Here is a 55163-nt window from a genome sequence, read left to right as displayed (position 1 = left end):
GATCCGATCGTAGATGGCGATTGCCGTGTTGCGTTTTTGTCCTTCGACGCTCAGTTTCGAGAAGTGTTCGCGCATGAATTTCTGATCGGTACTCGACATCCGGAAGGCTTTAGGAACCTCGGAGTCTTTTCGCACGTCGATCTTGTACATCTGCTCGTCTGCCGTTGACAGGTCAATGTCGATGTCTTTCGTCTTTAAGTCAAAGTCACCGGCTAGTGCCTCGTGCTTGAGCTCGTTGTATCCCTCATGAGCAGTAGGGAACAATGCTGATCCGGGTTCTTGGATGACGAATTGGGGAAGGCGAAGGGTTTCGATCTCGTCAGCAAATTCGGGGTTCACGAAGCTCGTGTCCACAGCATCCTTCAAATCCGAGGGAACGTAACCCTCACCCATCTGTGCGGCTTTTTCGGCCTCCTGCTCATAGTCCACACCCTGCTGAACCGCCTGCTCGATCATCGAAGCAACCGTCGGATCCGGCGAAGGATCCTGTGAACTAATGGACTCGTCTCGCGCATCCAGATCAGCTGCAACCGCTTCTTCGTCAAACTCCAAAAACTCTTCTACATCCACACTCTGCTCCGGGTCGGCAGGCGTCGGGGCAGGTTGGGTTGACTGGCTCGTGTTGGTGAAGTCGAAAGCTATTTGGTCGGCTGCGCGGAAGTCGCGCTTGGAGAATCCTGCACTGTTGAGACCCGCAACGATCTGATTGAGCGTGGCCCCGAAATCGTTCGAGGAGGTCAACACGTAACTCATGTTCAACAGCATGTTCGGTTGCTGCTTAGCGTGGGGTTGGCGCAGAACACGGCCAAGAATCTGTTCAACATCGACCTGGCTGGTCTTGTTTGCCAACGACGCCAAAATATAGGCGAAGGGACAATCCCAACCTTCCTTTAACGCGTTCACGGTGATGATGAACCTGATTGGGCACTCCTTGCTCAGCAGGTCAACGCCCTTGAGCTCGTTCACGTCGGCGGTCTTGATCGCGATCTGTTCTGCAGGAATACCAGCTTTGACGAGCTTGTCGCGCAGCCGCTCAAACGAGGTAGCGTCCTCGCTGGTCTTCGGCTGAGCTTGAAACAACACGATCGGTCGAATATAGGAGCCGCCATTCTCGTGCTGTTGTGTTGCGGCGATTTCTAGTGAACGGCGAAGGTCGATCGCGTCAGTGACAACATCCTTTTGTGACGCCCGGTTATATGCGATGACTGGAAGTTTGACCATGTTCTCGTTTTTGAGTGAGAGCGCATCCACATACGAGATCACATTCGCTTGTCGTTTCGGGGTTGCGGTCAGATCAAGAATGAATGCTGGATTGAAATTGGTGAGCATCTCCTGGCTCAACGTGCTCGTCGCGTGATGCGACTCATCCACGATCACAACCGGATTCAACTGGTTAATCACCTGAAACAGTGCAGTCTCATCCGCGTTCTCGATCGGCTGCTCCGGGGCACCAAACGCAGTCGCGAATGGTGCCAGATTCCCGTTCGCTTGGTATGCCTTACGCCCATCCTTTGTCCGTGAGCGGAACGAGTCATACGAGAGCACCATCACTGACAACTGCTCAGCCACCGTCGATGGGCTGAAATTCTGACCAGCCAGCAGTTCTTCCTTCGAATACACCTCAACTCGGCCACCGAAATCAGTATTCAGCTTTTGTCGATACGGGTGTAAGGGATCCTTCAACGTAGCCAACGTCTGCGTCAAAATCGAATCTGACGGCACCAGCCACACCACGGCCTTCTTCCGCGTCGGCGGCAGCGCCTCGAAAATCGGCTTCACCGACGCACAAGCCAAGAACGTCTTCCCACCGCCAGTTGGAACCTTGTAACACACGTGGGGGACGCGATCGATCACGTTCTGGTAGCCCAGCATCTGCGGGGTGCCAACCTCGATCTGGTGAGACTCCCAAAACACCTTAAAAGCATCACTCAGCGTGGGCTGCTCGTTGACCTGCATCAGGAAATCCTCCAGATCGGCAACCACCCGGTTTTGATACTTCTTCAACTCCATGTCCAATACTCCTTAGAGACGGGTGATATCCCGAGGGATCTTCTTAAACGCGATATTCAGCGAGCACAGCTCCTCATCCGACAACAAACAGGTATCGGCATAAATAACATACGAACTAGCCGCACACTCAGGAGGAATCGAAGCCAGATAGCCACGATCCAAACTCGTCACACGATCCGGCTCGAACACGAAAAAGAACGCCGCATCCTCATATCGTCCTAAGAAATACGGATGGGCACTGGGCGGATTCGAGAACGGCTGCCCCGTCTCGGTGAACCACACATACTCACGAACCTGCTTAAGTGGAACATCGGGATTCAAATCACCATCAACAAGAAGCGGCGCGCCTAACTCGTAGAAAGAGAATGACCCTCCTGTTCCGGGAACTTCATCCTTATCGGTGCGGTATCCGTCGATCACTCGTTTGGCCCGCTCTGCCGTGATTGATTCTGCGTAGTCGCTGAGCTCTACGAGGATGAATTTTCTGTCTGCGTCGTCGTACATATTTGAATTGAGCACGGCGTGTGCGGTCGTTCCTGAGCCTGCGAATGAGTCTAAGACGATGCCGTCTGTATTGCCATGCAGGGCGATAATCCATTCGATTAGTGATAGTGGTTTAGGGGTGTCGAATTTCTTGTTTCCAAAGATTGCCTTGATTACTGCAGTCGCGTCGGCGTTAGTTCCATAGCCATCGAGCCACGTATTCCATCCGAATGATTTTTTTACGTCACGAATTTTCTCGTATGGAACCCAGCGCTCAGTTTCTCCATTTACAACAACCCCTGGGTCGTATGATGTTTTCTCCCAGTGAGCAGCCTCAGGATTGTCCAATAACTCTGACATACCTGCGTGAGCAGGACTCCAACGCCAGTAGCCGTCAGACCCGTCATTCTTGATTGGGAATACTTCTCCACCATTGGGTGCAGTAATGGGGAACCACAACGTCGGTCGATCTGATCGGTCGGAAGTTGCACCCCATTTTCGTAACTCACGCCCTTTTCGATACGGGCCCTTGCTGTCCTTGAGGTCAAGCTTCCCAGTTGTCTTCTCTTCTTTGACAAGACTTGATTGGTCACCCTTGGTGTAGAACAAAATGTATTCGTGCCCTGTTCGCAGGGCCGTTTTATCTTTCCCTCCACTTGGTTCAGAGCGCACTGGCGCACAAGCAAGTCGGTTTGCAGGGCCAAAGATTTCGTCCATGATGCAGCCTAGGTTGGACAGCTCTGTGTCACTTATCGAGACAGCAATCAATCCGTTTCTGGCTAGCAGGCGATGGAGAAGTCTTAGCCGTGGGTACATCATGCATAGCCATTTGTCATGGCGGGAGAGGTCTTCGCCTTCTTTGCCGACGACTTCGCCAAGCCATTTCTTGATTCGTGGGTCGTTGACGGCGTCGTTGTAGATCCAGCCTTCGTTGCCTGTGTTATAGGGAGGATCGATATAAATGCAGTCAACCTTGCCTTCGTACTTTGGTAGTAGAGCTTTGAGGGCTTCGAGGTTGTCACCATGAATAATCATGTTCTGTGAGCCGTTGTCCCCATCGTGTTGGCCGTGCTCGTCATATGAGTATTGGCGGTCGAGGACGCGGTAGGGAACGTCGAGGTGGTGGGTGATCACCTTGTCTTTGCCGACCCAGTTCAGTTCTGGCATTAGCGTTCCTCCTTAGGCTCGTGAGGGTTGTTGGGATGTGGTTCTTCTGCGGCTTGACCGGTGCGGACCCATTCGTCGATTTCTGAGAGTTTGAACTTCCAGACCCTGCCGACTTTATAGGCAGGGAGATTATGGGTTGTTATCCATTTCGTGATGGTTTCCCGGCGCACCCCGAGGTGGGCTTGCGCTTCTTTCATGGTGACCCAGTTTTCTAATTCAGCTTCGCTCATCGTTCCTGCCTTATCGCGTGAAGATCCGGGTTAATAACTGTGGCATTGACATTGAATGTTGTAGTCGCTTGAGGGAAGCAGTTCTCGCCTTCCTGGTTGCGCATTTCCCAGTGGCTTGAGGCAGCACCTTCATAGCCTTGCGCCCGAAACGTGCAAGAAATCTTGATGAACTTCGCTGTCGCCGGTGGGCTGTCAGGAATGGCGATCTGTGTGGTGCCGACGGGTCGTAGTCGCGGGTCTGTTGGATTCGTACAGATGAGTGTCCGACTGGTCCAGTCGATGCTGCCAACGTTGCGCAGTGTCCATGTGTGAGTGAACTCGACCCAAAATCCTGGCTTGTGTTTTTGCAGTGCGGGCGGTTGCGTCACGTCGACGCGATCTCCTTGATAGAGCGGCTGCGGCGCGGGGTTTATTTCTTCTGGTTCCTGGTCTTCAAGGCGAAGTTGGTAGCAGTGTTCAAGGACATCGCAATGGTCTGGGTCATGGATGATCGCGTCGAACCAATCTGTGAGTGCCCAAATGAATGCTTCTGGTTCGATAGTGAGGGTTGAGGGCAGTCCGGCATCTTTGCCGACTTCTTGGCAACGATCATCCAACGTGCGCTTCGTGCTTGGGAGGGGCCTCAGGTGGGCAAGAAGGAAATCATGCAACGATTTCTTGCTCACCTGTGTAGGAAATGACTCGTATTGCGGTTCGGAGATCGGTTTTGCCCCGGTAAAGATCTTGCGTGCGTACTCGTCGTCTAACCGCTCTGCACTGCCAGCGTGTTGGAATACGGCTTGGACGAATTTTGCCTGGTTAGTGATGGGACTCTTCCGCTTGTAAACAGCGCGACAAAACTCGGGCAAACCCATATGCGTCACGCTCCTCTATGCCGAGTCCCAAAACTAGTCCCAGAAGTCCCAGTTTTTGCTTCCCTCAACGATCTGAAGTCCCAAAACCACAGCGTTTGATGAGTATGTGAGCAAAACACGAGCCGACGAGACGAACAACTGTCATCTCATTATCGCACGCCGACTCGCGCGAACGCTCATGAACACGCACCAACTGGTGGTGGGTGCCCTGATCGTGGCGAAGGAGGTGAAGCACATGGGTAAGAACCGTAAGCAGACGTCGGCGAAGGTGGCGTCCAAAGCGTCGAAGATTCTGACCGATGGTCGTTCATCGGAACGGACCAAGTCTGTTGCCGCGTCGGCATTAGCGCAGGCCAGGCCATCTAAGCGCGGCAAGTAGCCGCAACCACTCCTGCCTGGTGTGAGTACTTCTCGAGCCAAGCAGTGGAGGCGGTAGTGCTGGTGGCCACCGGCACTGACGTTCTCCGAAGCCTGAGCGTGATTGTTCGGGAGCTCATCTGGCGGATGAGCGAAGCCCTATGGCGGGTGCAGGCCGTGGGGTTCGACAAAAGATTCACTAGTGAGACCTGCTCTGGAAGCGCTCGGCGGGTCACCTCACCCAACCCCTCTTTGTTGAGGGACGGGTGGGGTGGCTCGCCTTTGTCGTCTTCCTAGCAGTTCTCACCAGTGATCTGAGCCAAACAGATCAGGTCTCCAAATCACCGGGATTCCCGGAGAAATGGAGATCCTTCGATGAAGGTCACCTTCAAGCACGAAGCAGATAACAACAAGAACGAGTCCATCACTGACACTTTCGACATTGACCCTAGCGAGTTCGCTCTCATGATCGTTACCGACCGGCAGCAACGTGCTGCAGCTACTGGTGTTCCGCTTGATCAGGTTAAGCCCCGCACCGCACAGAAAATCCTGGACGAGTTGTGGAACGCCGAGGAAGCTGCCACGCATCAGGCGGTTCGCGCCGATCGCGGCAAGGGTAAGAAGAAATGCACGTGCGGGGCTGGGTGCGGTCCTCGACGTGGATGCCGCATCCCGAATAACAAGCCGTTTTCGTATGAGCAGATGCTCGACATCGATCTTGATCCAGCTTCACCGGGTATCAGCGCCGAGGATCAGGTTATTGAACGTGAAGACACCGTCGAGCGTGCCCGTGAGCTCGAGGTTATGCGTGACGTCATCGCTGGTTTGGATCCTCAGCATCGTGAGGTGATGACGCGCCTTCTCGCAACCAGCAAGCTCAATCAGGCGCAAGTGGCGCGCGATATGGGGTTGACCCGTGCTCGGGTATCGCAGCTGGTGGCAGAGGTGAAACCGCTGATCCGACAGGCGGTTGAGGATACCCGATTTAACACTTTCGGTGGTGTCGGCAGTGGGGTGAGGCCCTTAACCCTTGTGCCGCCCGGCACGACTTTCTCTCGACGGGGTCTCGGAAAGGAACCCCGCCATGGGAAACCAGATTCAAACATTTACCAACGACGTGTTCGGCACCATTCGCGTCATCACCAATGATGGTCAGATCCTGTTTTGTGGGAAGGATATCGCCGCCGCGCTCGGGTATGCCAATCCCTGCAAGGCAGTACGCGATCATGCTCACGCCGATGGGGGTCTAAAACGTTACCCCATCGTCGACGCCATGGGATGCGAACAAGAAGCCACCTTCATCACCGAAGGTGACCTCTACCGCCTGATCATCTTCTCGAAGCTCCCGGCAGCGCAGAAGTTTGAGGCTTGGGTGTTCGATGAGGTGTTGCCGACGATTCTCCGCCACGGCATGTATGCATACGACGAACTCCTTGCTGACGATGAGTTCCTTGAGCATGCCATCGCCACGCTTCGTGCCGAGCGGGCCAAGCGATTGGCAGCAGAGCAAGCTTTGCTTGAAGCGGCACCGAAAGTCTCGTACTACGACGTTGTGTTGCAGTCCGATTCGTTGTTAACGACGACGGCGATTGCGAAGGACTACGGGCTGAGTGCGAAGAAGCTCAACCGGATCCTGCGTGATGCTCACGTGCAGTTCCATCAGTCTGGCCGCTGGTTCCTCTACGCCAAGTACGCCGAGCAAGGATTCACCCAGTCCAAGACCCACGAATACGGCGAAGGACGGACCCGCACCCACATGTACTGGACCCAGCAGGGCCGACTGTTCATTTACGAGGTTCTCAAGAACCAGCTCGGCATTCTGCCAGTGATTGAGCGTGAGGGTCAGGTGTAAGCATGACCGTCGCGACTCTTGATAGTGGGTTTTCGAAGAAGAACTCTGAAGGCTATCTGGACCTGACGAGCTAACACGCGCTCAAGAAGCTTCGGCGTGAACAATTCGGCTACCGGCCCTTGATTTATATCTGCTCGCCCTACTCGGGCGACACCGAGGCGAACGTTGAGCTGGTCCGCCAGTTCTGCGGATTTGCAGTGAGCTCGGGCAAGATCCCATTCGCCCCGCATCTGTTATTTCCGCAGTTCATGGATGACGTCGATTCTGATCAGCGTGAGTTGGCGATGTTTTCAACAGAGTGTTGCTCGCTAGATGCGAAGCGCTGTGTGCTCGCGACCAATGTCAATGCCCTAACGGACTAGCACGCGCTACATCTTCCGCACGCCGTAGACGCCGTAATTTTCGGAAATGAACGTTGCGACTATGCTCCACGAAAACAGCGTCGCCAAGACTGTGGGCGCTTAAGCCCCGGGTTTTAGACTGGCGGTACCCACGCGAAGTAAAAAGCCGCCTTCACGGTGGATGTTTAACGTCTGGCAGATGAACTCGACGCAGAAGCAATTCCGATACTGATTCATGAACAGGATCATTTCCGACGTTTCTCAGTCGAGTTCGGATGCGAAAAGCCGAAGCAGCCTTCAACAACCCGTTGGTGTCGCGTAGCTGGTGATTTTCTCGACGCAGTTTGGCGACCTCTGCCACAAGGTCCTCAGGCAACCGTTTAGTAACGCGTCCCTCACGTCGAGCGGGCTTGCGTCCATTGCTTCGCTGTGCGCCACGAAACACCCAGCTATGGGTGCCACGTTCTTGCCTGCTTCCTGCATCGAAATATTCTCCGCCAGAATTGGATCTTCTACCAAGTGGACGACTCGGTCCTTCACCTCCTGATCAAACTTCTTCGGCATGCTCGAAGATTTTCCCATCTACTCAAACGGAACAAAACCTAGGGCACTTCACCTACCGACCAGAGCGGCTTTGCCCTTCGGATAAGACTTATCCTTCCGTCCTGTCTTCTGACTGCGTCCTTTTAGCGGTGAAAACGGCGAAAGCCCTCGTCATCCCCTAGAAAGTGACGGTGTTTCCGTCTGTGGGGAGACGAGGGCTGGTGCTTGCCCGCGGCCTAGTGGCGGGGCGTCGGCTAGCGCATTAGGCGAACTGCTTGATGAGGTCTTGCAGAGCCTTGAAGTCGAACTTGACCAGGCCAAGGGCCTGAGCCGCAGCGGTGATGATGCCGAAGATGAGGGCCATCACGCCGGCGCCAGCCAGGCCAGCGCCTGCAGAAGAGGAGCCGTTGGAGGAACCGCCGTTAGATGGCTTGTTGTCGGTATCGCCGGGGTTGTCGGTGTCGTCTTCAGCGGTGTTGAACCACCACTCGTCCAGGGCCAGCTTGGCCACGGTGGTGTTGTCGATGTACTCGCCGCGGACTGGGTCGGTGCCAGAAACCTTAGCCTGGATATCTTCGGAGCCGGCGCCCATGAAGAAGAACGGTACTACCTGGTTGGTGTGGTTGGTGGAGTACCACTCGTGGGTCGGAGCGGTGCCCTTGGTGCCGGTCTGTGGCTTCCAAGCGTCGGTCTCATCCGCGCCGGAGAGGTAACCAGTCTCGTGGTCAGCGGTGACAATCAGCAGGGTTTCCTCCCAAGAGGAGTTCTTCTCAACCCAGTCGATGGCGGCGTCGACAGCCGCGTTGAAGTCCTGGACCTCTTCGATGTCGCGGCCGGTCTGGTTTGCGTGGCCGGACCAGTCGATGGCGCCGCCTTCAATCATGAGGGAGAAGCCGTCCTCGTCCTGGCCCAGGGCGTTGAGTGCGCCGTTGGTCATGGTCGGCAGGTCGACGATGTCGTTCTTCGGGTCGGTGCCTGGCTCCTTCGCCTTGGCATCGCCGGAGCGGTTCTGCTGCAGGGTGGTAGCAACTGGTGCCAGGCCGAAGTACTTCTTACCCTCTTCTACGTTGCCAGCAGCCAGGGACTCAAAGCCGGCGGTGTTATCGGTGAACTCCCAGCCCTTCGAGCCGTCGCGAAGCGCAGCGAGGTTCTCCTTGGAGATGTAGGAGTAGTCCTCGGAACCGGCAGCAACCTTCTGAGCGTCGTCGTTGTACTCAGGGTGGCCCGCGCCCATGATGACGGAGAGATCGGAGTTGATCATGGAATCGCCGATCTCCAGGTAGTTGTTGCGGTTCTTGTTGTGCGCCGCGAACGCGGCTGGGGTGGCGTGGTCAAACGGTACGGAGGTGACGACGCCTGCGGACTTGCCCTCGCGGATGGCGCGCTCGGAGAGGTTTTCCATCTCGTGGCCGTAGGAAGAGACGCCCAGGGTGCCATTATCAACCTTGGAGCCGGTGGCCATTGCGGTGCCGGCCGCAGCAGAGTCGGTAGGGCCTTGCTTGATGTACTCGTGGTCAGACCATGCCTTGGCTGGGTCGTAGGAGCCGCCGTGCGGGAAGGTGGTCATGGACAGACGGTTAAAGTCCTCGAATGCCTGGACAGACTCGCCCTCGAGCTCCTTGGCGGTGTCAGCACCGAATGCGCCTTCAACCAGGTACTTAGACTGGCCGGACTCGTAGAGATTGTTGGAGGCGATGTGGCCGTAGCCCATACCGTCACCAATCATGTAGATGACATTTTTCGGGCCAGAAGCAGCGGCGTGTGCCGGGGCGACAAGGCCAGTGGTCAGGGCGGTAGTGGCTACTGCGGCCACGCTAACGCGCAGGGCGCGAGAGAAGTTGCGCATGAGAGAGCTTTCTATGTTTAAGGTCTTAGGGACTTTAAAGAGAGATAGGAATAGAAAGAGGCAAGTTCCAAAAGTGAGAGTGGAATCAACCGCGCATAGATCTAGGCAGGCGGAGTAACAGCGGGACCACGCACGGGTTAATAAGAATCGAACTTTGAGGGGAACTCTTTTGAACGTCAATTACCCACTACGGCGTTCAGCCGTAGGCACGAGCACAGGTTAGAATCCCTCTCATGACTGAAAATGCAGCTGCGACGTTGCCGCCATGCCCTGAATGTTCCTCCGAATACACCTACGAGATGCCGCCGCTCATCGTCTGCCCGGAGTGCGCGCACGAGTTCGAAGCCACCGCCGCTGGTGCGGACACCGACTCCGCTGAGCCCCAGGTAATCGTTGATTCTGTGGGCAACGCGCTTGCCGACGGCGACACAGTCACCGTCACCAAGACCCTCAAGGTCAAGGGTGCGCAGCAGCCGTTAAAGTCCGGCACCAAGGTCCGTGGCATTCGCCTGAACTTTGATGCTGGAACGGGCCAGGAAGACCACAACATCGACTGCAAGATTGATGGCTTCGGCGCCATGACGTTGAAACCGGCGGTGGTCAAGAAGGTCTAGAGGGGTTTGCCCGAAAGTGATATCGTTACTGATATCAACGGGAAGGTGGGCAGTGCGATGGCCTCATTGGTAGTAAGAAACCTTGACGACGCGATAAAAGAAGCGCTCGTGGCTCGTGCGCGGGACAATGGCCGCTCAATGGAAGCGGAGGTGCGCGCCATTCTTATTGACGTTGTGCAACCGAAGAACATTGGGATTGCTCTTTATGAAGCAAGCAGAGATGCCGCGGTTGAATTGGAAACTCCACCACGTGATGATGAAGCGCGGGCGGTGCTTTTTAAATGATCGTACTGGACACAAATGTCGTATCTGAGGTGCTTAAACCGCTTCCGGATGACAAAGTGTTGAGTTGGATGAAAAGCATCGAGGCCCGTACATTTGTCACTGCCATGACTGTTTCGGAGCTTTATGCTGGCGTGGCTATCTTGCCAGAGGGAAGGAAGAAGGCCACGTTGCGCACGGTCTTAGATCGTGTCCTCGGTATGTACTCAATCCTTTCCTTTGATTTTCTGGCTGCGCAGGAATACGCCGAAGTAGTTTCCAGACGGAGGCAGTCCGGGCAGCCAATTTCTACTGTCGATGCGCAGATAGCAGCAGTATGCCGAGCCAATAGTGCTGTATGTGCCACCCGTAATGTCAAGGATTTTGAGAATACTGGAGTCCGTCTCATTAACCCATGGGATTAGTCAAAGTGGCGCAGGTTACCGGAATGATTACGGGCAAAGACAGCGCTGCGGACAGCGTCCGACGGCGCGCGGTCGGAGTGGAGGCCGCGCGATACATCGGAGCGGCCGAATAGATTGAAGTTTTATCCGCCCTGACGTGCTCCGGAGCTTGTTAGGGCGCTAGACTGTGGAGCCATGACTAACCCGAGTGATTCCACCGCGCACCGCTATACCCCGGAGCTTGCGGCCCAGATCGAGTCGACCTGGCAGCAGTACTGGAAAGACAATGGCACGTTTAACGCGCCGAACCCCGTCGGCGACCTAGCCACGGAGGGCGAGGGCGCCCTTCCGAAGGAAAAGCTCAACATCCAGGACATGTTCCCGTACCCATCTGGTGCGGGCCTGCACGTGGGCCACCCGCTGGGCTATATCGCTACCGATACCTATGCTCGCTACAACCGCATGCTGGGCAAGAACGTCCTGCACACCCTGGGTTATGACGCCTTTGGCTTGCCGGCCGAGCAGTACGCCATCCAGACCGGAACCCACCCGCGCACCACCACGATGGCCAACATCGAGAACATGCGCCGCCAGCTGGGCCTGCTGGGCTTGGGTCACGATCCGCGCCGCTCCGTGGCGTCGACGGACCCAGAGTTTTATAAGTGGACTCAGTGGATCTTCCTGCAGATTTACAACTCCTGGTTCGACGAGGAGCAGCAGAAGGCGCGCCCAATCGCTGAGCTGGTAAAGGAGCTCGAGGTAGGCAAGCGCAAGACCAAGGATGGCCGTTACTACTCCGATCTGACTGCAGCCGAACAGGCCGCAGCCCTGGACGAGTTCCGCCTGGTCTACCTGTCCAACTCCACCGTCAACTGGTGCCCTGGCCTGGGTACCGTGCTGGCAAACGAGGAGGTCACGGCAGAGGGTAAGTCCGAACGCGGCAACTTCCCGGTCTTCCGCAAGAACCTGTCCCAGTGGATGATGCGCATTACCGCTTACTCCGATCGTCTGCTGGACGATCTGGAGCTTCTGGATTGGCCGGAGAAGGTCAAGTCCATGCAGCGCAATTGGATTGGTCGCTCCCGCGGCGCCGAGGTGGACTTCACCGCTGAGGGCCACAAGATCACCGTCTTCACCACTCGCCCTGACACCCTGTTCGGCGCTGAGTACGTGGTGCTGGCTCCAGAGCACGAGCTTGTCGACGCCCTGCTCTCCCCCGTCCCGTATGACGACGACGTCGACAGCCGCTGGACCTTTGGCCACGATGATCCGAAGGAGGCCGTGGAGGCCTACCGTGAGTCCATCGCCGCAAAGTCTGACCTGGAGCGCCAAGAGAACAAGGAAAAGACCGGCGTCTTCTTGGGCACCTATGCTGTTAACCCGGTCAACGGCAAGCAGGTTCCGATCTTTATTGCTGACTATGTTCTGACCGGCTACGGCACCGGCGCCATCATGGCGGTGCCGGCGCACGATACGCGTGACTACGAGTTCGCCACCGAATTTGGCCTGCCAATTACGGAGGTTGTCTCTGGTGGTGACATCAGCAAGGAAGCGTTTACTGAGTCCGGCAAGGCCGTTAACTCCGCTAACGAATCCATCGACCTGAACGGCAAGTCCAAACAAGAAGCAATCGCGGCCATCATCCCGTGGCTGGAGGAGCAGGGCATCGGCCGCGAAAAGATCCAGTACAAGCTACGCGACTGGCTGTTTGCACGCCAGCGTTACTGGGGCGAGCCCTTCCCCATCGTCTATGACGCTGAAGGCCAGGCTCACCCGCTGCCAGAGTCCATGCTGCCGGTCGAACTGCCGGAGGTAGAAGACTACAAGCCGGTCTCCTTCGACCCAGACGATTCCGATTCCTCCCCGCAGCCGCCGCTGGCCAAGGCCCGCGAATGGGTTGAGGTGGAACTCGACCTCGGCCAGGGCACTCAGACGTACTATCGAGACACCAACGTCATGCCGCAGTGGGCAGGTTCTTCCTGGTACCAGCTGCGCTACATCGATCCGCAGAATTCGGAAGAATTCTGCAGCTTGGAGAACGAGCGTTACTGGACCGGCCCTCGTCCTGAGGAGCACGGCGCTGGCGATCCAGGCGGCGTTGACCTCTACGTTGGCGGCGTCGAGCACGCGGTGTTGCACCTGCTCTACGCCCGTTTCTGGCACAAGGTCCTCTTCGACCTCGGCCACGTTTCCTCCAAGGAGCCGTACCGCCGCCTGTTCAACCAGGGCTACATCCAGGCCTATGCCTACACCGATTCCCGTGGCGTTTACGTCCCGGCTGCCGAGGTGGAGGAAAAGGACGGCAAGTTCTACTACAACGGTGAAGAGGTCAACCAGGAGTACGGCAAGATGGGCAAGTCCCTGAAGAATGCCGTGGCTCCGGATGACATCTGCCGCGACTACGGTGCTGATACCCTGCGCGTTTATGAGATGTCCATGGGTCCGCTGGATACCTCCCGCCCGTGGGCAACCAAGGACGTCGTCGGTTCCCAGCGCTTCCTGCAGCGCCTGTGGCGTTTGGCCGTCGATGAGCAGACCGGCGAGCTTGCTACTAGCGACGCCGAGCTCACCGAGGATGATCTCAAGGCCCTGCACCGCGCCATCGCCGGTGTGCGTGATGATTACGAGAACCTGCGTCTGAACACTGTGGTGGCTAAGCTCATTGAGTACGTCAACTACCTGACGCGCACCTACGGCAACTCTGCTGAAGGCGCTCCGCGTGCTGCGGTCAAGCCGATTGCGCAGTTGGTCTCCCCGATTGCTCCGCACATCGCCGAGGAGCTATGGAAGCGCTTCGGGCACACCGAGACCATCACCTACTCCTCCTTCCCCACCTTCGAGGAGAAGTACCTGGTAGATGACGAGATTGAGATTCCAGTCCAGATCAACGGCAAGGTCAAGGCTCGCGTCAACGTGCCTGCCGATGCCGACGAGGACACCGTGGTTTCCGCCGCGCTTGGCGACGCCCGCATCGTCGAGCTGACCGAGGGCAAGAACGTGGTCAAGAAGATCTACGTCCCTGGCCGCATGGTCAACCTGGTGGTTAAGTAAGCGCTAAATCATCAAAAACAGATGGCCTGCGCCACATCAAGGAGCAGGCCCTCTCCCCTATCTGTGCTGCTTGCCGAGGCCACTCCAGCTTCGGGGCCATGCTGCCGGGCATGCTCGCGCCATTCGGTGATATCCCAGCCGGTGAAAGGTTTCAAAGGCATAACGAAATACTACGTGCGCTAGTAGCCACGAGGGTTTCGCGGTAAATCATAAAGCATGAATCCAAACCAAGAGCTGCTCAGGGACGCTTTGCGCCGGCTCGACATTGCCGAGCAAGCACTTAGCGACGCCCGTGCCCGCCTCCGCGATTTCGAACGTCAGACGGCCGGCGTGCCCGAGGTGCAGCCAATTTCCACCCCACCCCAGCAGGCCCCTGCGCCACCTCCAGTGCAGCAGCAAGCGCAACCGTCGGCGCAGCCCCAGCCCCAGCCGCACGCGGCACCGCCTCCCTACCCGTGGCAGGCACCGCGGCCGCGTGCCCCGCGGGACCGCGAGAAGACACTCATTAGTGCGGTGGCTATTGGTGGCACCGTCATCACTCTGGCGGGCGTGGCCTTCCTTGTGGGACTTGCCATTCAGGCGGGCCTGCTGGGGCCAGTGGGCCGCGTCGTTCTGGCTTACATCGTGGCGGGTGCGCTGCTCGGGGCCGGATGGTGGTTCCGCAACAAAGCCGCCCCGGCCGGTGTTACTGCCTTGGTGGCCACTTCCCTATTTGCGGCGCTGGCCACGACGTTCCTGGTGGTCACGTGGCTCGGGTGGTGGCCGGTGTGGCTGGGCGCGGTGCTCATGGCGCTCATTTACGGCGGATTCGTGGGTTATGCCCACCGTTTCCGCCAGGGTTCATTCACGCAAGAGTGGATGGCCGCAGGCGCAGGCATCGCCGCACTCTCCTACCCCAGCGCAGTGGCACCCGCGCACGTCGGCGGTGCCATGCTCGTTGTCGTGATCCCGTTGGTTACCGCCGCCTACAGCGTCTTGTGCCGCAGTGAGCGCATGGCCGAGGTGCTGCGCGCTATTGCCGGCGTCGGGCTTGCCGTGGTCATGGTGGAAGTCGCCGTCCGCAGCACCCCCTTCAGTCTGCCCTCGTTGTGGATCGCCATCGTGTGCAGCCTGCTCGCCATCGCGGCTGTGGCCATAGTGGTCTACTTCCCCACCGCCAAGGCGGAATTTGGCTTTGCGTTCTTGGGGCTGCTCGCCCCGGGCTTCCTGCTGGTCACTGCCCTCATTCGCGCGGACACCATCCTCGCCGAGTGGATGGCCGTTGCTGCCCTGGCTGTCATCGTGGGTATCGCCTGGCTTGGCAACTCCGTCATCAAGGATTGCGCACTTGGTGCTATCCCCGTGGTCTATGCCTTGGTCATGCTGGATACCATGGCGGGCTGGACCGGCACAGCCCCCACAGGGACCATGGCTGTAGTCCTGACGTTTGTCCTAAGCGGGCTCTTCTTCGCAGCATTCGTGCTGGTCTTCCAAGCGATGCGCAATGCTTTCGTCCTGGCCGCCTGGTTCCTGGGTTCGCTCATAGTGCTCTCCCCGCTTCTCGGCGGTGTGCTCTTTGATCCGCCTGCCCTCGCTGGCGTGGAGCCACTTGCCGAGAGCATCGTCCTCACCGTGGCCCTCATCGCGGGCTACCTGTTGCGCCAGCGTATCCCCCACTACGAGAGCCGCGGAGTCGCAGCCGCACTGCTACTCTTTGTGCTCCTGCTCAGTCTTCTTGCCGCGGTAGGCACAATCGCCTCGGCAGCTGCCATCGTGGCGGGAGCCGCGGGCCTCAAGACTGCCTACCTGGCTTCGCACGCTCTGGTTTCTGTGGCATGGATGGTCCTTGCTGCCCGCCTGCTTCTTGCCGCGGACCAGCGCTTTACCGCCATCGGCGTGCTGCTTGCCATTGTGGCGGTGGCCAAGCTGACCTTCTTCGATCTCGCGGCCACAAGCGGTATCTTCCGCGCGCTCGCATTCCTGCTCAGCGGCATTATCTTGCTTACCATCGCGGTGCGTCGGCGCGGCGTCGACAAGCCGCGCCGCGAACAGGCCTAGGCCTCGTCCCAGAAAGGAGTAGCGCAGACCGCCACGGCGTCGATTGCCGCGTGCGCGGGCGGTTCTTCCTCGAAGACCACCGCAAACCCGGCCACTTGGCCCACCCAGAATTCATTTTCGGTGAGCTCGTGAATATGCTCCTGGACGCCCCGCACCGCGCCAGTCACCCGCACCCGAGGGGTCAGCATGCTGGGCTTGTAATTGCTGTAGAAGCGTTCCGTGTCGGGGGCCTCGAAGTCCTCGATAGCGTGGTGACCTGCGGATTCAACGTGAGTCGCGATAAGCGCAGGGGAGAGGGTGCCCTGCAAAGCCTCGCCACCGGCGGGATTGCCGGCGGGGAGGGAAAAGGGGGCGTCGACAAGCGCGGCGAAGCGCTTACCTGCCGTTTCTACCACCCCGATGAAAGGCGTGGCCCTGTAGATGGTGCCCTCCTGAGCCGGGCTGCGGAAGGTGACCACGGCGGTCTGCTCATCCTCGTAGGTCATCGCAGTGATGCAGATGCCTGAAGGATCGCGGTGATAGAGGACCTCGTCAAACGCGGGGTCCTCATGGGAGCGCGCGACCTCGTGGAGCTCGTCGACGGTTTCCAAAAAGATGTCCATGGTCAGCCAGTTTAGCGGCGAACAAGGCCGCCTTCTTAGTGCTGCGCGTAGATGGTGTCGGCCTTCTCCACCAGGGTCAGGACGTCGTAGTTGGCCAGGACTGGGCCCGGAGCAGGCTCGACGAAGAGGCCCGCTTGCCCAGGAAACCAGGAGGTAGCCGTGGGCTACTTCGTTATTTTCGGCATCTCGCTTATCGGTGTTCTCATGGTTCCGAAGAGAATCCAGGACCGTGACCCGCACGTTTAGAAGTATCTGGCTCCTAAACTAGGCGCATAAGTGTGAAGAGCCCGCCTGGGCGGCCAAGGCGCAGAACTGTAGCTGGGCGTTGGCCACTGCATCTTCTGCACCGCGGATGGCTTGGCGGGCTGGGTCATGGAACTGCACCGGCACGAAGTTAAGGATTTGCTGCTCCAGCGGGGAAGGCTGGCGGCCCGAATTGCGGATGCCGTCAGCGGTGATGCGAACGGCACCCAAGATGTCGCCGGTGAGCTGGGAGGCTGCGCCATAAGTATTCGCGGCGATGCTAAAGCCATTGCCAAAGGAGGCGGTGGCATGGACGTTGCGGTTATCGTCCCAGCCGAACTTCGTGCCCACAACACCCGGCACGCGTGAGGTGCCAAAGTCTTGCTTATAGCCGTCAGCGGCAACGGGGGAAGCGGTGCGCATGCCATTGATAATTGGCGTGGCTAGTGGGTCGCCCACAATCGCGGAGGTAAAGCGCGCAAGGTCCTCAGTAGAGGTAGTGGTGTTGCCCCAGAATCCTGGGTAGTGGGTCTCACGCAGGCCAAACTGGCCGATGACCTCAGGGATTGCCTGCGGGTAGCGGCGGTCCAAGTCTGTGGCCGTGCCGTCCTCGCTGAAACGAATCATGTTTTCCACGCGGGCTTTGTCCGCCGGAGCGCCGTGCTGCAGCACCCAATAGCCCAAGTAGAGCTTGACCAAGGAAAGCGCTGGGCGAGATTCGTGGGAATTAGCAGTAGAGACCACTGTGCCATTGCTGTAGCGCAGCGTGACCTGAGTACGCCCGGGCACAGCGTTAGGGTCGATGGTGATGCCAGCCTGAGCAACGGGGGTGACGAGGCCGGCAGCGAGGGTGCCAACCAGCGCGGCAGCAGAGATAGAGAGACGGGAACGCATAGGAAAATAGTAACAGCGCTGGGAAAATTAATTGTTCCCAGCGCTGCTAAATAGTTTGTCTAGATTTCTACGATCGTGCGGCCATGGTGGGTGCCGGCGAGCAGCTCCTTGGCGGCGTCTGCGATATCGTCGAGCGCGATGGTGTTGGAAATAGAATGCAGCATCTCAAGATCAAGGTGTTCGTCCAGCAGCTTCCAGGCGTCCTCGCGGACCTTGAGCGGTGCGTCGACGGAGTTGCCGCCTGCCAGGACGATGCCGCGCAGGATGAATGGCAGTACCGAAGCCGGGAGGTCAGGACCAGCGGCCATGCCGGTTGCTGCCACGACGCCGCCCCACTTGACCTGCGCCAAGACGTTGGCCAAGACGGTGGAGCCAGCGGTGTCTACCGCGCCGTCGTAAAGCGCCTTCTGCAGCGGACGGCCGGTCTCCGAGAGCTCGGAGCGATCAATGATGTGGTCTGCGCCCAGGGCCTGCAAGTACTCGCTTTCGCTATCAACGCGGCCGGTAACGGCGGTGACCTCGAAGCCCAGGGACTTGAGCAATTGGACGGCGATGGAGCCCACGCCGCCCGTGGCGCCAGTGACCAGCACATGGCCCTCGCGCGTGCCGTGGGTGAGCAGCTGGTTGACGCAGATGGCGGCGGTGTAGCCCGCGGTGCCGATTGCTGCGGCGTCGGCAGCGGTGAAGCGCTCTGGAACCACGAGGGTGGCGTTGGCATTCACGCGCTGCTTAGTGGTGTAGCCGCCGTGGCGGAATTCTCCCAAGCCGTCGCCGAAAGCGGCCACCAGGGCGCCCTCAGGTAGACGTTCATCGTTTGACTCCGCAACGGTGCCCACGACGTCGATGCCCGGCACCAGCGGGTTGATGCGCATGACGCCCTTGTTACCGTCGAGTGCCATTGCATCCTTGTAGTTCAACGAAGAATGGGAAACGTTAACCAGTACGTCGCCCTCGGCCAGAATCGGCTCATCCTCGAAAGCGTGAGAGATGGAACCGTCTTCGTTTCGCGTGACTTTGAGTGTGCTCATGCCCACGATGGTACGCCCATTATGAATCAGTGTTTTGCCAGCGAAGTACACGGCAAAAGTACAGCTTTTGTTGTTAGATTCTCGGACATGCTCGTTACCGAACAAACCACTCATTCGCGCAGCCGTATTCCGGCGGCCCCGCGCCGCCACCAAACGCTGCGCCGTGACTCACTTCTAGTCACGGCGCTCGTGCTGCTCGTTGTTGGTGTGGCGACGTTGGGTAAATCCTTCATTGAGATCCCCGGCGTGGTCAATGCCTCCGCGCATGCGGTGCGAAGCTTAGATCTGCAAATGTTCAACGGTTTTGATCATCCGACCATCTGGTACGGGCCTTGGACCAACACCATCGGCAATTTCTTGTTGTTTATGCCACTCGGCGCAAGCCTTATCGTGATGGGCCAGAATCTGCGCCGCGTGCGCTTTGGCCTCGGCGGAACCATCCTGGCCGGCTTGGCGCTGAGCTTGAGCATCGAAACCCTCCAGTACCTCTTCGCCCTCGGCTTCAGCGACGTTGATGACCTTGTGTTCAACACCTTGGGCACCGCCGTGGGCGCATTCTTTTTGGCCCGGATAAGCAAAGAGCTGCAGTCCAAAGTCCTACACCGTATGGGATTCATTGCAGCGACCGCGCTAACCGTTTTGGGCTGCGCGCTAGTCACGGGGTTTGTTGCTTAATCTTCTGCTCTGAGTTTTCTACGCGGCCTTCTTTGCGGAGCGCGACTCTCGCACAATTCCACTGCCGAGAAGGACTAGTCCGAAGGCTACCCATGCGAGCAGAGTCCATACCTGGGTGGCGATACTTGCTGCAGGGAAGTAGTTAACCAGGCGCAGCAGCGTAGCTGTGGCGCCGTTAGGCAGGAACTGGCCGAAGTATCCCCAGCTGCCGGACACGAATTCCTTGGGGGCCATGGTACCGGCCAGTGGGTTGCCCACCAGCATGATGGTCAGTGCGCCGAGACCAAAGCCGGGGGCGCCAAGCAGCGCCCTTAGGCCTAGGATGAAGCTGGAGACTGCGGCGATGCCTAGTGTGAATACGCCGGTCGATGCCCAGAAACTATCTGGCAGTAATCCGAATACTCCGCCGATTACTGCGGTGGTGAGCAGTCCGGCAATGGGGGCAAAGATTGCTAGGGCGAGGAGACGCTGCGAGTTTCGCTTCAGGAGGAAGGAAGGAATCGCTGCACCGAGCATGCCGCCGATGGCAACGGGGATAATAGCCATATTCATGGCGAGGCCCTGCGGGTCTTCGCTGCTGGTGGGCACAACGTCGGTGGTCTTGACGGTGACGTTAGGGAGTGCGTCAGCCGGGATGCCCTTCGCGGCAGCCATCGCCTGAGCTTGCTGGTTTGCCATTGCCTCTACTGGTTGCGCGAGGTTCTTCACGATGTTGCCTTGTGCGGCGCCGGCAGCGCTTGCGGTGAGGACCTCTGGTTCTTGGCCCAGCACGATGGCGCCGTAAGCCTCGTGTTCTTCGATGAGGGATACCGCGGCTGCGCGGTCTTCTACAGGTGTTATCTCGAAGAGTCTGGGTTGCTTCTGCTCAAAGGCTTCAGAAACCTTGCTCACTTGTTCTTGGGTTCCAACTACTGCGAGTGGGAGGTCTTTGGGGGTCATCGTGGCCATGGGCCACAAGAAGGCAGGTACGAAGAGGCACACTGCGAGAGGTGCCAAGAATCCAACGGCGATTGCCTTGGTCCAGTCTTTCATGTCGTTCCTTTGCTTGATTTTCAACGCTTGTTGAATAAGATATTTCAACAGTTGTTGAAAGTCAACACGTGATGAATTCTTCGAGGGTTCGAGGAAGTAAGGTTGAAGCCATGGCAGCTAAAGGCAAGGTCGAAGAATCCGGTGACGGTGCTCAGCCAGGGGCTGAGCATAAAAAGGCAGAGCGCAAGAAAGCTGGACGTCGTCCAGGCGCCCCAGAAGCGCGCGAGAAAATTCTGGAAGCCGCCTGCATGAGGTTTAGCGAGGTGGGCTTCGAAGCCACCACCATCCGCGCGGTCGCCAAAGAAGCCGACGTCGATCCCGCTCTCGTCATGCATTACTTCAAGAACAAGGACGGCTTGTTCGATGCGGTAATCGCGGACCTAAAAATGCTTCCGGCTCAGTTGGGGGCGTCTACTGACCTTCGAGGATTCATCGCGAACTATCTGCGCCTGTGGGAAAGCGAGGACATGGGTCCGCGTTTGCGTGCTGTGGTTCGCGGCGGCATTGGCTCTTCACATGCATCAGCTATCCTCCGTGAATCGATCATGGACAGCTTCGTAACGGCCCGTTTAGAAACAGAGTTCGCCCAAAGTACGATTAGTGAAGGTAATCTCCTGGGCAAGATCGCGTATTTGGGTCCTATTCTCATTGGAACGGCGATTGCTCGCTACGTCGTGGAGGTTCCGCTGATGACGGAGAAGAGCATCGACGACATAGTGGAGGACATGTATCCCGCTATCGAGACGCTCCTATCTAACCAAGGCTAAGGCTTGAGGTTTTTCACGAACTCCGCGACATCGGTAGCCGCCTGCTTGGCAAAGGGGCTAACACCCGTGATGGTGGCTGAGCCCGGGCCAGTCCACGTGCCGTATCCCACGAGGAAGAGCCCCGGCACGGTGGGCTGGCGGTCTACCAGGAGGCGAGAAATGGGGCGAAGTGCGGGCCGGAAGCCGGTGGCCCAAATCAGGTGATCCGCGTCGATGTCGTCGAGGGAATCCGGCATCGGGGTGGCGCGCAGGAGCCCTTCATCACGCGCCTTGAGCACCGGCGGGACCATGACGATATCGCCCAGGTTCGTATCCGCGCCGGGGTCAGGCTCGCCGCGATTGATGGCGTTGAGACGCTCGCGGTTGCGCCGGAAGAGCACGCGTCCGTCGACGTCGTCAGGCATCCAGCGCGGCTCGCCCCTCGTTAGCCAGGTCGTGGAAATGTCTTCAAGCAGCAGATCTGCCGCGATCTGTGCGCCGGAATTGGCCGCGCCCACCACTGCCACGCGGGAGCCGCTGAACTCCGCGACGCCGGGATAAATGGCCGAATGCCATTGTGTCCCCGCAAACTTACCGGGGTAGTACGGGATGAAGGGCGCACGCCAGGTACCCGTGGCCGCCACCACGGTGCGGGCCATCAAACGTTCCGTGTCCGAGTAGACGTGGAAGAACTCGCCATCGTGCTCCACGGACTCAACCATGAAGGGGCGTCGTACCGGCAGCTCATAGCGCTCCTCGTAGCGAGTTAGATAATCCACTACATGGCTCGCCGGTGGGAAACCCTCATAAAAAGGCATGGGCCAGCCCGGTAGGTTGGAGGCGCTCGTGGTGCTAAACAAAGTCAGCGAGGGCCAGGTGTGCAGCCACGCACCACCGGGGCGCGATTCCGCATCCAAGATGGCGAAGTTCAAGCCCTTTCTGCGCAGGTAATAGCCCGTGGCCAGCCCTGCTTGGCCGCCGCCTAAAACGAGGCAATCATAAACCTGCGCGGACACTTAAATGAGCTTCCTTTCCCGGGCCACGGTGACAGCCGCTGTGCGGGTATCCACGCCCAGCTTCTGATAGATGTGAATCAAGTGCGTCTTCACTGTAGCTTCCGAGATAAACAGGCGCTGGGCAAGCTCCTTATTCGATTTGCCCGTGGCCAGGGCTTCTAGGATCTCCAGCTCGCGGCCGGAAAGCGCCACCTCGGGGCGGGTGATGCGCTCGGCCAAAAGTGCTGCCACCTCGGGTGCCAGGGTGCGTTTGCCGGCGGCCGTGGCCAGGACGGCGTCGTGAAGCGCCTGCTCCGGCGCATCCTTTAGGAGATAGCCCAGGGCGCCTGCCTCCACGGCGGAAACGATGTCGGATTGGGTGTCATAGGTGGTGAGGATGAGCACCGGCGGGCCGCCAGCCTGGGCGAGCTGGGAAGTGGCCGCAATGCCATCGGTGCCGGGCATCTGGATATCGCAAATGACCACGTCAACATGTGGAGCATCGGGAGCTGCAAGCTTGGCGACGTCCGCCCCATCCGCGCCTTCTAGCACCACATCGATGTCGGGGAAAGCGTTCAAAATGGCCCGCAGGCCGGCGCGCACCACGGGATGATCATCGATGAGCATGACGTTAAGCATCCTGGTCCTCCACTTTTTGCGGCATACGGATAGCAAGGGCGGTTCCCTCGCCCGGGGAAGATTCCACCGTGAGCGTACCGCCGTGGCTTTCCACGCGCTGGCGCAGGCCCCGCAGCCCGAAGCCACCCTGCGAAGGTGAAGCAGGGTCCATGCCTTCTCCGTCGTCGACAATGTCGAGCGTGGTCTCGCCTTCAAAACAGCCTAAAGTGACCACCGCGCGCCGGGCGCCAGAATGCTTGAGCATGTTGTTGAGCCCTTCCTGTGCGGCGCGCAGCAGGTCCTGATGGTGCGCTTCGGGCACCGTGCATTCTCCCGAAACAACCAGGTCGATGACGGTATTTTTACCCAGCGCCGCGGCTTGCGCGGCAGCCGAATCCACTACCTGCTGGAGGGCCTCCTCCAAGGAGGCGGCGGGAGATGCTAGCTCGCTGACGAAGCGGCGGGCCTCGCTTAAGTTCTCGCTGGCCACCTTTTCAATCAGCGCCAGTGTCTCTGGGGAAGGATCTTTTTGAGCCGCGCGCGAGAGCAGAACGATGGAGGAAAGGCCCTGGGCCACGGTGTCGTGGATCTCCCGGGAGAGCCGTTCGCGCTCTTCCAGGCGGCCTGCTTGGTGCTCGCTCGCGGCAAGTTCGGCCTGGGTGGCGCGCAGCTGCCGGGCAACCTCTGCATGGTGCGCCGCCTCAGCCTGCACCATGCGCCCGGCATGGAAGGCGCCGATGGCAAAGGCCGTGCCGATGAAGGGGCCGATGGCCGCCGCGATGGTCCATTCCGCCGGATGCTGCCAGGCGGGAAGGAAGGCCGCCAGTGCCCACAGCAGCGCGCTGCAGGCGATGCCCGGCCAGCGGGGAAGCGAGCTTAGAAAAGCAAAGACCAGCGGGAATTCCAGCCACATGAAGTCCTGGGCATGCACCATGAGCCCGCACCACAGCACGCACAGGCCCACCAGCCACAGGGCGCGGGGGAGTACGCGCCGCAGTGCGTAGACCACGGCCAATCCGACTGCCAGACCAAGGGCGCGGGCATCGAGGCGCCCGTCGAGCCCGGCGCGCAGCAGGCCGAATAGCAACAAAAACGCGAACATCACGTGCAGCCCGGCGCGCCAGGGGCTAAGGCGCTTATGGAAGGTCTGCGGGGAGCGCTGTTTCACGTCATTCACAGCCATTTACCCTAATCCTCAGGCCGGACACGGGGAATCAACCAGTTGGTTGACTCGAAGTTCAACTAGCGGCCCGATTACTAATCCGCGCGCCGTAGCGATGCTTGAAGCTATGTTTCTTGCACTTAGAGAATTGCGCGCAGCCCGCGGGCGCTTTGCGTTGATTGGGGCGGTGGTCGCGCTCATTACCTTGCTTTTGGTCATGCTCTCTGGGCTCACGGAGGGCCTTGGCAAACAAAACACTTCGGCTTTGGAGGCCTTGGGGCATGAGTATGAGCAGGCGAGCTTTAGCACGCAGAAGCCAACTTTTACGGAGTCGGAGATTTACGCGGACGACGTGGTGCCTGGCAGCGCGCCTTTGGGTACCGCGCAGACCAAGGTGGAGGGCTTCGGCGGCGTGGCCGTGCTGGGCCTGCCGGCGGGCGAGCCTATTCCGGGTACCAAGCAGCAGGTGCCGGCCACGGGAGTGGTGGCCTCGCAAGCGATTACGCAGGGAAATTCCGTGGCGATTGGGGATGAGGCCTATGCCGTCCGCGGCACCGTGCCGGATCTGTACTATTCCCACTCGCCGGTGCTGTGGGTTTCCACGCAGACCTGGGCGCAGTTGAGCCACGCGCCTTCCGACGTCGTGGGTACCGCCCTGCTGCACGCGAACAGCGTTGCCACCGGGCTTCCCACGTCCGTCAGCATGCGCGAGGCCTTAAGCGGCCTGCCCGCCTACAACTCGGAGCGCGGCTCACTTTTGACCATGCAGGGCTTCCTGTATGCAATTTCGGCGCTCGTGATGGTGGCTTTCTTGAGCATCTGGACCATGCAGCGCACCCGCGATCTTTCGATTCTGCGTGCGCTGGGGGCGCGGACGCGCTACCTGCTTGGCGACGCCCTGGCACAATCCGCACTCATCCTCGCCCTCGGAGTTGGTGTGGGTGCCGCAGTGGGCTGGGGCCTGGGCGCGCTCGCGCAATCGACGGTGCCTTTTGTGCTCTCGGCGCGCACGATTGCTGCCCCGGCCGCTGGCATGTGGGTACTCGGCATGCTGGGCGCGGTCCTGGCCACTCGCCGAATCAGCAAAATCAACCCTTTGGATGCGTTGGGAGGACAAGGCTAATGCTAGAAATTGAAAACGTGACGGTCACCTTTCCCGATGGCCGCGATCGCGTGGTGGCGTTGGACGATGTCAGCCTGGAAATCAAGCCGGGCCAGCTCATGGCCGTCGTCGGCGAATCCGGCTCCGGCAAGTCCACCTTGCTCTCTGTGGCTGCTGGGCTAATCGAGCCTGATAGTGGTCGCGTGCGGGTAAGCGGTGAGCGCGGCATCATCTTCCAACAATCCAACTTGGTTAGCTCGCTCAATGCCCTGGATCAGCTGCTCATTGTGGACCATATGGCAGGCCGAAAACCTCGCCGTGAAAAGGCGCGGGAGTTGCTTGAGTATGTAGGCCTGCCTGGGATGGAGGCTCGCCGCATCACCCAGCTTTCTGGCGGTCAGCGCCAGCGCATCAATATCGCGCGTGCCTTGATGGCTGATCCCGAGGTGCTGCTCGCGGATGAGCCGACGGCGGCGCTGGATTCTGCGCTCTCGCGCGACGTCGCCAAGCTGCTGCGTGACATCACCGATGAACAACAGACCGCAACGATGTTTGTAACCCATGACCGCAGCCTGCTGGATTTTGCGGACACTGTGGTCACCGTCAAGGACGGAAAGTTGGCGTCCGGTAACTAAAGTCCTGCAAGTGGGCGCAAACGGAGTATTCTGTTTTCCCGTTATGCCGAAAAATAATCCGCGAGTGCGCGTCACGCCCACCACCTATCCCCGCATGGCGCAATGGACCGGAGTGCATTACACGATGCTTTCTGTGACCATTGCCGCATGCGGTGTATTCATCGTGGCTGCACGGCGCATCCGGGGCACTACCAAGGAGACCTTCTACCGGCAGATGACTGGCTGGGTGATGCTGGTGCTCGGTACGGCATGGACCATCGTCTCCCTGGACCCTTCGCAATTCGACATCCGTGAATCTCTGCCGCTGCACCTGTGCGATGTTCTGCGCCCAGTGTTGGCGCTCGGTCTGATTACGGGCAATGAGCATGCGCTGACGCTGACCTATTACTGGGGCATCATCTTGAACCCGCAGGCGATTATCACCCCAGATGTTATTTATTACTTCGATCCGCGCTGGCTGCGCTTTGCCACCTACTGGTTCTTCCACATCACCGCACTGGCCATTCCGTTGGCGTTGACCTTCGGCTTGGGCTACCGCCCGACGTGGAAGGGCTACCGCTTTGCGGTGGGAGTAACCCCGGTGTGGATGGCCAGCGTCATGGCGGTCAACGCCCGCACAGATGGCAACTATGGATTCTTAAACCACGCGCCGGGCAGCCCCTCCATCATCAACCTGCTGGGGCCGTGGCCGTGGTACATCCTCGCCGAGATCGGCGCCGTGGCAGGTGCCTGGGCTGCGATGACGTGGCCGTGGGAGACCCGTAGGCTGCGCCGCGGCACGGTGGCTGCCGGTGCCAAGGGGCTGCTGCGTCGCTCCGTGCGCGCCGTAGCAAATAGGCTTTAGCGAGCCATACGCAAAAGCTTGGCGACGGCCCGCGGGATCGCCGCGGCAATCTGCGAAGCCGAGCAGATGGCATAGCCCTCCGGCGTTTGCGCCGCGATGGCTGCCGCATGGGCATGGATGGCCCCGGCATGCAGGACCTCGGTGATTAGCGCTTCCTGCAGATCAAAGTCAGCCTTCTCCTGCAGCTGCTCATCGAGATGCATCTGTGCGAGGACTGCGCCGAGGATGCCCGCGAGCACGTCGCCTGAACCAGGGGTAGCGGCATAGGAATGGCCTGCATTGTAGGCATAAATGGGTTGGCCGGGTGTGGTAACCAGGGTATTTCTTCCCTTGAGCAGCACGATGCAGCCCAGTGCCGTGGCGAGCTCCTGCAGTGGCGCTGCTTTGCCTGATGACAGGTCGAGGCCCTTGTTGAAGGTCGCCTCGTAAAGCTCGGTGAACTCGCCCAGGTGAGGGGTGAGAACCGTGACGGGCAGGCTTCCCAGGCGGGCGCGCAACTCGGGGTGACGGGCAAGGAGTCGCAGCGCATCGGCATCGATGACGGCCGAGATGAACCCATCGAGTACCTCCGCGAGCTCCGCTTGGGCCGCAGCGTCAGTACCGCGTCCTGGGCCCACGACGATGGCCTGGGCGTGACCCGCTGAGTCAAGATCTGGGTGAACCACGAGTTCCGGCAGGAGCGAGGTGATGGAGCGGTCTCCGATAAAGCGCACCATGGCCGGGTTGGTGCGCACTGCCGCGGTGGCTGCCAAGATGCCAGCTCCGGGATAGGTGTCGCTTCCGGCGGCAATAGTGACCACTCCGCCGGAATACTTATCGGAGGAAATCCCTGGGGTGGGGTCAACGATTGGTCCGGTACAACCAACCGGGCGCGGGTGCGTGGCGATGCCGTGGGCTGTCTCGATGTTGCCGGGGCGCCACGCATATGCGGATTCCAGGGTGGGCTCGTTGGCGATGTGCCCGGCCGGTTGCGCGAGCGATTCGAGCATCGCGCTAAACGACGTCGCGCCGGGCAGCGTTAAATCCGCCAGCACCACCTGGCCGCACTCGGCCGCAAGCACATGACCCATGCGTGCCCAACCGAAAGTTACGGTGACGTCAGCATGCACTGCGCCTTTGCGGGCGGCTACGCCGGTGTCTGCATTAATGCCAGTGGGCATATCGACTGCTAGCACCGGAATGCCTGCTGCCTGCTCGTAGACCTCCAGCGCCTGGCCGCTGAGCCCGCGTCCGGAACCGAGGCCCGCCACGGCGTCGATAAGCAAGCTCGTGTCATCGGGCAGGGAAGCGGTGGAATTAGGAGTGGACCCACTATTTAGAACCTCGCCGCCGGCTTCCTCGAAAGCCGCAAGGGCGGCTGTGTGGCAGGTCTCAGGTACGAGGGCTGTGACGGCGTGTCCCTGCTGGGCGAGGAGAGCGCTGGCGAAAAGGCCGTCGCCGCCGTTGCCCCCGCTGCCTGCCAGAATCATCACGCGGCCTGGGTGCGCGGCGAGCATTACTGCGGCGGCATCGGCCACCGCGTGGGCGGCCAATTGCATGAGCTGGTCTGGATAGCTCTGCTGAGCAAGTAGGCGCTCCTCGGCAGCGCGGACGGCGTCGACGGAAAAGGAATATCGCATGCCGTCCAAAATACCCCCCTGTTTAGGCTGGAGCGTTCTGGCAGGTAGGGCACCAGAACAGGTTCCTGCCTTCGAGCTTCTTTTCTGCGATGGGCTCGCCGCAGATATAACAAGGCATGCCGGCGCGGCGGTAGACATAAACCTCGCCGCCATGGTCATCCTTGCGTGGCGCGCGGCCCATGGCTTCAGGCGTGTGCTCCGGGCGGACCGTGTCGATGCGGGCGGTGGGCACGCCGGCGCGCATGAGTTCTACCAGGTCCTCCCAGATGACATCGAATTCGTGGCGGTCCAGTTCATTGCCGGCAATAAAGGGGGAGATGTTCTGACGGAATAAAACCTCGGCGCGGTAGATGTTGCCGACTCCGGCAAAGAGATGCTGATCCATCAGTAAGGAGCCGATGCTGCGGCTCGACCTGTGCACCCGCGGCCAAAGGTCGGCCGGTGATGCATCCTCGCGGATGGGGTCCTGCCCAATCTTGGCGAGGGCGACGTCGTATTCAGCATCCGTGATGAGCCGGCACCACTGCGGCCCGCGCAGATTGGCAGCTAGGTCATCGCTTTCGATGCGCAGGCGAATCTGGCCCCAGACATCGTCCAAAGGCTCAAAGCGCAAGCTGCCGATCAACCCGAGGTGAATATAGATGATGTGCTCTGGCGCATCGGCGGAAAAGTGCATAAAGAGGTGCTTGCCGCGCGCTTCGGCGAAATCGAGCTGCGTCCCATCGAGCATGGCTGCTTCCGCCGCAAAGCGGCCCTGCGGACTCGTGACGCGCAGCGGCCCCTCCCGGAAATCAAGGTTCAGACGCTGTGTAAGGTGATGAATAATGTGGCCTTCGGGCATGCGGACAAGTTTATTGCATGTGTCGCGGGGACAACGTGAGGATAAATTGGACATCTTTCCCGTTTGGAATGTGGGATTGAAGTGCGAAGACGAGACTTAAACGTTCATTTTCTGCTTTAAAGGTCTAGGTTAAATAGACGAAAGTTAACATAATAAACATTTATCTATTTTGTCGCTTAGCTTATAACGCAACCATATCTGATAAAGATCGGCCCAAATATATAGTGACTCGTTTCATATTTATTTTTCTTCCGGGTTAATTGGACTAGAAAGTGCCAGCACATGGCGCTAAATCTTTATTAAGTTAGGATTAGTTAACGAATTTCTTTATCGGATTTTGTCCGATTGGCTTTGTAAACGTTGACTTTGAAACCGCCGTTGATATGCTTCGCATGGATGTATCTACTGGTGAGTGATAGATCCAACCGCTGCGCATGTAGGGGTGCGTGGCGACTATAGCCAGGTGGGTGGGACTGCCTGGCTGTAGAGGGTGGGGGCTTGTTCCGCACCCTTAGAGAGACAGGTAACGCCTGGGCCCGTCCTTTCCAGGGCCCAGGCGTTACTCGTATGTTTAGGCGGCGTCGTCAGTGCGGTTTCTTGTGGTGTGGTGCCGTGGCAGGGCGTATGAGTAAACCCAGTCCTTTCGAGTAAAATCCAATCCAAAAGATCCAGCCCGGTTGCGGGGATTGTCTATGGCGGAAGGCCTTTAAATGACGCGTTTGCTTGGTTTTGACCGTGAGAAGTACATCGAGATGCAGTCGGAGCACATTCACGCACGGCGCGGGGAAATCGGCGGTAAGCTCTACTTGGAGATGGGCGGCAAGCTTTTCGATGACATGCACGCCTCCCGCGTGCTGCCGGGCTTTACTCCCGATAACAAGATTGCGATGCTTGAGCGCATCAAGGACGATGTCGAGATTCTCGTCTGCATCAACGCCAAGGACATTGAGCGCCAGAAGACGCGCGCTGACCTCGGGATCCTCTACGAAGATGACGTCTTGCGCTTGGTAGACGTCTTTCGCGGCCGTGGCTTCCTAGTAAACAACATCGTCATGACCCAGCTGGAGGATGGCAACAGCCAAGCGGAGGCCTTCATTGACCGCCTGGAGCGCCTTGGGCTTAACGTTGCACGTCACCGCGTTATCCCGGGTTATCCTTCCAACACAGACCTCATCGTTTCTGAGGAAGGCCTTGGCCGGAACGAGTACGCGGAAACCACGCGTGACCTGGTTGTCGTCACTGCGCCGGGGCCAGGCTCAGGCAAGCTGGCGACCGCCCTATCGCAGGTCTACCACGAGCATCAGCGCGGTGTGCAGGCTGGATACGCCAAGTTTGAGACCTTTCCTATCTGGAACCTGCCGCTCGATCACCCAGTGAACCTGGCATATGAGGCAGCCACGGTCGATCTCAATGACGCAAACGTCATCGACCACTTCCACTTAAGTGCCTACGGCGAGTCCACGGTGAACTACAACCGCGATGTCGAGGCCTTCCCGCTGCTCAAGACCCTCCTGGAGAAGCTGACCGGCAACACCCCGTACCAGTCCCCGACGGACATGGGCGTCAACATGGCTGGCTTCTGCATCACCGATGACGAAGTCTGCCGTGAGGCCTCCAAGCAGGAGATTATTCGTCGCTACTTCAAGGCCTTGGTGGAAGAAGCACGCCTCGGCTTGGATTCCACGCAGTCCGAGCGCGCGGCCGTCGTCATGGCGAAGGCCGGCATCAAGTCTGATGACCGCCCAGTAGTAGCGCCGGCGCGCAAGCGTGCCGCCGAAACTGACGAGCCAGCCTCTGCGCTGCAGCTTGCCGACGGCACCATCATCACCGGCCGCACTTCTGCGCTGCTGGGCTGCTCCGCTGCCATGCTGCTCAATGCGCTTAAGCATCTCGCCGGCATCGACGATGAGATCCACCTGCTGAGCCCAGAGGCCATCGAACCGATCCAGAAGCTCAAGACCGAGTATCTGGGTTCGCGTAACCCGCGCCTGCACACCGACGAGGTGCTCATCGCTCTTTCCGCCTCCGCTGCGAAGGACGAGAACGCTCGCCGTGCAATGGCGGAACTAAAGCAGCTTGCAGGTTGTGACGTTCACACCACCACCATCTTGGGCTCGGTGGATGAGGGAATCTTCCGCAATTTGGGCGTGCTCGTGACCTCCGATCCGGTCTTTGCACGTAAGCAGGCGCTTTACCAGAAGCGCTAAACCCAAAGATTTCCGGGAAATTTAGGAAAAGCAACAGCTCACGCCTACAATCGATGGCGTGAGCCTTAGCAAAATTCTCCTTTATTACTGCTTTACCCCAATCAGCGATCCCACTGCCATCATGTTGTGGCAGCGCAACCTGTGCGAAAAGCTTGGGCTAAAGGGCCGCATCCTCATCTCCGAGCACGGAATTAACGGCACCGTCGGTGGTGACATGGATGCTTGTAAGCGCTATGTCCGTGAGACCCGCGAGTACCCGGGCTTTAAAAAGATGGAATTCAAGTGGTCCGAGGGTAGTGCCGATGATTTCCCACGCCTGTCCGTGAAGGTTCGCGACGAAATCGTGGCATTCGGCGCGCCCGGTGAGCTGAAGGTGGATGAGAACGGCGTCGTCGGTGGCGGCGTGCACCTGAAGCCAGAGCAGGTCAACGAGCTGGTTAAGGAGCGCGGCGACGAAGTCGTCTTCTTCGATGGCCGCAACGCCATGGAAGCTGAGATCGGCAAGTTCAAAAACGCTGTCGTCCCAGATGTTAAGACCACCCATGATTTCATCGAGGAAATCGAGTCCGGCAAGTATGACTGGATGAAGGATAAGCCAGTCGTTTCCTATTGCACTGGCGGCATTCGTTGCGAGATTCTTTCTTCCCTGATGAAGAATCGTGGTTTCAAAGAGGTCTATCAGATAGACGGCGGCATCGTCCGCTATGGCGAGAAATTCGGCAACGACGGTCTCTGGGAAGGCTCCCTCTACGTCTTTGACAAGCGCATGCATCACGAATTTGGGCAGGGCCTGCAAGATCCAGGTTTTATCCAGCTTGGTCACTGCGTGCATTGCGGCAATGCCACCAACACCTTCCATAACTGTATCAACGAGGACACCTGCCGCAAGCAGGTGCTTATCTGTGATGACTGCATCCAGAAGGTAGAAACCCAGCACTGTGGGCGTCCAGATTGCGCGGAAGTAGCCGTAGCCGCGGCGCAAGGCGCAGCTCAGTAACCAGCTGGAACCTGCAAGGTTCCAGCCTCTCCTTTCCCTCGGGGAACGGTTAGCCCAGCGGAACCAACAAGATTTGAATGTCGGTGATGCACCACAGCATGAAGTTGCAGGCCATTACCCAGAAAATTGCCATCCAGGAGCGCCAGCGCAGATAGCGTTTGAGCTTGCGCACCATGATGACGGCGGTGCCCACCATTCCCAGGAACGGGATGATGACGGTGGTCAGTGCAAAGAAGCGGCGCTGGCCTTCGGTGCACAGCCAGGTGGCAAGCTGGGCGTCGCAAAGCGCCCCGCCCTGGGAGCGGGTAATTAGTGCCACCACAAATGCGTAGAGGCCGGAAAGCAGCAGCACAGCGACCATGAACCAGATAGCCTGCCGGGAAGAGCGGCGGTTGGCTGCAGCTACCGCTAGGGGATCTGGCTCATCCGCGAGCTCATCGAAAGAGCTTGGCTCCGGGCGCCGCAGGTTGGCGTAGTCGGCATCAGTTGTCAGATCGTTTTCCGGATGCTCAGGCTGGAGATTCATAGGCCAAAGTCTAGTCGCCGTGGATTAGTCCGCAGTTTCGACTGAAGGCGCAGAGTCCGAAGGGCGCACCAGAACCGGGACGCGCACATGCGGAAGCAGCTCGGTGGCCGTGGAGCCAATGAATACGCGTTCGAAGGGGCCCATCGGGGAAGAACCTAGGCACATCAAGTCGCCTTTCTTCCACTTCAGCGAGTCCACCGCGCCAGACCAGCCATGGCCGGTGCCGATTTCGGTAGTAATCGGTAGCTCTGGGAAGCGCTCTGCCACCACATCGTGTGCGCGGTCCAGCATGGACAAGGAATGCTCGTGCCAGCCTTTGGCTAGCTTGGAGGCGACGTCGACGTTGCCGCTGACCTGGGCGTCGAGAAGCCCGTCGGCGGAAAAGGCCACGATACGCAGCGGAACGTTCCATGTATTCGCCAGGCGGGCGGCGCACAGCAAGGCGGGGTCCTCGGAGTCGCTGCGCTCGGTGAAAGCGAAGTTGATGCGGGTCACGCCATGCTTGGAAAGCTTGATATCGCGCGGGGAAAGGCCCAACGGAATAGGGGAGAAGTGCAGCAGGGCGTCGGCAGTCGAGCCTGCGAAGAAACGGCCCTTTGGCGCGGATTGGTTAGCGCCAAGCAGGATTGCATCCGCGCCGAATTCTTCTGCCATCTCGGTCAGCAGCTGCGGGCGGGAGGGGCCGGCCAAAAGAACGGAAGGCTCTTCGTCCAGCTGGGAATCGGAGATACCCGCCGCCTCGAGTGCTTCCAGAACTCGTTCTTTGCACTTGGCCTGTTCCTTGGTGAACCACTTTTTAAATTTATTGCCGTGCTTGTTCAGCGCGGTGGTGGCCAGCGGAACGGAGATCGTGGAAACGACCCTGATGCGAACGTTGGTGGAGCGGGCGAGCCACGCTGCAAAATCGATCGCTTCAGTGCCAGTGGAGGAAGGACTCCACGAAATTAGGATTCGCACAGGGTCTTTAGCGAGAGAAGCAAAAGACTTGTGTTGATGATTTTTATCCATTCAGCAATACATCCCGTGAACTGTCCGGGGGCGTAATTCTTAGCCCATTATTAGTCACGGGAGGGGCGAAAAAGAAATCCGGGCCTGCTCCGCATTACCCCTGGTTGCTTTGGTCTACATGCGGTTTCATGCCCAGTTTCTTTGCTAAGTGGGTTTTAGTTCATTGTCGGGCGATAGACGTCTGCCAATTTGGCAATCAGGGAACTCATCTGACGAGCCGCTTGCAAGTCTTTAGGTTCCATCCACTGCAGGATCTCCGCCAGGGCGGCGGCACGCTGACGGGAGACGATGTTCAGCTCAGATTCACCTAGTTGGGTCAGTGCCACGAGGACGCCGCGGCGGTCTTTGTCATCTCGGTGGCGCTCCACAAAGCCGTGGCGCTCCAATTGGTATAGGGCATTGGACGCGGTGGGCATGCGGATGAGTTCTGCCTGTGCGATGGTGCTCACGCGGGATGGGCCGCGCAGGCGCAGCTGGTTCATGATAGAGACCTGGGAGGTGGTCAGGGAGGAACCTTCGGTGGTGCGCTGGAAGATGAGCATCAGCTTGTTTAGCGCGGGCTGGATGCTGCGGGCTACGTCAAGGGCGTCTTCGTAGGCGGAGGGGGACTCAGCAGCTTGTTCACTCATGGAAAGTAATAGTAGCGCCCGTACACTCACAACGGTAGTTAGGCCACGAAAAATTTAGCTTTTGAGTTAAAAAATACTCTCCGCTCATTCGCACGCGGGAACAGGTGGCGTGGTTAAGCTGTTGTCTAATTAGGTGTCTGGTCAACTTCAGGCCCGGATCTAGGGAAGGAGGATAGGGCTACTGTGGCGGTTTCTTTCAAACACGTGATCTCCCACGAGTGGGAGCGTGCGCAGCACCTGCGCAAATATCGAGCGGGCCTTATAGAAAAGGATGCGCTTTGCGACGCCGACTTTCTCCTCCGCGCTGCAGCCAAGCATCATGGCACCGACATGGAGCGCAAATGTCCTCTCTGCGGGGAGGCGATGCGCCTTACCAAATGGGTTTATGGCGAGGCGCTAGGGCGGCGTGCCGGCAGCGCGCGCAGCGATGAAGAAATCGCAGAATTCGTCGCCGAAGGCCTCGAATTTACGGTTCATAAAGTCGAAGTTTGTACGGCGTGCCGGTGGAATCACCTATTGGCGGCGGCGACGGCTTATGATGAAGGTTAGTTTTTGGCTCGGCCGTTGTGGCCGGTAAGCTGCACTTATTTAAGAAAATCTGCCCATGATTGACGAGGACACGAAGCAGTGACCGAAAAGGAATCCGCCCAAAAGAGAGCTGGGCGTCATAGTAAAAAATCTACGAACCAGCGCAAACGTCGTCGCTGGCCCTGGATTGTTTTGATCGTCGCCTTGGTGCTCGTGGCTGTGCCCGCAGCTCTCTTCGGCTACGCCTACTCTCAGTACACGGTCCCGGAACCAAAGGACCTTCAAGCCAGCCAGGTTTCGACCATCGTTGCTGGTGACGGAAACACCCAGCTGGCTAAGTTGGTGCCGCCGGAAGGCAACCGCACGCAGGTCAAGCTGGAAGAAGTCCCTGATTACGTAGAAGATTCCGTGCTTTCGGCCGAGGACCGCGAGTTCTGGACCAACTCGGGCTTTTCCTTTACCGGCTTAGGCCGCGCAGTCTTGGGAAAGCTCACCGGTGACTCCACCGCGGGTGGTGGCTCCACCATTACCCAGCAGTATGTGAAAAACACTCTGGTGGGTGACGAGTACTCCTACGTCCGTAAGATTCGTGAGCTCATCTACTCCATCAAGATGACCAACGAATGGTCTAAGGAAGACATCCTGCAGGCCTACCTGAATACGGTCTACTTCGGACGTAATGCTTATGGCATCCAGGCTGCTTCGAACGCCTACTTCAACAAGGACGCAAAGGACCTCACCGTGGAAGAGGGCGCCATGTTGGCCGGCCTTATCCAGTCTCCTTCCGTTCTTGATCCGCGCGTTGATGAGGAAAGCTCCAAGGCGCGTTGGAACTATGTTCTCGATGGCTTGGTAGAGATGGGCGATCTCAACGCCACCGAGCGTAAGGGAATGCAGTTCCCGCAGACTCGTGATCCTTCCGAGTACTCCGCATACACCGAGGCGCCGGGCGCTTTCGGCCACATCAAGAATCAGGTCATCGCCGAACTCGAGCGCGTCGGCATCACTGAGGATCAGGTGGCAACCGGTGGTCTGAAGATCACCACCACCATCGATATGAACGTGCAGAACGCCTCCACCGATGCGGTGGATGGTCAGCTGGCTTCCCTGCAGGAAGACGCACGTGCTGCTGCCGTCACCATTGACCCGGCAACCGGCGGTATCCGCGGCTACTTCGGCGGCAACGAGGCAACTGGTTGGGACTACGCAAATGCGGGTCTGCAGACCGGCTCCACCTTCAAGATCTTCACTCTTGCGGCAGCACTGCAGCAGGGCATTGGCTTGGATACCTATTACTCCTCGGCTCCTTATCAGCTGCCTGGTTCCCAGGTGGTTACCAACGTCGATGGTGGCTGCGGCAGCTGCTCCATCGCTGAGGCGTTGAAGAAATCCTACAATACCTCCTTCCTCCGCCTGCAGGACGATCTGGAAAACCGTACGCAGGACACCGCAGACATGGCGCATGCTCTGGGTATTGCAAAGTCGCTGCCGGGCATCGATAAGACCCTGAGCGAGAAGGGCGGGACTCCGTTCGAGGGCGTTGTGCTGGGCCAGTACCAGTCCCGTCCGCTGGATATGGCTAGCGCTATGGCCACTTTGACCAACGGTGGCGTTTGGCACCAGCCTCACTTCGTTCAGAAGGTGGAGACCACCGGCGGCGAGGTTCTCTACGAGTTCGATGACAAGGGTGGCGAGCGCCGTGTTTCCGCGAACGTTGCCAACAATGTCTTGAAGGCAATGCTCCCGGTCGCAGGTTGGTCCAACGGTGCTCTGGCCGGCGGCCGTGAGTCCGCTTCCAAGACCGGTACCACGCAGCTGGGCGATACCGGCAACAACAAGGACGCTTGGATGGTTGGCTCCACCCCGCAGCTAGCAACCGCCGTGTGGGTTGGTACCGCTGACAACACCTCTGCCATCTTCAACTCCTATGGCGGAATCATGTACGGCTCCAACTCCCCGACTCAGATTTGGAAGCAGATTCTGGATACCTCGCTGGCTAACGCTGAGTACAAGTCCTTCCCGCAGGCTTACCCTGTCCGTTACGGTAACGGTAACTGGGGTTCGGGTTACACCGGCTCCTACGACTCTTCCTATAACTCCGGTACCGCTGGCAGCGACAGCAACACCGCTCCGGAACAGGACGCTCAGGCACCTACTCCGGCACCAGAGGAACAGGCCCAGCAGCCGGCGCCTTCGCCGGAACAGCAACAGGGCCAGCCGGGCCAGGGACCTGGCCAGGGGCAACCGGGTCGACCGGCACAGCCTAATCAGCCGGCGCAGGATGTCCCGTCAATTGAGGACATCATCAACGGCCAAGGCGATTTGGCCGATCTGCTTAATCAATAGGAGATCAGCGTGACTGATAGGGCCCTTCGTAAGGTGAAGTCGGGGGCGCAAGCTCGCCCCACTTCACCCGTTGCCCCCGTATCACCCGCCGCCACCGATAAGGCAGCGGCGGAAAATACTGGACTCGTTCCGCTTTCGTCGGAGCCTTTTGCGCACGATGTCGTCGAGTTCTTCGGAGGGCCGAAGGGTCGTTTCGCATATTCGGGCAAGAAGCAATGGTTTAGCCCCCTGCGCGCCCTCATCGCGGTGGCTTGGATGTTTCTGGTATTCGGCTTTCTCAGCAAGGCCACTTGCGCGGGCAGCCGCACTTCTGCAGAAGGGCTCATTTCGCTGAACTGGGATGGCAACCGTCAGTACACCTCGTTCTGCTACAACGACATCATCCCGCTCTACGGTGGCCGCGGCCTCGACCAGGGTGGCTTCCCTTATGCCTTTTCGTGGCAGGAGGGTGACCTCACTCGCTACATGGAATACCCAGTCTTGGCCGGGATGTTTCAGGGAATCATGGGTTGGCTCTCGCGCACTACCTACCCGGTGGGCCACTGGTTTGGCATCGCCGAATCCGGTTGGTACTTCGGGCTCACCGCACTGGTGATGTCGTGCATCTGGGTCGTTACCGTCTACATGGTCTTCCGCCTGACCGGAAACCGGGCGTGGGACACCGTACTGATGGCGGCCAGCCCACTGGTAGTCATCCATGGATTTACCAACTGGGACATCCCCTCCATCGCTTTCATGGTGGGCGCACTTCTCGCCGTAACCCGTGGCAAGAATTGGCTCGCCGGAATCCTGATTGGTTGCGGTACTGCGTTCAAGCTGTGGCCACTATTCATCCTGGGCGCGTTCTTAGTGCTGGCAGTGCGAAACAAGAAGTGGGCGCCGTTAGGCGGAATGCTCGGCGGTACGGTGATCTCCTGGCTCGTGGTCAACGTCCCTGTGGCAGAAAAGTACCCGGAGGCTTGGCACGAGTTCTTCCGCTTGAACGAGGAACGTGGCGCGGAGTGGACCACCATCTATGCCGTGCTTAACCGCGTGACGGGAATCGAGTTCAGCCCGGAATTCCTCAACGCCTTCACCCTGCCCGCCTTCCTCATCGCATGCGCGGTCATTGGAGTCTTCGGACTGCGGGTGGCACGTACGCCGCGCGTGGCCGAGCTAATCTACCTAATTTTGATGGCCTTCTTGTTGGTGAACAAGGTTTGGTCCCCGCAGTATTCGCTGTGGTTGGTGGTCCCGGCTCTGTTAGCCCTGCCGCGTTGGCGTTTGCTGATGAGCTGGATGCTTGTCGACGCCCTGGTGTGGCCGGTTCTCATGTGGCACATGCTGGGGGAGGAAAACAAGGGCATCGGGCATGAGCTGCTCGATATCATGGTCATCGCCCGCGACGGCTTCATCATCGTCATTGGTGTGCTCGTCGTGCGCCAGATGCTGGGCAAGAGCGTCGATAAAGTCCGCGCGGCACACGCAGGCCGCGATCCGCTAGTAGGGGAGTTTGCCTAAATGGGTATCACAATCGTGGGAATCGTTTCGATCGTCCTCGGGTTCTTCTGCGTCATGGCTGCTTACTATCTCTATCAGCGCAGCGAAGATCGCCGTTGGCCCATCTTGCTTGGCCTACTGGCGCTTTTGTTTCTGACGGTGATTCCAGCCGGCAGTGCGATCTTCTTCGCCACCACCATGCGGAGCTAGGTGCGAGCCACGCGCACGGTCGTTCGTGTGCTTGGTTACAGACTGTAAGTCCTCAGCGGAAATATCCCGTTGGGGATTTCTTTTTGGCCGGTCAATGCGCTATTGTGATGGGGTTGCTTGACGCAACGTACCCTCCTGCCATATCCGCAAAGGTGATATGGCCGAAAACAATTACTAGACCATAGGAGGTGATGAGGTCCGTGCGTCACTACGAAGTCATGATTATTCTGGATCCTAACCAGGATGAGCGCACCGTATCCCCGTCCCTAGACAAGTTCCTGGAAGTTGTCCGTAAGGACGGCGGCAAGGTTGAAAACGTTGATGTATGGGGCAAGCGTCGTCTTGCTTACGCCATCAACAAGAAGGAAGAGGGCATCTACGCCGTCGTTACCCTTGAGTGCGAGTCCGCATCGGTACTCGAGCTTGACCGCCGCCTGAACCTGAACGACACCATCCTGCGTACCAAGGTTCTGCGCACCGACAGCAAATAGCGGATACTGGTTTCAGAGTTTTAAGAATCCACGTAACCGATAAGGAGAACAGACCATGGCACAGGGAGAAACCCCAATCACCGTTGTTGGCAACGTAGTTGCTGACCCGGAGCTTCGCTTCACCCCAGCGGGTGCAGCTGTAGCAAACTTCCGCGTTGCTTCCACCCCTCGTCGCTTCAATTCGCAGACGAATCAGTGGGAGGATGGCGAAGCCATGTTCCTGACTTGCAACGTGTGGCGCCAAGCCGCAGAAAACGTTGCAGAGACTTTGACCAAGGGCATGCGTGTCATTGTTAATGGCCGCCTCCGCCAGCGTTCTTACCAGAACCGCGAGGGCGAAAACCGCACTGTCTTTGAGGTTGAGGTCGATGAAGTTGGCCCATCCCTGCGCTACGCTTCCGCTCAGGTCACCCGCAAGTCCGCCAATGGTGGCAATGGTGGTGGCAACTACGGCGGCCAGCAGCAGAACCAGGGTGGCAACAACTTTGGCGGCGGCAACCAGGGCGGCTTTGGTGGAAACCAGAGCGCTCCGCAGCAGTCAGCTCCTTCTAATGATCCGTGGAATTCTGCACCACAAGCCGGCAGCTTCGGCGGTGCAGACGCTGAACCCCCGTTCTAAACACTGTCAAACGCAATTATTAACTAACTCAATTGAAAGGCAGGGATCATGAAGCTGATCCTCACCGCTGCCGTTGAGAACCTCGGCGCCCCAGGCGAAATTGTTGAGGTTAAGAACGGCTACGGACGTAACTACCTGCTTCCTCGCGGCCTGGCAATCGTTGCCACCCGCGGTGCTGAGAAGCAGATCGAGGGCATCAAGCGCGCCCAGGAAGCTCGCGCAATCCGCGACCTGGATCACGCACGCGAGGTCCGCAACCAGCTCGAACAGCTCTCCGGCGTTCAGGTTGCAATGAAGACTTCTGAGAACGGCAAGCTTTTCGGCTCCGTTTCTGCAGATGACATCGTTTCCGCTATTGAGGCCGCTGGCGGCCCGAAGCTGGACAAGCGCATCGTCGTTCTGCCAAAGGGCCTGGTCAAGAAGACCGGCAACTACCAGGTCGAGCTCAAGCTGCACGCTGATGTTCTCGGCAAGGTGAACTTCTCGGTCGTCGCTGCCTAAAACTGATTTAAGGCGCACGACGGTTTCCATGCCCGAAGCATGGAAACCACAATGACAACAGCAACGCAGTTGGTCCTTGGGGCCTGCCATGTGAGGTGGCAAACCCCAGGGGCCTTTTGCGCGTTTTAGGCACGATTTCACCCGCCTGTGGACAACTGTGGATAACTTTCCAAATCTGTGGATAACTTTTGTCAAGTGGAGGCTGTTTTTACCGCTCGTTAACCCGCGGGTAAAAGCGTTAATGCGCAGGTAGATGCGGTTGTCCACTGGTTTTGTGTACATTTTCACATTGGCAAAAACATCACCTGACCTGCGCTTATAGTAATCGCAGGTCAGTGGCTTGAAGGAGTTATCCACAGGTCCTAACAGCAGTCTTAGGGCAAAAGTACGCACTCACCTGGGAATTGCACAAGTGCCTGTGGAAAACTTTCGTTTTATACCCAAGCGAAGCGTGTATCGGGGCGAAAATTGTATGTCTATCCGCTGCATTAGACTTAAAGCTCGAAAGAGTAGCCGAGGGGAGATATGCCGCCTAGCGGCCGCAAAAATATCGTGGGATGGATTGTCTATGACTAATGCAAGCTTTGATGACTCTGACTACGTACCGCCAGAGGCGCCCGATGTGCCGGAGGTAGAAGATCGCCCCTACCGCGGCAAGCGCAGGGATGACGTTAAGCGCTATGGCGAGTTCCGCCAGCCGCCTTCAGATAGGGAAGCGGAGCAAGGCGTCTTGGGCGCTATGCTCCTTAGCCCGAATACGGTTATGGAAGTCATTGAGGAGCTCGAACCAGATGACTTTTATTACCCAGCGCATGCGTTGATTTACCAGGCTATGGTCGATCTTTATGCCGCCGGCACTGACATTGACGCGGTCATCGTGGCCTCCCGTCTAGACCGCTATAACAATCTGGAGCGCGTGGGTGGTGCGCCCTACTTGCACACCCTTTTGGCCACCGTTCCTACTGCAGCGAATGCTCGCTACTATGCGGAAATCGTTGCGGAAAAGGCAGTTCTGCGCAAGCTTGTTGACGCAGGTACGCGCGTTGTTCAGCTGGGTTTTGAAGGCGCCGAAGATGCAGAAATCGAGTCTGTCTTGGATCGTGCCCAGCAAGAAGTGTTTGCGGTGGCGCAGAAGAAGACAACCGAGGATTATCAAGTTCTGGGAAAGCTTATCGATCCAACCATTGACGAGCTCGCGATGCTGCAGCAAAACGGTGGCTTGGAGGCCGGCGTACCAACTGGCTTCATTGACTTGGACAAGCTCACCAATGGTCTGCGTGCTGGCCAGATGATCATCGTCGCGGCGCGTCCTGGTGTTGGTAAGTCGACGCTGGCCATGGACTTCATGCGTTCGGCTTCGTTGCAGCATGGCAAGACTTCCGTAATCTTCTCCCTCGAGATGTCTGCCTCTGAGATCGTGATGCGTTTGCTCTCGGCTGAGGCGGAGGTAAAGCTATCCGATATGCGCGGTGGCCGCGTTTCCACTGAAGACTGGGCCAAGATCGACCAGACGCTCAACCGCATCCAAGACGCGGCACTGTTCATCGATGATTCTCCGAACCTCACCATGATGGAGATTCGCTCCAAGGCCCGCCGCCTCAAGCAACAACATGGTTTGGACCTCATCGTGCTTGACTATATGCAGCTGATGTCTTCCGGCAAGAAGGTTGAATCCCGTCAGCAAGAGGTCTCGGAATTCTCCCGACAGCTTAAGCTTTTGGCCAAGGAGCTCGAGGTGCCGCTGATTGCTATTTCCCAGCTGAACCGTGGCCCGGAGTCCCGCACTGACAAGAAGCCGCAGCTTGCTGACCTTCGTGAGTCGGGCTCGCTGGAGCAGGACGCCGATATGGTTATGCTGCTTTACCGCCCAGACTCCCAAGACCGGGATGACCCACGAGCTGGCGAGGCTGACATTATCCTGGCTAAGCACCGTGGTGGTCCTATCGATACAATCCAGGTTGCGCATCAGCTGCACTACTCCAAGTTCGTCAACATGGCACATGGCTAATAGCCTGCCGCACCCTCAGAATAGGCAACCGGTGTCGCATATCCGCGGCTTAGCGATTTCCGGCGCCTTTGCCGCGGCCGTTATGGCATTGAGCCTCAGTGGCGTTGGTTGTTCCGGCACCCCAGCGCCTGAAGGAGGCACGGGGCAGCCCACGTCGGCGCCCGTGATGCCCACTAAACCCTCTCCGCAGGTAAATGCCCAGAAGTTTGTTTATGGCCATCAACACCCGCGACAACATGGATACTTGGTGACGCCCAAGAAGCTTTCACCTGCGAAAAAGATCCCTTTAGTGATTTTCTTCCATGGTGGTGGATGGCAAGAAAAGTCTACTGCGCGCTCTGCGGCACCCGTGGTCAACGACCTAGCCCAACACGGAGTTGCAGTGTGGAACGTGGAATACCGTGGCGTGACTTTGAACGCGAAGGATGCGCCTGGTGGGTGGCCAATGACGTACAACGACGTTGCGGCGGCTATTGACTTCATTCCGCAGCTCGCGCATGAATCACGCATCCCCCTCGACATCAGCAATGTCGTTGTTGCTGGTTATTCAGCGGGCGGCAACCTTTCGACGTGGGCTTGTTCGCGTCCGGCGCTGCCGGCAAAGGCACCTGGTGCCGCACCAAAGTTCCGCGTAGATAAATGCGTGGGTATTGCCGGTGTTTATGACATGCACCTGGCCTTTAGACAGCACGATAAGTTTGTGCGCACGCTTCTAGGTGGTACGCCGCGCCAGGTGCCGCAGCGTTATTTCGAAGCTTCACCTGCGGACAATGTCAACGACAAAGCCCGCATCGTGGTGCTCCACGGTAAAAATGACAAGACCGTCAACGCCGACGAGGTCAAATACTTCATGGCTCGAGCACGTGCGCATGGACTCAGCATTGAGACGGTGCTCCTCGATGACGCGGAGCATTATTCGTGGTCTAAGCCGGAAGGGCCGCAGTGGAAAGCTGCGCGGAAAGCGATTCTTCAGCAGATCCATACAGAGACAAATCCTTGACCTTTGCAGGATCACCTAGGCGCGGGCCGAGTACTACGAGCACGATAAATACTGCGGTCGTGGCGATGGCCAACCATTGCCAGAAGGCGTGCAATCTTTTTCCGAGCTGTTGCGCGAACCAGGCGCCGAAGAATGCACCCAGGGTGTTGAAGAAGAGATCATCGATGTCGGTGCGCCCTAGCGAAAAGACGTATTGGATGGTCTCGACTAGGGCAGAGAAGACAAGACCCCAGATCGTTGCCTTGAGTTTCGAGCCCACCTGCACGTAGAGCAGTATTCCAAGTGGGACGAAGAATGCGAAGTTACCGCCGTATTCAAACGCGGGCTTGAACCAGCTGCCGGAGAACAGATCATCCAGCGGCATCAGACGCAGCTCCCTGGCGCGTTGATTATCCGGATTCCAGAGATAACCGATCTGGAAGAAGGCTTTCAGGGTGGTCAGTGACAAAATGACCGCGCAATATCCGCCCAGAGCAACGGCAGCGCGCAAGCGTGCTTTCATCTCTATACCAGTGCCTTTCCCCGTTGTTCCGGAAGTAAGAATGCGGCAATTGTTGCCACAGCGAATGCGGCGGCGAAGATGGCAAAAAGCCAGGGCTTACCGCCGTGCGAGACTACCACTGGCACCATCAATGGAGCGAGAATGGAAGCAAGCCGGCCGAAGCCCGCGGCGGCACCCGTTCCCGCGCCGCGGAGGTGGGTGGGATAGAGCTCTGGGCCGATGGCGTAAAGCGCACCCCAGGCTCCCAAGTTGAAGAAGGACAACAGGCAACCTGCCACGAGAATCAAGGTCGTGGTGGATGCAAAACCATACATTCCTGCTGCACAGGCGGAACCGATTAGGAACGCGGCGAGCGTTGGGCGTCGGCCCCAGGATTCAATAAGCCAGGCTGCAGCGGCGTAGCCGGGCAGCTGGGCAAGCGTGATGATTAACGTGAAGCTGAAGGATTTAACCAGGCTGAACCCATCGGCTACGAGGAGTGAAGGAATCCAGATGAACGCGCCGTAGTAGCTCAAGTTCACACAAAACCAGATGCACCAGAACGCGGCGGTCCGCCGGCGCAGTGATGCCGACCAAATGCTAGTCGAGGTGATGTCTTCCTCCCCGTAGGTCGGTGGGGTAACGGCAGAAGATTGAGGTTTGCCCTCGGATCTGGCTGCTGCTTCGAAGGAGGCCACCGCCTCTTCTGCCTCCGCGTGCCGGCCTTTGGATTCCAAGAAACGCACCGATTCGGGCAGACGGAGGCGCACGAACAGGGCGTAGATGGCAGGTGCCATTCCCAGCGCCAAGGCCCAGCGCCAGCCGCTAGGCGACGCCCCGACTACAAAGGTGCCAATGAGCGCTGCGAGCACCCAGCCCACTGCCCAGAAAGCCTCAAGTATGACCACCATGCGTCCACGCACTTTAAGCGGGGAGAACTCGGAAATGAGCGTTGATGCCACCGGCAGTTCTGCGCCTAAACCGAGGCCGACGATAAAGCGCAGGACAAGGAGCATCGTCAATCCGGTCGAGAGGGCTGATGCGCCGGTGGCCAAACCGTAGACCAGCAGGGTTAGCGCGAATACTTGGCGGCGCCCAATCTTATCGGCAAGCAACCCTCCAAAGGTCGCGCCGAGTGCCATGCCCACGAAGCCGATTGAAGCCAGCCAGGAGGATTCGGTAGGGCTAATGCCCCAGTGGGTTGCCAAAGCTGCCATGACGAAAGAGATGAGTCCGACATCCATGGCATCGAGTGCCCAGCCGATCCCTGAGCCGGCTAACAGCTTCTTGTGTTTCTTAGTAACAGGCAGGCGGTCGAGACGCTCCGCGCGTGAAATGTGGCCTTGGTTGATTGTCCGCATACAAGGGCACTATAGCCGGGTATAGCTCTGTGTGCTGGGAAAATGCTAGGAAGTTTGGAAGTTGCGCAGACGCAGTGAGTTGCTGACAACGAACACGGAGCTAAAGGCCATAGCGATGCCGGCGAAAAGCGGGTTGAGTAGGCCCAAGGCGGCTACTGGGATGAGCAGTACGTTGTAGGCAAAGGCCCAGAAGAGGTTGCCCTTGATGATGCGCAGCGTGCGCCGCGAGAGCCGGATGGCGTCGGCTGCGGAGCGCAGATCGCTGTTCATCAAGGTGATATCGGATGCTTCAATCGCCACGTCGGTGCCAGCCCCCATGGCTAGGCCGAGGTCTGCCTGGGCAAGGGCTGCTGCGTCGTTGACGCCGTCACCCACCATGGCAACGGTCTTTCCCTCCTCCTGCAAGTGCCTGATTACCGCCACCTTGTCGGACGGCAGCACGCCTGCGGTCACGTCCGCGTCGGCGATGCCCACGGCCTTGGCGACGGCGCGCGCTGCTCCTTCGTTGTCACCGGTCAGAAGATGTGGGTTAAGGCCGAGTTCGCGGAGCTTGGCGACGGCCGTGGCAGACGTCGGCTTCACCGTATCGCGAACATCGATGATTCCAGCGAGCGTATCGTCCACGTAGACGGCGACCGGGGTTGCACCCTCGGCCTCCGCGGCCTGGAAGGTGGCGGCGAGCTCGCCGCGTGCTGCTTGCTCACCCTTTATGCGTCCTACGCGCACGCGGTGTCCGTCTACTGTGCCCTTGACGCCTTGGCCTGCCACGGAATGGAAATCGCTTGCGGGCTCAATGCGGCCTGCCTGCGGCAGATCTTGGGCTGCTGAAACGATGGCCTTGGCAATCGGATGCTCAGAACCTACTTCCACCGCCGCGGCGAGCAGGAGAAGCCTGCCTTCTGCTGTAGAGCCTCCCATTTGCTGTGCGAGATGCACACGTGCGACGGTCATTTTGCCCTCGGTGACGGTGCCGGTCTTGTCCATGACGATGGTGTCTACTTTCTTGGTGGACTCGAGGACCTCAGGGCCTTTGATGAGAAGCCCCAGCTGCGCGCCGCGGCCAGTGCCCACCAAAATGGCAGTCGGAGTTGCAAGGCCCATTGCGCAGGGGCAGGCGATGATGAGTACAGCGACCGCAGCGATGAAGGCTGGTGCGACGCCGTCCCCAAAGACCAAGTGCGCGAGCAGCGTTAGGGCGGCAATGATGATGACCACGGGCACGAAGACCTGTGCAATCTTGTCTACCAGGCGCTGGACTGGGGCCTTGGAAGCCTGGGCGTCGGTGACCAGCTTGGCCATTTGCGCGAGCGTGGTATCCGCGCCGACCTTGGTGGCGCGGACTTCTAAGCGGCCGGCGGAGTTTAACGTGGCGCCGGTAACGTGGTCACCCGCCTTGACTTCCACGGGCATTGACTCGCCTGTCAGCATGGACTCGTCTACGGCGGAGGCGCCGGCTTCCACGACGCCGTCGGTGGCGATCTTCTCGCCAGGACGAACGACGAATATGTCTCCTACCTGGATCTGTGTGATGGGCACGCGTTTTTCCGCGCCGTCGACAAGCAGCGTAGCGTCCTTGGCGCCCATCCCCAGAAGCGTGCGCAGCGCCTCCGAGGATTGGCCCTTGGCTTTGACCTCAAACCAACGGCCCAACAGCAAGAATGTGATGACCATGCCCACCGATTCCAGATAGATGTGATCCATCTGTGCGTGGTTGGACATCAGCTCCATGTGCATCTTCATCCCAGGCTGGCCAGCGGTGCCGAAGAACATGGCATACAGCGACCAAAAATAGGCCGCGGTGGTTCCTATGGAAATCAGCGTGTCCATGGTGAAGGAGCCGTGACGAAGGTTTGCCCACGTCGCCTTGTGGAAAGGTGCGCCGCCGAAGATATAGACGATGGTCGCCAGAATTGCGGCCGCCCATTGCCAGTTGTCGAACTGCAGGCTGGGCAGCATGGAAACCAGCATTACCGGTGTGGAAAGCGCGGCTGAGATGAGGGTGCGGCGCAGTAGATCACGGGACTCCTGGGCGCGCGCGGCCGCGGTGGGATCTGAGCCATTCTCGGGGTCTTCCGCATCGGAAGAATCATCGCCCATAGTGAAAGCGTTGTAGCCGGCGCCGCGAACTACCTCAATGAGGGATTCGGGGTTTGCAGTGGCCGGGTCGTACTCAATGGCGGCGGTCTCGGTGGCGAAGTTGACATTGGCCGTTACTCCGTCGACCTTGTTGAGCTTGCGCTGCACGCGCGACGAGCACGAGGTGCACGTCATGCCGGAAACGCCAAGATCCAGGTGGGCGAGATTAGTCATGGTTCTAAGAGGGAAGAGTGAATTAGGAAGGGGAAGAGTGAATTAGGCCTTGACCTTGTAGCCTGCCTCTGCAACGGCGGCGACAACCTGCTCGTCGGTGAAGCCCTCGCCCTCGACGGTGACGGCGCCGGTGGTGTGGTCTGCGCTAACGGAGCTGACGCCGGCGATTTCGCCGACCTCTTCACGTACCGACATTTCGCAGTGTCCGCAGGTCATGCCCTCTACGGTGTAGTTCTTTACGCTCATTGTTTTTCCTTTCTTTGGGTACAACCCGACCGTATACCCCCAGGGGGTATATTGCAATAGTGCGCTAAGGAATAACACTCAGTCATGTACCGTTGATAGGAAAGACCCCGAAAAACAGGAGAGATTTATATGGCAACTATCGACGTAACTGAAGAGACCTTTGAGCAGACCGTGTCCGGTGAGGGCATTACTCTCGTAGACGCTTGGGCTGATTGGTGCGGCCCGTGCAAGCGCTTCGCGCCGGTATTTGAGAAGGCTTCCGAGGAGCACCCAGACGCGACCTTCGCCAAGCTCGACACCGAGGCAAACCAGGGCCTTTCCGCAGCGCTGCAGATCCAGTCCATTCCTACCCTGATGATCTTCCGTGACGGGATCCTGGTCTTCCGCGAGGCGGGTGCATTGCCACCAGCAGCCCTCGAGGATGTGATCAAACAGGTTAAGGAGCTCGACATGGAGGACGTCCGCCGTCAGGTTGAAGAGCAGAACGCGCAAAGCGAGAGCTAGGAAGCCGGCGGGTTCGGCGCATAGCGCTTTATCCCCCACCCTCAAGCTCTTTTCTCGGACGCTTTCTAGCTAGTCCGGCTAAACTCGCTAGAAAGCGTCCTTTTTATTGGGACCTTCCCTTATTTCCACACGCAAGGAGTTAGTTCAATGGCGAATCCATTCAGCAAAGGCTGGAAGTACGTAATGGCCTCTTTCGATCAGAAGATCGATGAGAACGCCGACCCTAAGGTGCAAATTCAGCAGGCTGTGGACGGTGCCAAGGAACAACACCGCAAGATCTCCGAGCATGCGGCGGAAATCATCGGTCACAAGAACCAGCTCGAGCTGCAGATCAACCGCCTGCTCAAGCAGCAGGAGGATTACCAAAACCAGACGCGGCGCGCCCTCGAGCTAGCAGATAAGGCGGATGACCCGCAGTCTGCTTCCGAGTACAACCAGGCTGCCGAGGTTGTAGCCTCTCAGCTGGTTGCTGTGGAACATGAGCTGGAGAACGTAAAGACTCAACACGCCGCTGCCGCTCAGGCTGCAGAGCAGGCTAAGGCTCAGCAGCAGCAGTCCGAGGCGCGCCTGAAGGAGCAGCTGGCACAGGTCGACGAGCTCATGGCGCAGGCTGATCAGGCTGCGATGCAGGAGCAAAACGCCAAGGTCGTGCAGTCCATGGACGAACTGCAGGCGGATGACTCCGTGCCTACACTAGATTCTGTGCGCGCAAAGATTGAAAAGCGCTATACCGATGCACTGGGTGCGCAGGAGCTGCACCAGGCTTCCGGCGGCAGCCGTATTCAGGAAATCACCGCGGCCGGCAATGACATGAAGGCAACCTCCCGTCTGGAGGGGATCCGCGCCGAGATGGCTAAGCAGAAAGAGCTAGGCTCCGGTGAGCAGAAGTAGCCACTAAGGCTTTTAAGGCAGAAATAGAAAAGAGGCGGCCACCTCCTTCTTTCCTCAACGCTGAGGGAGCTGAAGGGGTGGCCGCCTCCTTTTAGGCGAGGAGGTTAGCTTTCCTCGCGGCGGATGGCGATGAGGACGCCACGAATGCCGGAGTGGAAGCCATCGCGCAGATTGACGCGTTGGGATTCGCTCAGCGTGTACTCGTGCAGAGTTTCACAGGCAAACTGCAGCAGCGGGCGGTCGATCTCCGGCGGCAGGCCGCCGCCCGAGAGTAGGTGTGCTTGGTCGCGTTGCTCGGCGTTGGCGGCATTCTCGAACCACCAGGAGGCGTATTGCTGGCCGACGTCGAATGGCGACTGGAAGCCTGCAGAGGTCCAGACCTCCTCGGGTAGTGGCACGTACTTGGAGCGCAGCTTGCGGCGCGGAGCCATCATGGACGGCTTCGGTGCAGCTGGCTTCGGGGTCTCGGCTGCGCTTTGCGTTCCGTCGGCAGAATCCGGAGACGGGGTCTGCGGTGCCTGCGTGTTCTCGGCCGCAGGCTTGGTTTCGGCAGTTTCACCCGAGCCCGTTGTGGTGGCCGTATGTGGCGCGAGGTCGGCAGGGGAGGGGCTGGGCTTCGGTGCTGAGGTAAACGCTGCTTCTGCCTCGGAAGGCTCGCACTCGTCCTCTGCTTGAGGCACCTGCGGCAGCTCTTCGTCGCTGTTGTGAGGCTCGCGGATGGTGGGCGGCAGTGGGCCTTCCAAAACCTGCAGCTCCATTGCATCGGCGAAGTCTTCGCGCGGATCGAGGATGGTCGTGGTGTCACAAGCGTGGCGCAGGGCGGAGGACATGGAGTCCCAGCCAAAGCCGTAGAGGTGCACGCGCACGCCCGCGTTTACGGCTTCTTGTACGCCCGGGATCATATCGGCGTCACCGGAAACCAAAACAAAGTCGGTGACTTGCTGCTTCATTGCAGCGAGGATCATGTCGGCAACGAGGCGGGTATCGACTGCCTTTTGGGTGCGGCGTTCGCCCCACTCGATGAGCTGGCCGGTGCGAAGCTGCACGCCATCACAGGTTCGCAGTGCGCGCTGGTAGCGGTGTGGACCAGTGTCTGGGATTCCGTCGTACCAGTACTGGCGGTGAATGCGGTTTCCGAGCTGATTCTCCACCATGGAACCGAGATTATTTACGACCTCTGGGAGGTCTATTTCTAGTTGCGCGCGAGCTCCGGTTTCCCATGAGTTATAAAAGCTCGCAAGCAGGTAAGACGTGTCAACGAAGACAAGTGTTCGTTCAAGCATGGCTCCTAAGTTCCGTTCCTAATAGTTCTAAATAAATTTTCTTTGGGATCCAGTGTGCCCCATTAGTCACTAAACGTCGATGCCTTGGGGAAAATTGGCAGGTCAGGCGGCCTAGAAAAGTTTTGCTCTTGCGTCAATCTAAAATCCGAGGTACTTGTTTAGTTAGTTAGTTGAGTAACTAACCAGTTGAGCAAGCGAGGAGGTGCAGGCGTACATGGATAACTCAACGCAGCCGTTGTTCAGACAGATCGCCGCGCTAATTGAGGACTCCATCGTGGAAGGTGGCCTGGAAGAAGGAGCGCAGGCGCCTTCGACGAATGAGCTAGCCGCCTTCCACAACATCAACCCCGCCACGGCACGAAAGGGGATTACTTTGTTGACCGAACTTGGAATTCTAGAAAAACGCCGCGGCATCGGCATGTTCGTGGCGGCCGGCGCTACCGAAAGAATCCGCCAGCGGCGACGCAATGACTTCGCCGCCGAATACGTCGCCCCCCTCGTCGATGAGGCCGTCCGCCTTGGGTATACGCGCGAGCAATTACAAGAACTTGTCCACCGTGTCGCAGAAAGCAGAGGACTCTACTCATGACCGCACACACCGCACACACCGCGAACCCCGCAAACGCTGCAATTACTGCAAACACCGTTGCAACCGCGCAGGGTGTTTCCAAGTCTTTCTCCCGCAAGACCGTCCTGGACGGCGTCAATATTCAGCTAGCGGAAGGCCGCATCTACGGGCTCGTTGGCCGCAACGGCACAGGCAAGTCCACGCTGCTTTCGCTGCTAGCCGGGCAGGCGCGTTACAAGGGAAAAATTGAGGTCTTCGGACAAGCGCCTTTCGATAACGCCGAGGTGATGGATCAGGTGGTCTTCGCTGGCGTGGACACCGCCTACCCGAGTTCCTGGAAGTTTGGCGCGATTGTGAAGGTTGCAGCCCAGCGCTACCCCCACTGGCAGCAGGAGGTGGCGGAGCATCTCATCGAGGTCTTCAGCCTCGATCTGAGCACGCGACATGGTTCGGCTTCCCGCGGCCAGCGTTCCATGCTGGCTATTGTCATTGCTCTCGCGGCGCGTGCGCCGCTAACTCTGTTGGATGAGCCTTACCTGGGTCTCGATGCCTATAACCATGAGGCCTTCTATCGTGAGCTCCTCGCTGAGCTGGAGGCCCATCCGCGCACGGTGGTGTTGGCGACCCACGATCTGCACGCGACTTCGCAAGTGGTCGACAGCTACCTAGTGCTGCGCGACGGCGTTGTCCGCACTTTTGATGCCGCTCTGCTTGACGACGCCCTCGTTGAAGTCGCAGTTACCGGGTCCCTACCCGCAGAGCTGGAAGAGGCGGCGCTCGTTAAGGAGACCGTAGGTGGCAATACCCGCGTCATCGTGGAGCGCGGCGTCGCCCAAGGCAAGCCGGTCAACTTGGAAGATGCAGTGAAGCTCGCGATGGGAGGGCTCGATGTTTAAACCCATGTTTAGCCTGTTTTGGCACCACATCACCGACTATTGGTGGCACTGTCTCGCCGCGGTGGTACTGATTGTAGTTTTTCCCTCGGCGCGGTTCTGGACAGACTTCCCCCTAGTTTCGCAGGTTATGTACTCGTGCTTGGGTCTCAATTTGGCCGTTGCACTCTTGGTCCCTTTTCCGGCATTCAAGGCCTTTGGCTACCGGCGCGCGGATTTCCTTCGTTTGAATATTCCCCTCGCGGTGCTCGTGGTCGGAGTCATTGCCGTGTTCAATATTGGTGTTATCCCACTGCCGCAAGCGCTGGGAATCACCGGGCTAGTCGCACTTTTCGTCGTTTGGTATTTATACAAGCAAATCCGTGATAAAGATCGTGAGCGCAAGCGCACCGCCGTTAAAGATTCGAAGGGCTCGCGGTGGAAAATCATACTATCCACTGCCGTCATCGTTGGCGGCCTGCTCTTCGCTTGGCAGAAGTTGCTTCCCGGCGTATTCCCTTCAGTGCGGGATCCATTTATTTGGGCAATTCCCGTCCTCTTTGGCGCCCTTGGTAGCAGCTGGCTCTTTGGCGACGACCTTTACATGTGGCAGGCATTCGGGCGCACGCGCCGCTCCTGGCGCCGCCACAACCTAGGCACGGGCTTGCTCGGTTTGGTGTGCGTGCTTGCACTAAGTGGGCTGCTTGCGCCCGCGGATCTCTTCGTGAATGTAGGACTTTATGTCCTGTTCTTTGTGTTGTGCAATGCGAGTTTGTGGTTGGGCCTCGTTGGAGTGATAGGAGGAATGAGCCTTCTCGGGTTTATTCGGGGCGTGGAAATGTCGCAGCCTACCGGCGCGATCGTATGCGTAGTCTGCATCGTCCTTGTTTTGCCCGTTCATTACTTTTACCCGCTGTACGCAAATACCCAACGTATCCCGGAGTGGTCGAAATGATTAAAGCCGAAAACCTAGCTATGCAAAATGCTCCGGCGCTGTCTTTCGCGCTCGAAGATAACCTGACCCACGGCCTGGTGGGCCCCAATGGAGTGGGCAAGACGACGCTGCTGCGCATGATCGCAGGCCAGCTCAAGTCGGAGGGGTTGAAAGTCTTTGGGGAGCGCCCCTTTGACAACCAGAAGATCATGGATCGCATCATCCTGATGGGCATCGATAACCCGCTTTTCGATGGCTGGAACGTGGACAAGCTCTTCCGCATTGGCAAGGCGCGGTGGAAGACCTGGAACCAGGAGCGGGCTGAAGAACTTGCCGCGCAATTTGCGCTCCCGAAGAAGAACTACTCCGGCTTGTCCCGCGGCCAGAAGTCCGCGATGGGCTTTATCTTCGCCGTAGCTTCCGGCTGCGAGTTGATGCTGCTGGATGAGCCCTACCTGGGACTCGACGTCGATAAGCGTCAGCGCTTTCTTGAGGTCCTCCGGAAGGAACAGGGCAAACGCACGATTGTGGTGTCCACCCATCATCTCGATGAGATTGAGGGCTACCTCGACACGGTGCTTTTGCTTGGCGAAGCCCCCTTGTCTGGCCCCATTGAAAGCCTCGTCGACTGCATCGTGGCGGTGACGGGCCCTGCGGAACAAGTAGATAGGGCGCTGGGGCGCCTACAGTTGCCGGTATTGGCCCGCCATTCCTCGGTCCACGCAGAGCGTGTGCTTATCGACGCCCGCCCCAACTTCGCCGAGTGCGTCTTCGATCAGGCGGCAGAATTCGGGCTACGCGCGCAGGAAGTCACCCTGGAAGAGGCGGTGCTGGCGCTAGGAGGTGCACAATGAAACTCTTCTTCGGCACGCTCAATTGGAGCAGCTCGTTGGTCACGATATTCCTGCTGTCCGGAATTTTCCTGCTTCGCGGAATTGAAGACCCGCTGATTACTGTATTCGCCCTCGTCGCACTTTGGGCGGAGACTTTTGCGACTGAACCAGACAAGGCCAAAGCACAGGCGCTGGGCCTTAGCACCGCGGTTACAACTCGCTATGGGCGAATCGTAGCGGTAATGCCAGCCCTAATTGCTGGTGTCATCAGCATCTATTTGCGATGGTGGTTCGCCCTCGTCATAACGGCGCTAATTCTCGCGTGGAAGCTGACCTGTTGGAAGGCCAAAGCCAAAACCATGACGGTCGAAGACCTTCTAGCGGATACTCCAGGCAATGATAGCTTTGGACACTTCCCAGCAAGCCTTGAAGGTCAGTTGGTCTACCGCCCGTTGGTTCGCGGTTGGGTCATCGGCTGGGTGGTCCTGGGTATCGCAGCGGTGGCGAACGCCTTCATCAGCAGCACATGGCCTGAGAACGGACCGAATATCGGAAACATGCTGATGACAATGGGCATCTTGGCGATGGCAACTGTTGTGCAACACCTAGATTCTTTGGCCAACTTCGTCACGCTTGGCGGCAGCCAAAGTACTTGGGCGCGACATGTCATCATCGCAAGCTTGGTCAGTCCGGCGGCGAGCCTCCTTGGCGTTGGGCTTAGCTGGCTGATTGTGGGTAAACCTATTTGGCTCATTGCAGCATTCGGCTTCCTGGTGCCCGCTCTCGTTGTCTCGCTTGAATTGTGTTCGTGGAAGACCGTCTACATGCCGGTGCTGATTGCCGCTGCAACGGCAGCCATCTTCGTGTTGCGAATGAAGGAGATGCTCGACGGGGTGCCAATGATGCTCGCGGCGGCCGTTACGTACGTGCTGTGGGCGGTGCTGCTGCCCGCCAACGTGCGACGGGTGAATCCATACGCCTCAGGCCTTAAAAAATGGCTAGGTATAAAGACCTAAAAAGTTGTGTTTACCTGCGGATTTGTAAAGTTTCAAAGTGGTGTGTAACTTTATGTGAGTCAGCGCGACCGACAGCGCCCCACAGTCACCCAGTGACTGGCTGAAGCGGCGATAGGAAAACAGGCCCTGACAAAAACAAATTTTTTGCTCATAATGAGCTGTCACTATTCAAATGGTGCCTGTTCGTTGTGTGGCGATGATGTCTGAGAACTCAATAGTGTGCCAATGT

General features: G+C 58.5%; 54 protein-coding genes and 1 pseudogene (1 of these 55 running past the window's edge). 31 read left to right on the top strand and 24 right to left on the bottom strand.

All coding sequences use genetic code 11. From position 1 onward, the window contains the following. The 4 genes in view from HMPREF2692_RS08560 to HMPREF2692_RS08545 are tightly spaced (at most 12 nt apart) and all read right to left on the bottom strand, a layout consistent with a single transcriptional unit that may run on beyond the window. Positions 1-2010 carry the 5' portion of a DEAD/DEAH box helicase gene (locus HMPREF2692_RS08560; RefSeq protein ID WP_070455785.1) on the bottom strand. 633 nt of this gene lie to the left of the window's left edge, so 2010 of the gene's 2643 nt are visible here — the first part of the coding sequence; the start codon lies at positions 2008-2010; the stop codon falls past the left edge of the window. A gap of 12 nt (positions 2011-2022) precedes the next feature. Continuing rightward, complete coding sequence (locus tag HMPREF2692_RS08555; protein WP_070455787.1) at positions 2023-3660, bottom strand: site-specific DNA-methyltransferase; 1638 nt, start codon at positions 3658-3660, stop codon at positions 2023-2025. Further along, positions 3660-3890, bottom strand: coding sequence for a helix-turn-helix domain-containing protein (locus tag HMPREF2692_RS08550; protein ID WP_004007641.1), 231 nt, complete (start codon positions 3888-3890; stop codon positions 3660-3662). Before HMPREF2692_RS08550 ends, HMPREF2692_RS08555 begins: the two co-directional genes overlap by 1 nt. After that, positions 3887-4744 (bottom strand): NBR1-Ig-like domain-containing protein, encoded by an 858-nt coding sequence (locus HMPREF2692_RS08545; RefSeq protein ID WP_070455791.1) that lies wholly within the window; start codon positions 4742-4744, stop codon positions 3887-3889. The genes HMPREF2692_RS08550 and HMPREF2692_RS08545 overlap by 4 nt, the downstream gene beginning before the upstream one ends. A gap of 178 nt (positions 4745-4922) precedes the next feature. On the opposite strand from HMPREF2692_RS08545, the gene HMPREF2692_RS08540 reads away from it, so the two are divergent. The 3 genes from HMPREF2692_RS08540 (at position 4923) to HMPREF2692_RS08530 (ending at position 6953) form a co-directional block, all read left to right on the top strand. Further along, the gene (locus HMPREF2692_RS08540) at positions 4923-5123 is read left to right on the top strand and encodes a hypothetical protein (RefSeq protein WP_070455838.1); all 201 of its coding nucleotides are present in this window, start codon (positions 4923-4925) and stop codon (positions 5121-5123) included. Positions 5124-5476: 353 nt separating this feature from the next. Continuing rightward, the gene (locus tag HMPREF2692_RS08535) at positions 5477-6250 is read left to right on the top strand and encodes a sigma factor-like helix-turn-helix DNA-binding protein (RefSeq protein ID WP_210387456.1); all 774 of its coding nucleotides are present in this window, start codon (positions 5477-5479) and stop codon (positions 6248-6250) included. After that, positions 6186-6953: a phage antirepressor gene (locus HMPREF2692_RS08530; protein ID WP_070455792.1), complete on the top strand. Its 768-nt coding sequence runs from the start codon at positions 6186-6188 to the stop codon at positions 6951-6953. The genes HMPREF2692_RS08535 and HMPREF2692_RS08530 overlap by 65 nt, the downstream gene beginning before the upstream one ends. A 736-nt stretch (positions 6954-7689) precedes the next feature. Here HMPREF2692_RS08530 and HMPREF2692_RS13560 read toward each other — a convergent pair. Then, positions 7690-7884 (bottom strand): annotated as a pseudogene (locus HMPREF2692_RS13560) (hypothetical protein). A 215-nt stretch (positions 7885-8099) separates the two neighbouring features. Next, positions 8100-9683, bottom strand: coding sequence for an alkaline phosphatase (locus tag HMPREF2692_RS08515; RefSeq protein WP_083286056.1), 1584 nt, complete (start codon positions 9681-9683; stop codon positions 8100-8102). Between the two features lie 233 nt (positions 9684-9916). On the opposite strand from HMPREF2692_RS08515, the gene HMPREF2692_RS08510 reads away from it, so the two are divergent. The 4 genes from HMPREF2692_RS08510 (at position 9917) to leuS (ending at position 14013) form a co-directional block, all read left to right on the top strand. Continuing rightward, positions 9917-10297 carry a zinc ribbon domain-containing protein YjdM gene (locus HMPREF2692_RS08510; RefSeq protein ID WP_070455794.1) on the top strand — a complete coding sequence of 127 codons (381 nt, stop codon included), beginning with the start codon at positions 9917-9919 and terminating at the stop codon, positions 10295-10297. Between the two features lie 57 nt (positions 10298-10354). Next, positions 10355-10582 carry a FitA-like ribbon-helix-helix domain-containing protein gene (locus HMPREF2692_RS08505; RefSeq protein ID WP_070455796.1) on the top strand — a complete coding sequence of 76 codons (228 nt, stop codon included), beginning with the start codon at positions 10355-10357 and terminating at the stop codon, positions 10580-10582. Next, positions 10579-10983 carry a type II toxin-antitoxin system VapC family toxin gene (locus tag HMPREF2692_RS08500; RefSeq protein WP_070455797.1) on the top strand — a complete coding sequence of 135 codons (405 nt, stop codon included), beginning with the start codon at positions 10579-10581 and terminating at the stop codon, positions 10981-10983. Before HMPREF2692_RS08505 ends, HMPREF2692_RS08500 begins: the two co-directional genes overlap by 4 nt. Before the next feature lie 174 nt (positions 10984-11157). After that, positions 11158-14013 carry a leucine--tRNA ligase gene (gene leuS / locus HMPREF2692_RS08495; RefSeq protein ID WP_070823373.1) on the top strand — a complete coding sequence of 952 codons (2856 nt, stop codon included), beginning with the start codon at positions 11158-11160 and terminating at the stop codon, positions 14011-14013. A gap of 11 nt (positions 14014-14024) precedes the next feature. Here leuS and HMPREF2692_RS13175 read toward each other — a convergent pair whose 3' ends face one another. After that, a complete protein-coding gene (locus tag HMPREF2692_RS13175; RefSeq protein WP_168168029.1) occupies positions 14025-14174 on the bottom strand; it encodes a hypothetical protein in 150 nt (49 codons plus the stop codon). A 55-nt stretch (positions 14175-14229) separates the two neighbouring features. Here HMPREF2692_RS13175 and HMPREF2692_RS08490 point away from each other — a divergent pair, with 55 nt between their 5' ends. Further along, entirely contained in the window at positions 14230-16050 is a 1821-nt protein-coding gene (locus HMPREF2692_RS08490) for a DUF2339 domain-containing protein (protein ID WP_070823371.1), read from the top strand. Here the strand turns inward: HMPREF2692_RS08490 and HMPREF2692_RS08485 are convergent. From HMPREF2692_RS08485 to HMPREF2692_RS08475, 3 genes are all read right to left on the bottom strand, one after another. Then, positions 16047-16652: a hypothetical protein gene (locus HMPREF2692_RS08485; protein ID WP_070823369.1), complete on the bottom strand. Its 606-nt coding sequence runs from the start codon at positions 16650-16652 to the stop codon at positions 16047-16049. The genes HMPREF2692_RS08490 and HMPREF2692_RS08485 overlap by 4 nt on opposite strands. Positions 16653-16916: 264 nt before the next feature. Beyond that, entirely contained in the window at positions 16917-17789 is an 873-nt protein-coding gene (locus HMPREF2692_RS08480; RefSeq protein ID WP_070823368.1) for a hypothetical protein, read from the bottom strand. A gap of 59 nt (positions 17790-17848) precedes the next feature. Beyond that, positions 17849-18817, bottom strand: a complete 969-nt coding sequence (locus tag HMPREF2692_RS08475) for an acrylyl-CoA reductase family protein (RefSeq protein ID WP_049146748.1) — start codon at positions 18815-18817, stop codon at positions 17849-17851. 87 nt (positions 18818-18904) lie between these two features. On the opposite strand from HMPREF2692_RS08475, the gene HMPREF2692_RS08470 reads away from it, so the two are divergent. Then, positions 18905-19492 carry a VanZ family protein gene (locus HMPREF2692_RS08470; protein ID WP_049146716.1) on the top strand — a complete coding sequence of 196 codons (588 nt, stop codon included), beginning with the start codon at positions 18905-18907 and terminating at the stop codon, positions 19490-19492. Between the two features lie 18 nt (positions 19493-19510). Here HMPREF2692_RS08470 and HMPREF2692_RS08465 read toward each other — a convergent pair whose 3' ends face one another. Beyond that, positions 19511-20524: an ABC transporter permease gene (locus HMPREF2692_RS08465; protein WP_061925253.1), complete on the bottom strand. Its 1014-nt coding sequence runs from the start codon at positions 20522-20524 to the stop codon at positions 19511-19513. 110 nt (positions 20525-20634) lie between these two features. Between HMPREF2692_RS08465 and HMPREF2692_RS08460 the strand changes: the two genes are divergently transcribed. After that, positions 20635-21291: a TetR/AcrR family transcriptional regulator gene (locus HMPREF2692_RS08460; protein ID WP_061925250.1), complete on the top strand. Its 657-nt coding sequence runs from the start codon at positions 20635-20637 to the stop codon at positions 21289-21291. Here HMPREF2692_RS08460 and HMPREF2692_RS08455 read toward each other — a convergent pair. From HMPREF2692_RS08455 to HMPREF2692_RS08445, 3 genes are read right to left on the bottom strand one after another with little or no spacing between them, the layout of a single operon-like run. Then, positions 21288-22286, bottom strand: coding sequence for an NAD(P)-binding domain-containing protein (locus tag HMPREF2692_RS08455; RefSeq protein ID WP_049146722.1), 999 nt, complete (start codon positions 22284-22286; stop codon positions 21288-21290). The two genes, HMPREF2692_RS08460 and HMPREF2692_RS08455, sit on opposite strands and share 4 nt — an antisense overlap. After that, positions 22287-22904, bottom strand: coding sequence for a response regulator (locus HMPREF2692_RS08450; protein ID WP_049146724.1), 618 nt, complete (start codon positions 22902-22904; stop codon positions 22287-22289). After that, positions 22897-24066 carry a sensor histidine kinase gene (locus HMPREF2692_RS08445; protein WP_371326270.1) on the bottom strand — a complete coding sequence of 390 codons (1170 nt, stop codon included), beginning with the start codon at positions 24064-24066 and terminating at the stop codon, positions 22897-22899. Before HMPREF2692_RS08445 ends, HMPREF2692_RS08450 begins: the two co-directional genes overlap by 8 nt. Positions 24067-24172: 106 nt before the next feature. Here HMPREF2692_RS08445 and HMPREF2692_RS08440 point away from each other — a divergent pair, with 106 nt between their 5' ends. Genes HMPREF2692_RS08440 through HMPREF2692_RS08430 form a run of 3 tightly spaced genes read left to right on the top strand, consistent with a single transcriptional unit; the run spans position 24173 to position 26626 of the window. After that, the gene (locus tag HMPREF2692_RS08440; protein ID WP_049146725.1) at positions 24173-25168 is read left to right on the top strand and encodes an ABC transporter permease; all 996 of its coding nucleotides are present in this window, start codon (positions 24173-24175) and stop codon (positions 25166-25168) included. Beyond that, entirely contained in the window at positions 25168-25782 is a 615-nt protein-coding gene (locus HMPREF2692_RS08435; RefSeq protein WP_049146727.1) for an ABC transporter ATP-binding protein, read from the top strand. Before HMPREF2692_RS08440 ends, HMPREF2692_RS08435 begins: the two co-directional genes overlap by 1 nt. 43 nt (positions 25783-25825) lie before the next feature. Further along, on the top strand, positions 25826-26626 hold the full coding sequence (locus HMPREF2692_RS08430; protein WP_235591091.1) for a YwaF family protein: 801 nt from the start codon (positions 25826-25828) through the stop codon (positions 26624-26626). Here the strand turns inward: HMPREF2692_RS08430 and HMPREF2692_RS08425 are convergent. Both HMPREF2692_RS08425 and HMPREF2692_RS08420 read right to left on the bottom strand, forming a co-directional pair. After that, complete coding sequence (locus HMPREF2692_RS08425; RefSeq protein ID WP_049146754.1) at positions 26623-28245, bottom strand: bifunctional ADP-dependent NAD(P)H-hydrate dehydratase/NAD(P)H-hydrate epimerase; 1623 nt, start codon at positions 28243-28245, stop codon at positions 26623-26625. The two genes, HMPREF2692_RS08430 and HMPREF2692_RS08425, sit on opposite strands and share 4 nt — an antisense overlap. Before the next feature lie 22 nt (positions 28246-28267). Next, a complete protein-coding gene (locus tag HMPREF2692_RS08420) occupies positions 28268-29086 on the bottom strand; it encodes an Fpg/Nei family DNA glycosylase (RefSeq protein ID WP_049146728.1) in 819 nt (272 codons plus the stop codon). A 710-nt stretch (positions 29087-29796) separates the two neighbouring features. Here HMPREF2692_RS08420 and HMPREF2692_RS08415 point away from each other — a divergent pair. Beyond that, the gene (locus tag HMPREF2692_RS08415) at positions 29797-31293 is read left to right on the top strand and encodes a DUF1846 domain-containing protein (protein WP_061925247.1); all 1497 of its coding nucleotides are present in this window, start codon (positions 29797-29799) and stop codon (positions 31291-31293) included. Positions 31294-31351: 58 nt separating this feature from the next. After that, positions 31352-32290 carry an oxygen-dependent tRNA uridine(34) hydroxylase TrhO gene (locus HMPREF2692_RS08410; protein WP_062036682.1) on the top strand — a complete coding sequence of 313 codons (939 nt, stop codon included), beginning with the start codon at positions 31352-31354 and terminating at the stop codon, positions 32288-32290. Positions 32291-32339: 49 nt separating this feature from the next. Here HMPREF2692_RS08410 and HMPREF2692_RS08405 read toward each other — a convergent pair whose 3' ends face one another. From HMPREF2692_RS08405 to HMPREF2692_RS08395, 3 genes are all read right to left on the bottom strand, one after another. Further along, positions 32340-32816: a hypothetical protein gene (locus HMPREF2692_RS08405; protein ID WP_061925241.1), complete on the bottom strand. Its 477-nt coding sequence runs from the start codon at positions 32814-32816 to the stop codon at positions 32340-32342. A gap of 24 nt (positions 32817-32840) precedes the next feature. Continuing rightward, positions 32841-33824 carry a universal stress protein gene (locus HMPREF2692_RS08400; RefSeq protein WP_062036684.1) on the bottom strand — a complete coding sequence of 328 codons (984 nt, stop codon included), beginning with the start codon at positions 33822-33824 and terminating at the stop codon, positions 32841-32843. A 155-nt stretch (positions 33825-33979) separates the two neighbouring features. Further along, on the bottom strand, positions 33980-34453 hold the full coding sequence (locus HMPREF2692_RS08395; RefSeq protein WP_062036686.1) for a MarR family winged helix-turn-helix transcriptional regulator: 474 nt from the start codon (positions 34451-34453) through the stop codon (positions 33980-33982). A 183-nt stretch (positions 34454-34636) separates the two neighbouring features. On the opposite strand from HMPREF2692_RS08395, the gene HMPREF2692_RS08390 reads away from it, so the two are divergent. The 9 genes from HMPREF2692_RS08390 (at position 34637) to HMPREF2692_RS13170 (ending at position 43635) form a co-directional block, all read left to right on the top strand. Further along, entirely contained in the window at positions 34637-35002 is a 366-nt protein-coding gene (locus tag HMPREF2692_RS08390; RefSeq protein ID WP_062036688.1) for a DUF5318 family protein, read from the top strand. Between the two features lie 78 nt (positions 35003-35080). Continuing rightward, positions 35081-37327, top strand: a complete 2247-nt coding sequence (locus tag HMPREF2692_RS08385) for a transglycosylase domain-containing protein (protein WP_070823366.1) — start codon at positions 35081-35083, stop codon at positions 37325-37327. A gap of 9 nt (positions 37328-37336) precedes the next feature. After that, positions 37337-38827 (top strand): glycosyltransferase family 87 protein, encoded by a 1491-nt coding sequence (locus tag HMPREF2692_RS08380; RefSeq protein WP_070823364.1) that lies wholly within the window; start codon positions 37337-37339, stop codon positions 38825-38827. Next, entirely contained in the window at positions 38828-39016 is a 189-nt protein-coding gene (locus HMPREF2692_RS08375) for a hypothetical protein (protein ID WP_062036693.1), read from the top strand. It abuts the gene before it with no gap. A gap of 200 nt (positions 39017-39216) precedes the next feature. Continuing rightward, complete coding sequence (gene rpsF, locus HMPREF2692_RS08370; RefSeq protein ID WP_179294269.1) at positions 39217-39507, top strand: 30S ribosomal protein S6; 291 nt, start codon at positions 39217-39219, stop codon at positions 39505-39507. A gap of 55 nt (positions 39508-39562) precedes the next feature. Then, entirely contained in the window at positions 39563-40126 is a 564-nt protein-coding gene (locus tag HMPREF2692_RS08365; RefSeq protein WP_062036694.1) for a single-stranded DNA-binding protein, read from the top strand. A 48-nt stretch (positions 40127-40174) separates the two neighbouring features. Then, entirely contained in the window at positions 40175-40627 is a 453-nt protein-coding gene (gene rplI, locus HMPREF2692_RS08360; protein WP_062036695.1) for a 50S ribosomal protein L9, read from the top strand. A 568-nt stretch (positions 40628-41195) separates the two neighbouring features. Further along, the gene (gene dnaB, locus HMPREF2692_RS08355; protein WP_070455821.1) at positions 41196-42635 is read left to right on the top strand and encodes a replicative DNA helicase; all 1440 of its coding nucleotides are present in this window, start codon (positions 41196-41198) and stop codon (positions 42633-42635) included. Next, positions 42628-43635 (top strand): alpha/beta hydrolase family protein, encoded by a 1008-nt coding sequence (locus tag HMPREF2692_RS13170; protein WP_083323824.1) that lies wholly within the window; start codon positions 42628-42630, stop codon positions 43633-43635. Before dnaB ends, HMPREF2692_RS13170 begins: the two co-directional genes overlap by 8 nt. On the opposite strand, the gene HMPREF2692_RS08350 is transcribed toward HMPREF2692_RS13170, so the two are convergent. The 4 genes from HMPREF2692_RS08350 to HMPREF2692_RS08335 are packed head-to-tail and all read right to left on the bottom strand — an operon-like array spanning position 43559 to position 48033. After that, entirely contained in the window at positions 43559-44137 is a 579-nt protein-coding gene (locus HMPREF2692_RS08350; protein ID WP_070455823.1) for a VanZ family protein, read from the bottom strand. The genes HMPREF2692_RS13170 and HMPREF2692_RS08350 overlap by 77 nt on opposite strands. Positions 44138-44139: 2 nt before the next feature. Continuing rightward, entirely contained in the window at positions 44140-45477 is a 1338-nt protein-coding gene (locus HMPREF2692_RS08345) for an MFS transporter (protein ID WP_070432730.1), read from the bottom strand. 45 nt (positions 45478-45522) lie between these two features. Beyond that, entirely contained in the window at positions 45523-47787 is a 2265-nt protein-coding gene (locus HMPREF2692_RS08340; protein WP_070823362.1) for a heavy metal translocating P-type ATPase, read from the bottom strand. A 42-nt stretch (positions 47788-47829) separates the two neighbouring features. Further along, a complete protein-coding gene (locus HMPREF2692_RS08335) occupies positions 47830-48033 on the bottom strand; it encodes a heavy-metal-associated domain-containing protein (protein WP_061925201.1) in 204 nt (67 codons plus the stop codon). Between the two features lie 129 nt (positions 48034-48162). On the opposite strand from HMPREF2692_RS08335, the gene trxA reads away from it, so the two are divergent. Further along, positions 48163-48537, top strand: coding sequence for a thioredoxin (trxA, locus tag HMPREF2692_RS08330; RefSeq protein ID WP_061925198.1), 375 nt, complete (start codon positions 48163-48165; stop codon positions 48535-48537). Positions 48538-48684: 147 nt separating this feature from the next. Next, positions 48685-49428, top strand: a complete 744-nt coding sequence (locus HMPREF2692_RS08325; protein WP_061925196.1) for a PspA/IM30 family protein — start codon at positions 48685-48687, stop codon at positions 49426-49428. Between the two features lie 104 nt (positions 49429-49532). Here HMPREF2692_RS08325 and HMPREF2692_RS08320 read toward each other — a convergent pair whose 3' ends face one another. After that, the gene (locus HMPREF2692_RS08320; protein WP_070432732.1) at positions 49533-50711 is read right to left on the bottom strand and encodes an NYN domain-containing protein; all 1179 of its coding nucleotides are present in this window, start codon (positions 50709-50711) and stop codon (positions 49533-49535) included. Between the two features lie 214 nt (positions 50712-50925). Between HMPREF2692_RS08320 and HMPREF2692_RS08315 the strand changes: the two genes are divergently transcribed. Genes HMPREF2692_RS08315 through HMPREF2692_RS08295 form a run of 5 tightly spaced genes read left to right on the top strand, consistent with a single transcriptional unit; the run spans position 50926 to position 54934 of the window. Then, positions 50926-51300 carry a GntR family transcriptional regulator gene (locus HMPREF2692_RS08315; protein WP_062036714.1) on the top strand — a complete coding sequence of 125 codons (375 nt, stop codon included), beginning with the start codon at positions 50926-50928 and terminating at the stop codon, positions 51298-51300. Continuing rightward, positions 51297-52175 (top strand): ATP-binding cassette domain-containing protein, encoded by an 879-nt coding sequence (locus HMPREF2692_RS08310; protein ID WP_070823360.1) that lies wholly within the window; start codon positions 51297-51299, stop codon positions 52173-52175. Before HMPREF2692_RS08315 ends, HMPREF2692_RS08310 begins: the two co-directional genes overlap by 4 nt. Further along, the gene (locus HMPREF2692_RS08305; protein WP_070518706.1) at positions 52168-53106 is read left to right on the top strand and encodes a hypothetical protein; all 939 of its coding nucleotides are present in this window, start codon (positions 52168-52170) and stop codon (positions 53104-53106) included. Before HMPREF2692_RS08310 ends, HMPREF2692_RS08305 begins: the two co-directional genes overlap by 8 nt. Next, positions 53103-53939, top strand: a complete 837-nt coding sequence (locus tag HMPREF2692_RS08300; protein WP_201040776.1) for an AAA family ATPase — start codon at positions 53103-53105, stop codon at positions 53937-53939. Before HMPREF2692_RS08305 ends, HMPREF2692_RS08300 begins: the two co-directional genes overlap by 4 nt. After that, positions 53936-54934 carry a hypothetical protein gene (locus HMPREF2692_RS08295; RefSeq protein ID WP_061925181.1) on the top strand — a complete coding sequence of 333 codons (999 nt, stop codon included), beginning with the start codon at positions 53936-53938 and terminating at the stop codon, positions 54932-54934. The genes HMPREF2692_RS08300 and HMPREF2692_RS08295 overlap by 4 nt, the downstream gene beginning before the upstream one ends. The last annotated feature ends 229 nt before the right edge of the window (positions 54935-55163 follow it).

This window comes from Corynebacterium sp. HMSC036D03 (genome assembly GCF_001836185.1).
Lineage (GTDB): Bacteria > Actinomycetota > Actinomycetes > Mycobacteriales > Mycobacteriaceae > Corynebacterium > Corynebacterium simulans.
Note: the sequence above shows the minus strand (reverse complement) of the source record. Positions and strands in the feature narration are given on the sequence as shown.

Coding starts and splice junctions, on each gene's coding strand:
- HMPREF2692_RS08310 (WP_070823360.1), top strand. CDS start 51,297: ATGACCGCACACACCGCACACACCGCGAACCCCGCAAACGCTGCAATT.
- HMPREF2692_RS08530 (WP_070455792.1), top strand. CDS start 6,186: ATGGGAAACCAGATTCAAACATTTACCAACGACGTGTTCGGCACCATT.
- HMPREF2692_RS08440 (WP_049146725.1), top strand. CDS start 24,173: ATGTTTCTTGCACTTAGAGAATTGCGCGCAGCCCGCGGGCGCTTTGCG.
- HMPREF2692_RS08545 (WP_070455791.1), bottom strand. CDS start 4,744: ATGGGTTTGCCCGAGTTTTGTCGCGCTGTTTACAAGCGGAAGAGTCCC.
- HMPREF2692_RS08405 (WP_061925241.1), bottom strand. CDS start 32,816: ATGAATCTCCAGCCTGAGCATCCGGAAAACGATCTGACAACTGATGCC.
- leuS (WP_070823373.1), top strand. CDS start 11,158: ATGACTAACCCGAGTGATTCCACCGCGCACCGCTATACCCCGGAGCTT.
- HMPREF2692_RS08325 (WP_061925196.1), top strand. CDS start 48,685: ATGGCGAATCCATTCAGCAAAGGCTGGAAGTACGTAATGGCCTCTTTC.
- HMPREF2692_RS08425 (WP_049146754.1), bottom strand. CDS start 28,245: ATGCGATATTCCTTTTCCGTCGACGCCGTCCGCGCTGCCGAGGAGCGC.
- HMPREF2692_RS08365 (WP_062036694.1), top strand. CDS start 39,563: ATGGCACAGGGAGAAACCCCAATCACCGTTGTTGGCAACGTAGTTGCT.
- HMPREF2692_RS08535 (WP_210387456.1), top strand. CDS start 5,477: ATGAAGGTCACCTTCAAGCACGAAGCAGATAACAACAAGAACGAGTCC.
- HMPREF2692_RS08420 (WP_049146728.1), bottom strand. CDS start 29,086: ATGCCCGAAGGCCACATTATTCATCACCTTACACAGCGTCTGAACCTT.
- HMPREF2692_RS08315 (WP_062036714.1), top strand. CDS start 50,926: ATGGATAACTCAACGCAGCCGTTGTTCAGACAGATCGCCGCGCTAATT.
- HMPREF2692_RS08500 (WP_070455797.1), top strand. CDS start 10,579: ATGATCGTACTGGACACAAATGTCGTATCTGAGGTGCTTAAACCGCTT.
- HMPREF2692_RS08515 (WP_083286056.1), bottom strand. CDS start 9,683: ATGCGCAACTTCTCTCGCGCCCTGCGCGTTAGCGTGGCCGCAGTAGCC.
- HMPREF2692_RS08555 (WP_070455787.1), bottom strand. CDS start 3,660: ATGCCAGAACTGAACTGGGTCGGCAAAGACAAGGTGATCACCCACCAC.
- dnaB (WP_070455821.1), top strand. CDS start 41,196: ATGACTAATGCAAGCTTTGATGACTCTGACTACGTACCGCCAGAGGCG.
- HMPREF2692_RS08435 (WP_049146727.1), top strand. CDS start 25,168: ATGCTAGAAATTGAAAACGTGACGGTCACCTTTCCCGATGGCCGCGAT.
- HMPREF2692_RS08305 (WP_070518706.1), top strand. CDS start 52,168: ATGTTTAAACCCATGTTTAGCCTGTTTTGGCACCACATCACCGACTAT.
- HMPREF2692_RS08430 (WP_235591091.1), top strand. CDS start 25,826: ATGCCGAAAAATAATCCGCGAGTGCGCGTCACGCCCACCACCTATCCC.
- HMPREF2692_RS08320 (WP_070432732.1), bottom strand. CDS start 50,711: ATGCTTGAACGAACACTTGTCTTCGTTGACACGTCTTACCTGCTTGCG.
- HMPREF2692_RS08350 (WP_070455823.1), bottom strand. CDS start 44,137: ATGAAAGCACGCTTGCGCGCTGCCGTTGCTCTGGGCGGATATTGCGCG.
- HMPREF2692_RS08470 (WP_049146716.1), top strand. CDS start 18,905: ATGCTCGTTACCGAACAAACCACTCATTCGCGCAGCCGTATTCCGGCG.
- HMPREF2692_RS08465 (WP_061925253.1), bottom strand. CDS start 20,524: ATGAAAGACTGGACCAAGGCAATCGCCGTTGGATTCTTGGCACCTCTC.
- HMPREF2692_RS08480 (WP_070823368.1), bottom strand. CDS start 17,789: ATGCGTTCCCGTCTCTCTATCTCTGCTGCCGCGCTGGTTGGCACCCTC.
- HMPREF2692_RS08445 (WP_371326270.1), bottom strand. CDS start 24,066: ATGGCTGTGAATGACGTGAAACAGCGCTCCCCGCAGACCTTCCATAAG.
- HMPREF2692_RS08510 (WP_070455794.1), top strand. CDS start 9,917: ATGACTGAAAATGCAGCTGCGACGTTGCCGCCATGCCCTGAATGTTCC.
- HMPREF2692_RS08295 (WP_061925181.1), top strand. CDS start 53,936: ATGAAACTCTTCTTCGGCACGCTCAATTGGAGCAGCTCGTTGGTCACG.
- HMPREF2692_RS08395 (WP_062036686.1), bottom strand. CDS start 34,453: ATGAGTGAACAAGCTGCTGAGTCCCCCTCCGCCTACGAAGACGCCCTT.
- HMPREF2692_RS08540 (WP_070455838.1), top strand. CDS start 4,923: ATGAACACGCACCAACTGGTGGTGGGTGCCCTGATCGTGGCGAAGGAG.
- rplI (WP_062036695.1), top strand. CDS start 40,175: ATGAAGCTGATCCTCACCGCTGCCGTTGAGAACCTCGGCGCCCCAGGC.
- HMPREF2692_RS08335 (WP_061925201.1), bottom strand. CDS start 48,033: ATGAGCGTAAAGAACTACACCGTAGAGGGCATGACCTGCGGACACTGC.
- HMPREF2692_RS08345 (WP_070432730.1), bottom strand. CDS start 45,477: ATGCGGACAATCAACCAAGGCCACATTTCACGCGCGGAGCGTCTCGAC.
- HMPREF2692_RS08505 (WP_070455796.1), top strand. CDS start 10,355: ATGGCCTCATTGGTAGTAAGAAACCTTGACGACGCGATAAAAGAAGCG.
- HMPREF2692_RS08375 (WP_062036693.1), top strand. CDS start 38,828: ATGGGTATCACAATCGTGGGAATCGTTTCGATCGTCCTCGGGTTCTTC.
- HMPREF2692_RS08450 (WP_049146724.1), bottom strand. CDS start 22,904: ATGCTTAACGTCATGCTCATCGATGATCATCCCGTGGTGCGCGCCGGC.
- HMPREF2692_RS08485 (WP_070823369.1), bottom strand. CDS start 16,652: ATGGACATCTTTTTGGAAACCGTCGACGAGCTCCACGAGGTCGCGCGC.
- HMPREF2692_RS08415 (WP_061925247.1), top strand. CDS start 29,797: ATGACGCGTTTGCTTGGTTTTGACCGTGAGAAGTACATCGAGATGCAG.
- HMPREF2692_RS13170 (WP_083323824.1), top strand. CDS start 42,628: ATGGCTAATAGCCTGCCGCACCCTCAGAATAGGCAACCGGTGTCGCAT.
- HMPREF2692_RS08550 (WP_004007641.1), bottom strand. CDS start 3,890: ATGAGCGAAGCTGAATTAGAAAACTGGGTCACCATGAAAGAAGCGCAA.
- HMPREF2692_RS08400 (WP_062036684.1), bottom strand. CDS start 33,824: ATGGATAAAAATCATCAACACAAGTCTTTTGCTTCTCTCGCTAAAGAC.
- HMPREF2692_RS08490 (WP_070823371.1), top strand. CDS start 14,230: ATGAATCCAAACCAAGAGCTGCTCAGGGACGCTTTGCGCCGGCTCGAC.
- HMPREF2692_RS08340 (WP_070823362.1), bottom strand. CDS start 47,787: ATGACTAATCTCGCCCACCTGGATCTTGGCGTTTCCGGCATGACGTGC.
- trxA (WP_061925198.1), top strand. CDS start 48,163: ATGGCAACTATCGACGTAACTGAAGAGACCTTTGAGCAGACCGTGTCC.
- HMPREF2692_RS08475 (WP_049146748.1), bottom strand. CDS start 18,817: ATGAGCACACTCAAAGTCACGCGAAACGAAGACGGTTCCATCTCTCAC.
- HMPREF2692_RS08460 (WP_061925250.1), top strand. CDS start 20,635: ATGGCAGCTAAAGGCAAGGTCGAAGAATCCGGTGACGGTGCTCAGCCA.
- HMPREF2692_RS08300 (WP_201040776.1), top strand. CDS start 53,103: ATGATTAAAGCCGAAAACCTAGCTATGCAAAATGCTCCGGCGCTGTCT.
- HMPREF2692_RS13175 (WP_168168029.1), bottom strand. CDS start 14,174: ATGCCTTTGAAACCTTTCACCGGCTGGGATATCACCGAATGGCGCGAG.